Here is a 57,671-nt window from a genome sequence, read left to right on the forward strand (position 1 = left end):
CGTGCTGATCGACACGCCGCCGGTGCTCGCCGTCTCCGACGCGACCGCGCTTGCGGATAGCTGCGGCACGGTGTTGCTGGTGACCCGCTTCGAGACCACTTCCATTGCGCAGGTGCTGGAGGCGACCAAGCAGCTCAAGCAGGCGAATGCCCGGGTGAAGGGTGTGATCTTCAACGCGATCGATACGGATGTCTATCGCTATAGTCTGGGCGCGCGCGCAGGCCTCTATCGCAGTGCTTCCTATCTCGACGCATTGCCCGCCAGCGGAAAGACGCAGAAAGGCTAGCCTTCAGACGACAACCATCGTCGTGTAGAGCGATGAAAAATTCACCCGGACTTCGACGTAGATAAATTGTGAATATCAAACATTCGATCGTCAGTATCGCTGGAGTCGTACTGAGTCAGGCGCTCAATTTCGTTTCGATTCTATTGATCGGGAAGTTCTGCGGGCCGACGGCTCTCGGGTATTTCAGCCAGCTCATGGCCGGTGGTCTTTTTATAGGGTCGGTGATCGGCTTGCGTCTGGAGGTTGCGTGCATGGCGGCGGACAAGGCCCAGGCCGTGCGCGCAATGACGAGTTCCAGTGCGGTCGCCATAGGGATCGGCGTGGCGCTCGTGGTGGCCACGGCAGCGGTCGGGCATACGGAATACATACCTGTTATCGGTCTGGCACTTGGCGTGTTCCTGCAACAGGCGTTGTGCGGAGCACTCACCACCGAAAGAAAGTACGCGCAAATCGCGACGATCCGGTTCTTCCCTAATGCCGCGTTCGCCGTCTACTTCGTCTGCATGATGATGTTTTCGAAAGGGGAGTGCACAGGCACCACTGTATTCAACATCTATAGCTGGCTTTTTCTGGCCTCGACTGTTGTGCCCGCCGCGATCTGCCTTTACTCGGCGCGCCGGATGATCCCGTTGGCCTTCATCAGGTTCTCCGCGCTTCAGATCCAGTATGCAAAATTTGGTGTGCCGACCACTACGCTGAATTCCTTCGTGATCTATGCGTCCGCCATTTTGATGCCGATGATCTTCGATCATCGTGAAGCCGGCATCTTTGCGCTGGCGTATCGTGTGGGGTACTTCCCTGCGTCCCTCTTGTCGCAAAGTTTGGGCGCTGTCTTCCGCCGCGATCTGATCGATTATTTCGACGGCCACAGAAAAGACAGAGTGAATCCCTCGAAACAGTTTTTTACTATGCTGACGTTTATCAGCATTTCTCTGGTGGCAGCGTGCTATGCAGGCCTTAGCCTCATTATCCACATGAAGATGGGCGACGAATGGGAACCGTCGATGTCTGTGTACCTGATCTTTGTTCCCTATTTCATCACGATGGCGATCTATGGCTCGATGGCTCAGGTATTCATTGTCGCGAACCGGCTGAAGATCGACTTGATGATTCAAGCAGTCAATGCCGTATCGATCTTCCTGATCTTTGCGACGGCTCAATTCCTCGGCGTCGGGTTCATCCACTCGCTTCTTCTGCTCAGCGTCTGTGGCACGATCGTGGCAAGTGCGGGTACTTACCAGGCGCTCAAGATCGGCAAGGAGCCGGACGCTTATTTGAATCGCCAACCTAGTTTTGAAGCGCCGTGATCTCTGCGCTCAAAAATCAGCGACGCTGCAAGTTTAGCTCCTCCACCGCGAGGCGAGTCGCTCACTTGTTCAGGGAAAGAGAATGCGCATTGTAAAACTCCCCGGCATCATCGGCAGGAATGCGAGTCCAGGTGTGTCGGCCGTGGTCTGGTTCATTCTGTTCATCGCACTTTATGCGATCTCCGCGTTTCACCAGAGCACGTTGCCGGCGCGTTTTCTGTTGGATGAACTGGTGATCTTCGACCGGATGAAGACCGTCACGGCTTTCAGGGCGTTTGGCGACTCATTTGACAATCTCGCGTGGCTGTTCAACTTCTTCGGTCTCCAGAGTTTCTCCATTTCTTTGATAGGATTTCTCGCATCGACTATCGGCATGTTTGTCGCCGTCTGGCGTTCCGGTGTCACTTCGCTAAAACCGGCCGAGTTCTTTCTGGTTGCGTTCTGGCTCGCCAATCAGACCGTCTACATCGGCGTTCCATCGAAAGAAATCATCATTTCGGTTCTGGTTCTTTTGATGCTGTTTTACAACTCGTCGCGTGCGATATTGGTTTTGTTTGTCGTCCTGGCAGCGCTGGTAGCCGTGTACTTCAGATCGTACTGGGGCATTACACTGGCCGCAACCGTGTTTCTTTATTTCGCGCCAAACGGCTTCAGAAGGCCGGTTTCATTGATCTTTTTCGCGCTGGCCATGTTTGTGATGGTCGCCTTCGTGTTCCAGAAGGCCTATGGCGAATCACTGGATTTCGCAAGGCAGAACGCCAATGAGTGGCGGGACCCGGAGGAAGTGGGGTCGATGATCGTACAGTTCATTCCAGGCAGTGGTATGTTCATTGGCGTGGCGAACGTTGCCATCACGCTGGCGACCTTCGTTTTGCCGGTGCGGTTGATTACGTCGGGTTCTCCGCTGCAAATGCTGGGCGGCATTGGCGTGTTTTTCACTTTTGCGATGGTGTTTATGCGTTATCGCTCCGCGGCGGCGCTATTTCCGGTGGGCCGATTCGAGACGCTTTGTTTTTGTTTTCTGGTCAGTTTCCTGTCAACGCAAGCTATTTTCGAGCCGGACTACGGGTCATTTCTGCGGCATCTTTCGCCGGTGTCGCCGATGATCATGTTTTTCGTCCTGCGGCTCTCGTACGATGAACACATAGCGGTATCGGCGCAGAGTGCGTCGCGAGTGAACGACGGCGCCCATCACCAGTCCACATTGTCGAAGCATCGCAGCGCCTCCTGAATCGCAATGACGGTCCGCTGATTCAGTAGGCCGTCGATGAAGCACATGATCGTAAACATCGGGGCGAACTATCTGACGCGCATCGGTGGGTATGACGTGACGCTGCGCGTGGCGATCGACAACATCACGAATCGCCGCTACTGGATGTTCCAGTACTCGGACTACATCGCGCCGGGCGATCCGCGCATGGTCAGCGTGAACGCGAAGATCGATTTCTGATCTGAATTGCGCGGTGTCGCGGGCCGTGGCGGGCTCACTGTGCGCCGCCGGCGCGCATGGCCCGGTATTCCCGCTGCACGATGTCCATCAGCTCCGCCACCGAAGTCAGCGCGCTCTGTTGCTCGTAGGTCACGCGCCCTCGCTGCATCAACATGATGCGATCCGCGATATCGAGCGTCTGCGCATAGTTGTGCATGATCATGATGATCGAGAGGCCGCCTTTTTCCTTCAAGCGCATCAGTAGGTCGATGATGAGTCCCGCCTCGCGCGCGCCCATCGCGGCGAGCGGTTCGTCGAGCAACAGGATTTTTGCGTTCGAATGCACGGCGCGCGCCACGGCGATCGCTTGGCGCTGGCCGCCCGAAAGACGCTCCACGGGCAAATCCACCGAAGGCACGTGCACGCCGATATCGTCGAGGCATTGCGCCGCGCGCTCGCGCATCCGTTTGTGGTCGAGCAGCCTGAACGGCCCGCGCCGCACGATTTCGCGGTTCAGGAACATGTTGTGGTAAATACTCAGCGAATTCGCGAGCGCGAGATCCTGATACACGCATTCGATGCCGAGCGAACGCGCATGATCGACCGAGCGCAACAGCGTCTCCTCGTCGTCGATGTGGAGCGTGCCGCTCGTTTGCTGATGAAAGCCCGTGAGGATCTTCACGAGCGTGGACTTGCCCGCGCCGTTGTCGCCGAGTATGCCGAGGATCTCGCCCTTGCCGAGCGTGAGCGAGACGCCATCGAGCGCCGTCACCGCGCCGAAGCGCTTGACGAGGCTGTCGCCGCGCAGCGCGAGCGGGGCGTTCGGCGCGCTGCGCGCAGCGGCCGTGGCATTGGCGCCCGCGGAGGAGGTTTGCGATTGGTCCATCATCGTCCACCCTTGCGGCGAATGCGCCCGACGTGGATGTTGAAGATCATCGCCGCCAGAATCGCGGCGCCAAGAATGATGTTGAACGTAAACGCGTTGATACCGATCAGTGTAAAGCCGTCGTTCAGAATGCCGAGCACCGCTGCGCCGATGAGTCCGCCCACGATGGTGCCCGAGCCGCCCGTGAGCGGCGTGCCGCCGATCACGGCGGCGGCCACGGCAAGGAACATGATCTGGTTGCCGCCGGCCTGCGGGTCGATCGAGGTAATGCGAAAGGCTTCGAGCATGCCGGTGAAGCCCGCCAGCACCGCGGCGAGGACGAAGTTGCCGAGGCGCAGTCGCTTCACATGTATGCCGGCCTCGCTCGCGCCGAGCGGATTCGCACCCGCGGCCTGCGTATGCAGGCCCCAGCGTGTATGTCGCAACAGCACGTGCATCGCGGCCGCGATCACCACGGTCCAGATGATCTCGCTGTAGCCCCACGCGCCCATGAACGCGGCGAAGGTGGGCGATCCCGGCGTGGCGGCGGGCGTGCCGCGCGAGATCGTGAGCGTGATACCGTTGATCAGAAAGAGCGTGCCGAGCGTCGTAACGAACGAGGGCAGCCGCAGCCAAACCGACACCGTCCCGTTCACGAAGCCGACGATTCCCGCGGCCACGAGCCCCGCGATCACGGCGAGCCACATCGGCGCGCCCGCGTCATTCGCGAACACCATCATGAATGGCGCGAACGCGAACACCATGCCCGCCGACAGATCGATGTCGCCGCCGATCATCAACATGATTTCGCCGAACGCGATGATCGCCACCGGCGCGATGAACTGCGACAGGTTGACGAGGCTCGCGTTGGTGAGCAGGAAATCGTGGTTTGCGAATTCGAAGTAGGCGGCCAGCAGCACGGCCACGAGCAGGATGCGCAGCTCGGCCGCCCATTGAGACGCGAAGGAAACGCCCGCGCGCCGGGGCGCGCGGACCGCTTTGCTGGTTTCGTTCACTGTATTCATCAGGACTTGATTGCGCCGGATCTCGGAACGATTTGCTCCTTGTCGGTCTTGCCTTCAAAGCGCGTCGAGGTATTCAGGTACGGCTCGACGTTATCCTTCGTCACGAATTTCAGGCCGGTGTTGATGTCGGCCGGGCCGACGAGGCCGCCGGAGCTGAGGAACACGAACGCCTCCATCACCGTATAGAAACCCTGGACGTAGGGCTGCTGATCGATGGTGAAGTCGAGGAAACCTTCGTGGATCAGCTGGATCGTGCTCGGCAGCAGGTCGAAGCCGCCGCCGTGCACGCCTTTGGACGGCAGGTTCGACTCTTTCATCACCTGCGCGACGCCCTGCGTGCTGCCCGCATCCACCGCGAACATGCCTTTCAGGTCCTGGTGGCCCAGGTAGAACGCCTTGATCTTCGACAGCTCCTCGTTGACGGTCGCGCCCGTGGCCACGGTCTGGATGTCGATCTTCTTGCCGGACTTCTTGATGGCGTCGCTCGCACCGTCCAGACGCGGCTGGATGTTGAGCTGCCCCGGCGTGGCGATGAACAGCCCGACCATGCCGCTGTCGATCAGACTGACGATGCGCTCGCCCATCTGGTAGCCCGACAGATACAGGTCCTGGCCGATATACGCGAGGCGCGGATTCTTCTTGCCGCGCGGCGCGTCGGCGTTGTACGCGAACACCGGAATTCCGGCGTCGAGCGCGGCCAGGATGGGCTTGTCGAAAGCGCTCGGATCGACGATCGGCACCGCGATGGCGTCGGCCTTCGCGGCAATCGCCGAGTTCACGGCGCGGACCATTTCGCCGGCATCGGACGTGGCCGAGCCGGTCCACTGATAATCCATGTCGAGTAGCGAGCAGGCATCCTGAATGCCGTACTGCGTGGGCACGAAGAACGGGTTGGTGGTGACGTGATTGACGAACACGATCCTCCACTTCTTGTGCGACGGAAAAGCCGTCTGCGCTGCCTGCGCGGTGCCGATCAGACCGCCCGCGCCGCCTAGCGCGCAAATCAGCGAAAGCGCTGCGCCGAGTCCCGCGCCCTGCATCAGCCCCCGCCGCGCCGTGCTGAAACCGTTGCCGCTGTTTTTCTGATCGTCATCCCGTTGCTGTGCCATCTGATCCTCCGGTTCTTGTCTTCATTGGTCGATGTGGTCGACGTCGCGTCGATTGCGTGCAGATGCTGGACGGCACCGGGAGTTCGCGGGGCAGCGCGAGAGCTTGGCGTGGGACGTGCAACCCCGATTCGGAAGCGCTCGATACGCGCCGTGCGGTACCGCAAAAATGTTAGTGCAGTGCGGTAGCGACTCCTAATCCATGTATACCCGTAACCGTTCCGAAGATTGGGACGCCGGGTCAGGATGCGTGTTTACCACGAGCGGCTGATCGCGCGGATGGGTGCGCGGCGCTCAAAGCTCGCCGCCCGCCAACACCGTCGCCACGTGCTCGCGCAACGTCGGCAGCACCGCGCCCTCGAACCAGGCATTGCGCTTGAACCACGCGATATTGCGCGGCGACGGATCGAGCGACGTGTCGAGTTTCGACGGACGTTTGGTGGTAACAGCCATAAAGCGGTGCGAGGTGACTGGTGCGCAGTCGTGTCGTGAGTCGGCTCAGTTCTGCGCCTGAGCCGGATAGATCAGCGTGCCGTCGGCCTGGGGCTCGGCGCCCGGTGTCATCGTGGCGGCGTTCGTGTGATGTGCGTCCATGATGTGCAGCACGGTTTCATCGTGCATCAGCAGATAGTCCGTAATGATACGCCGGTGGCAGCGCCACCAGACCGCCTCCGAGCACATGATCGCGCAGCGCTGCCCATGACCGAGCGTCAGAAGTTGCGCCAGTCCCTCGCGAAACGCGGCGCTCATTGCATAGTCGGCATAGTTGCGAAAGGCCGGATGCGTCCAGTACGCATTCGGCGACGGCGCGTCAACCTTGCGCCTGCTGCGGCGTCCGCCGAGCGCGGCGAGATGCATGTAGTCGATATGTTCCGGTGCGAGCGAGGCGGGCAGCGTGTCGCGATTGAACTGCGGGTTGGTCCGCGAGCGCGGGATGCTGCGCACGTCGACGAGCAAGGCGATCTGCTCGCCTTTCAGTAAGTCGACGAATTCCTGCAACGGACGCGTCGAGTGGCCGATCGTGAAAAAAGGGCGTTTCGTTTCCATGCGTGCTTCGCCGGCGCTGATAGCGGCGACGATCCCTACAGACTTACAACGTGTGGCGCAGTAACGTCAACTGTGTCCCGATTCAGGTACGAGTCGGAGTTGCAACAATGCACCCGCGACGGCGCCCGCGCCGCACGCAGTCGCCCGCGCATTTTCTTTCGACCCGCTTGCACCATGACCGACGGCCTGCCCAATCCCCAACGTGCGTTTGCGTACATCGCGATCGCCATCGCGATGACGATGTCGGTGCTCGACACCTCGATCGTCAACGTCGCGCTGCCCACCATCAGCAACGACCTCGCGGTATCGCCCGCAAGCGCGATCTGGGTCGTCAACGCTTATCAGCTGGCGATCACGGTGTCCTTGCTGCCGCTCGCGGTGCTCGGGGACAGCCTCGGCTACAAACGGGTCTACTGCTACGGACTCGCGCTTTTCACGCTGGCGTCGTTCGCCTGCGCGAATGCGCATACGCTGCTGGTGCTTGCGGTCGCTCGCGTGTTTCAGGGCTTCGGCGCGGCCGGCATCATGAGCGTGAATATCGCGCTGGTGCGCTTCGTTTTCCCGAAGGCACGGCTTGGCGTCGGCGTCGGCTATTCGTCGCTGGTGGTGGCCGTTTCGGCGGCGGCGGGGCCGAGTATCGCGTCGGCGATTCTGGCGGTCGCGCACTGGCAGTGGCTGTTCCTCGTCAACGTGCCGCTCGGCGTGCTGGCGCTGTCGATCGGCGCGCGCACCTTGCCCGCGACGCCGACCTCGGGGGCTCGCCTGAGCGGCCTGAGCGTCCTGCTCAACGCGCTCACATTCGGCCTGCTGATCTCCGGTCTCGCGGCATTCAACCAGGCGGGCGCGACGCAGCGCGGCGCCGTGATGGTCGCGATCGCACTGGTGGCCGGCGTGCTGTTCGTGCGACGCGAAAGCCGGCTCGCGACCCCGATGCTGCCCATCGACCTGCTGCGCATGCCGGTGTTTTCATTGTCGATGGCGACGTCGATCTGCTCGTTCGCGGCGCAGACGATGGCGTACATCATGTTGCCGTTTTACTTCGAGCAGACGCTGAAGCTGTCGGAAACACAGACAGGCATTCTGATGACGCCGTGGCCGCTCGTGACCGCGTTGATCGCACCGGTCGCGGGCCGGCTGTCCGATCGGTGGGCGCCGGGACGCATCAGCAGCGTCGGGCTCGTCGTGTTCGGCTGCGGACTCGCGATGCTCTGCCAGCTCGGCGAGACGGCGACGCGTTTCGACATCGTGTGGCGGCTCGCGGTCTGCGGCCTCGGCTTCGGTATCTTTCAGTCGCCGAACAACCGCGTGATCATCGGCAGTGCGCCGCGGCATCGCAGCGGCGGCGCGTCCGGCCTGCAATCGATGGGTCGTCTGCTCGGCCAGTCGAGCGGCGCGGTGGCGGTGTCCATCGTGTTCGGACTCGTGCATGGCCAGCATCTCACGTTGATTGCCGGCATTGCCGCGGCGCTCGCGTTGATCGCGGCCGGCGTGAGTTCGGTGCGGCGTATGACGGAGCACAGCGACGCCCCGCCGGAACAGCAGGCTACGCCAACGCGGCCGGTCTCCGAGCGTTGACGCGGGTGCGGCGTCGTTCCGCCGCCCATACGCCTACGCGAAATTCGAAGGCGCCGCCTTCAGCACGTCGACGTGCTTCGGAATCAGGCCGAGATCGAGGAACGTATCGGCGATCTGTTGCTGCTCGCCGAGAATCGCGCGGGTAATCGGCTGCGTGCCGAACTGCTGACGCTGCACCGCCACGTCCACGACCTGCTTCGGCAGACCCCATAGCTGCGCGAGTTCGCTGGCGAGCTGATCCTTGTTCTGCCTGCCCCACTGATCGACCTTGTCGAGTTCTTCGATCAGGATCCGGACCACGTCGGGATTGTTCGCCGCATAACTCTGCGACGAGAAGTAGAACGCCCGATTGCCGACTACGCCGCTTGCATCGGCAATCACGCGAGCGCCGAGCGATTGCTCCGCCGCGGCGAAGAAAGGATCCCAGATGACCCACGCGTCGATCGACGCCCGCTCGAACGCGGCGCGTGCATCGGCGGGCGCGAGGAACACGAGCTTTACGTCGCCGTATTGCAGGCCATGCTGGCGCAGTAGTTTGACGAGAAAGTAGTGGACGTTGCTGCCTTTGTTGAGCGCGATCCGTTTGCCCTTCAGGTCCGCGACCGAGCGGATCGTCGATTGCGGCGGCACCAGCACCGCTTCCGACCGCGGCCGCTTGACGGTCGCCGCCACATAGGCCAACGGTGCGCCGGCGGCCTGTGCGAAGATCGGCGGTGCTTCGCCGACGTCGCCGAAATCGATCGAGCCGACGTTCAGTGCTTCCAGTTGCACGGGGCCCGCAGCGAACTCGGTCCATGTAACCGATACGTGCAGCGGCGCGAGCCGTTTTTCGAGGGTGCCGCGGCCCTTCAGCAGATTCAGGTAACCCTTCTGATTGCCGACGCGCAGCGTGCGCGCGTTGCCTTGCGCGAACGAAAGCGGTGCTGCCGCGGCCGCTGCGGCGCCGAGCGAAAGTTTCAGGAAGGTGCGGCGGTCGTGGAGCGTTCTGTTAATGGACATGACGGACGATACGATCAGGAGGGCGATGAAGAAGGCAGGATGCGCGGCGGCCGAAGCGCCGCGGCGTGAGTCGCGCGTTGTTCGTGCGTCAGGTTAGTGCTGGGGCGCGCCATCCCATGCCGGCAGCGTGGCGCCGTGATAAACGGTCAGGATCGCTTTTGTCGTAGCCATGTTTTGAAAAGAGATCGAAGTGTAGGTCCGGAGATCGTAGAGAGGCGCTCGTTAGTGCACAAATAATATCGAGCGCTATCGTTATCGCGCTTGAGCGTAAGCGGCGGTACGACGTGCATGGCGCTGCTGGGAATAAGCCAAGCGCGATCGCCGCGCTGGCATGAAGCGAGCCGCAGCGGGGTTGGCGGACGCCGGATCGTGCGAATGTCCGCTGGCGCGGTTTTCGTTTCAGGTTGCGTGCCGGAACAGATGTGCGGGCTCGCGTGCGTCGTCCGTCATTTGTTCTGGAAAGGCACCCGGTTCTAACCAGGTGGCGGCGGGGAGGGGGCTATGGGAGCCGAAATGGAGGCGCTGTCTGGCAGACCGCGACGGCAGGCGGTCCTCAGAAGCAAGCGCATCAAGCCCGCGGCGGCAACAGTGCCGAAAGCAGCCGGCGCAACTGCGCCAATTCGCTTGCCGTCAGCCTTTCAGTGAGAATGCGCTCGACCTGCTCGACGCGCGGACGCAAGGCCGAGAGCTGCTTCTTACCGGCAGTGGTGAGAAACAGCACATAACTGCGCTTGTCGACAGGATCGTCCGCGCGCTCGATCTGGCCATTGCGTACCATGCGCGCAACGAGATCGGCAATCGTCGAACGATCCACGTCGAGTTTGTCTCCGAGTTGCCGCTGACTGACGCCAGGCGTCTCGTGCAAGACCTCGAGCGCCGCGTACTGCACGCTCGTGATCTCCGCGGAAACCTCGCTCAGCCAGACCGCTGCATGGCGCTGTTGGGCACGGCGCACCAGGCTGCCAGTAAATTTGGGGAGCGCGCCGGCGTCTTCGGGTTTGATCGGCAATTTCGGAGGTTTGGGTTTCGTTGTGGTTTAACGCACGCGAAAGATGGGCCGAAAGAAGGCGTTCAACTCCGCATACGCATTCAATGGGAGAACATGGGCCACGTATTGATCGGGACGTACCACGACGAGTGCACCTTGTTCGCGATCGATGCCGCGCTCGTCGAAGATATCAGTCGTCGCGTCGCTCGTAAATCCCTTTTCGTAGTCGATGAGGCCGTGGCGACCCTTGCGCGGCAGCAGGAGGGCGGGGACGTCTTCGAGGCGGACTTCGCGATGCGGCTGTTGCAGCACCGCGCGCAGATCGAGAACGCTGTCCACGTCGGCGTCCTTCGGCGTGAAGAGCCTCAAAACGGAATCGGGCGACTTGTCGAGATGCTCGCACAGCGCATCCAGCGCACGACGCGACGCGTCCGCGAAAGCGTACAGGCGCCAGCGGCCGTCCGCTTGCGCGGCATGCCCTAGATGGAACGGTTTTGCATCAGCGAGGCGAACGACAGGCGACGAGTGAAAGCGCGTACCGATCGCAAAGCCTTTGGCGAGCGCCTGATGCGTCGCTTCACCGGTCAGGGTGGCCGGCCGGTAACGCGTTGCGACGCCAGCCGTGTAGTGGCCAGCGCGAACGAAGTACGCCTGAAGCTCCGCGGGATCGACGCCGCCCGCCTCGGGCCGGTTGGGATCCTTCGGTGGCGCGGCCATCATCGCCGACCATTCCTTGTCGAAATCGATCAGCTCCTGCGCAATAGGTTGGCGCTCGTCCGAATACGTGCGCAACAGAGCGGCGTCGCTGCGGCCCTCCAGCACCGCGCCGAGCTTCCAGCCGAGATTGAAGCCGTCCTGCATCGACACGTTCATGCCCTGACCCGCTTTGGCGCTATGCGTGTGGCAGGCGTCGCCCGCGATGAACACGCGAGGCTCGCGCGAAGTGCCGTCGGCGGCGATGGCATCGTCGAAGCGGTCGGTGAGGCGCTGCCCGACCTCATAGACCGAGAACCACGCCACTTCTTTTACGTCGAGCGTATAGGGATGGAGGATGCGCTGCGCCGTCTCGATGATGCGATCGACCGTGATCTGCTTGATGCTGTCGCGGTTCTCCGGGGTGACATCGCCGAGGTCGACGTAGAAGCGGACCAGATATCCGCCTTCACGCGGAATGATCAGCAGGTTGCCCCTGCTCGCGGACTGAATCGCCGCTTTCAGCCGGATGTCCGGAAAGTCGCTGACCGCCAGCGCGTCCATCACGCCCCACGCATGGTTGGCCGCGTCACCACGCAGCGTTTGTCCGATGGCGGTGCGTACGCGGCTGCGAGCGCCGTCGCAACCGACGACATAGCGCGCACGCACGGACATCGTCTCGTCGAGCCGCGCGGGATCGGTATGGCGCAGCGTGACCAGCACCGGGTATGCGTGCGTATCGTCGCGCTGAACGTCGACCACTTCGAGGCCGTAGTCCGGTTCGATTCGTCGCGCGGAGCGGCGCATCACGTCGAGCAGATATTCCTGGATGCGGGCCTGATTGACGATGACGTGCGGAAATTCCGAAAGGCCTGTTTCGGTATCCTGAACTCGGCCGGTACGACTGATCGCGCCGCGGTCATTTGCATCGGGTCGCCAGAATACTGTTTCATTGACCCAATAGGCTTCTTGCAGCAGGCGGTCACTGAGGCCGAACGCATTGAACATCTCGACGGTACGGCACGCCACGCCATCGGCCTGACCCATCTGCAACGGTCCGTCGCGACGCTCGACGACGCGCGTGCCGATCGACGGGAATTGCGACAGCTGCGCCGCCAGTACGAGGCCGGCAGGGCCGCTGCCGACGATCAGCACGTCGACCGTCTCGGGCATCTGCGCCGCATGCGCATTGCCGATGACTGGCTCGATCGTCGGATCGCCGACCCGGAAACCGTTGAGATGAAATTGCATGACGTCCTCCTCCGTTCAGTAGATATCTGCTGAACGCGAATATACTCCGTACCCAAACCATTTTGAAGTACTTCGTGGGAGGATGGATGTTTACCCTGGTTCGGTAGAGCGCTCGTGGACTTTCGGGAACGGCTGATTCAATGGCCGTGCCAATGGCCCCCATGGTCACCCCAGTAGCCGCCAATGCCGATGCCGAGGCTCACGGACGGCGCGACGTAATACCCGGGGGCATAGCCATAGGCGGGCGCTGGCTCATAACCGTAGCCAGAGCTGGGCGGCGGCGGGGCGACGACGCAGCCCGCCAGGCCAACTGCCACGATGATTGCAAAGAGTAGTCTGGTCATGATCGTTTTCCTCCAATGATTGAGGAGACGCAAGATTCAGTCCAGCCGTCTTCTGCCACCATGTCGACAGTGTCGTCCTCGGCAATGGCACCCAGAAACTCAGCGTCAGCGATGCACGTCGTTAATCACGGATGACCTCGCGCAGCACATGACGCGTGTCGAGCTGTTCGGACAGGCACTCGCTGACCCATTCGCTCATCTGCTGGAAAGAGGGATCGTTGGCCATTTCTTCGCCGAACTCGCGCAGCAACAGCAGGTCGACCACGGCACGAAAGAACTGCCGCTCGTCGTCGACACCTGCCGCGCGTAACGTGTCGATCCGCGTTCGAATCGCATCAGGCAGACCTTCGGCAGTCGGCGGCGGTCCGCCAGGCTGCATGGAAGAGGCCCCCTTGCGGCCGGAGGCCGTCCGGTCGCCCCGCTGCTCCTTTTCGGCGAGTTGTTGCCGTAGCACCTGCATTGCCTGATTGAGCGTCGAAATGGGGTCCATGGCGCGGCCGCGAATCAGTGACGGGTCTGATTGTTCTGATAGCCCGACAGCAGCAGATGGTCGTGTTGCGCCGCGGAGCCTTCTTTCGCCTGATCCGCAGTCTCGGCCTCGGCAGTCAATGTCGCGATCAGCGCGCCGACATAGGCGTTGATCAACGGATACTGCTGATTGAGCTCCATGCCGAGATTGAGCTTGTCGAGCGCGTCATCGAACTGATCGTCGGCAAACCTCAGCAGCCCATCTTTGAGCACGCGCAGTGCGTCGTACTCAGCCAGGCGATCGAGTGGCAACCAGCTTCGCGACGCCTGCGCGACGAGCCCGTTTTGCAGTTCGAGAAGCCCCAGCATGAAGCGGGCGACGTGGAGATCCGGCACGAGCGTCAACGCCTGAACGAAATCAGTACGCGCTTCGCCGTGTCGACCCTGGTTGGCGTACACCGAGCCGCGCAGGAACCACAGGCGTGCATCGAGCGGCCAGCCAGCGAGCGTCTCGTTCAGCACGTCGAGCGCATGTTCATCGGTGCCCTGCATCGCGGAGAGGACGGACGACATGACGCCATCGTTGCAGTGCGTAGGAGAATCGTGTTCATGAGTCATAGTTCTAGCCAGTGATATGCAGATGCTGGGTATTGCCGAGAAGGTTGCGCAGATCGAGCAGCGCACCGCGATGCAACTGTGAGATGCGGCCCTTGGTTACGCCGAAAATGTCGGCGATTTGCTCGAATCCCAGTCCATGAAAATAATGGTAGCGGATAATCTTCTGCTCGCGCGTGGATAATCGTGCAACAGCCGAATGCAGTTGCTCCGTTGTCTGCCTCCAGGCGATGATTTGATAAGCGGTTGCATACGGCGCGGCCTGCGCGGCGGATTCCTCGACGATGCCGGTATCGTCGAGCATGAAGCCGATCGCGAGGCCCGCGGCGAGCGTCGCGAGAGCCTGGAACGTATCGGACTGCCTGCTCGTGCGAGTGGGCGCTTCTAGTGATGCAACACGCTCGCGCCGTATCCGTTTGCGCAGCGCGATTTGTTCCTGCGCATCGCTCAGGCGCTGTACGCCGGTCAAAACGTTGCCTCTGAGGCGCGGGGTGCAGAAGGTGCGAAACGACACGCCGCGCCCGGATTCGAAGCGGTCGATTGCTTCGAGCAGACCGACGCAGGCAAGTTGCAGAAAGTCCTTGAACTCGACGTCGTCGCGGTGCCGGCCTGCGTATAGTTGCGCCGCGAGCGCCTGTGCGTAGGGCAGAAAGTGCGCGAATACGGCTTCGCGCGCTTGCGGACCGCTTTCGTCGCGTAGCGCTGCCCATAGGCTCTCCTCCAATGCGGACGCCGCGGTGCCACCGTGGGTCTCGTCGGCATTCGCATACTCCGCCGGCAAGTTCATTTGAAGCTACTCAGCACGCCGCGCAACACGAGGCTCCAGCCGTCCACCAGCACGAACATCAGCACTTTGAGCGGCAATGAGATCGTTGCGGGCGGCACCATCAGCATACCGAGCGACAGCAGCACGCTCGACACGACGAGGTCGATCAGCAGGAACGGCAGCAGGATCACGAAGCCGATCTGAAACGCAACGCGTAATTCGTTGAGGATGAACGCGGGCGTCAACTGCAACAGGCTGACGTCGGCCGGCGTCTGTGGCAGCGCCTGTTGCGACATCTCGTACATCAGCCTTAGCTCATCCTCGCGCACCTGGCGCAGCATGAAATCGCGAATCGGCGCGGTACTACTGTCGAGAGCGTGAGCGAGGTCGATCTGGCCGTGCATGAATGGCTGCAGCGCGTCGTGATTGATCACCTGCAGCGTCGGCAGCATGGCAAATGCCGTCAGGAACAGCGCGAGGCTGATCAGCACGGGTGTCGGCGGCGTTTCCGGCATGCCAAACGCGTGCCGGATCATCGCCAGCACGATCACGATGCGGACGAATGCCGTCATCGACACGATCAGTGCAGGGGCGACACTGAGTAGCGTGAGCAGCGTCGCAATGCGTACCGTTTCAGATACGCCCTTACTGTCCGCGATGACTCCGGATGCGGAACCGGAGAGCGACAGCATGCCTGCGTCACCGCTGTGCGCGATTGGCGCGATGGGCGCAGCGTCGACGAATCCGGCATACAGGCAGAAGACTCCTGACAGCAGCGCGATCAGCCAGCGCCACGCGTGAAACCGACTTCGTTGCATCATGCTTCGCGCGCTCCGTCAGGTCGATCGCGCGCGTCCAGCAGCTTGACACCGGTTGTATCCGAGGCGAGCAGGACGACGCGGCTATCGTATTCGATCAGATGAAGCGTCGTGCGCGGGCCCAGACGCAGCGATGCGGCTGCGGTGATCCGCGGCGTGAGGCTCGACGACGAACCGCACGCGCCGACCCGATGGCTTCGCCGCAAAAGCAGAATCGCAACGATACCAAGCGCGATGCAACACACGAGTGTGATGCCGACGCGCATGACGTCGACCCCCGCGAGTGCGAGGCCGGTTGCCGATAACGCATGTTGGCTTGCGGTCGCGTCGCTTGCGCCTTGCAGCCATGAGGCCGGGGTTGAAACGGTCATGGGTGCGTCGAAATTTCAGTGATTCGAATGCCGAACTGCTCACCAAGCGCGACGATCTCGGCGCGCGCAACGCTCTTGTCGTTGAGCAACACGTCGACGGCATCGCCGAGATGACGATCGAGTTCGACCACAGCGCCGGATTGCAGCGCCAGCAGTTCCTTGATCGACATCTCGGCTGAGCCGAGGCGGATATCGACGGTGACCTTCACTTCTTCGAGCAGCGCCAGCTGCGGGCGTGTCGTGTTGCGGTCGTCGAAGACGGGTTCTTGTTCGGGAAGATCGACACGCATGACGAGCGGTCGGGTGGGTGGGGTACTCAGAGTCATGGGGTATCGGGCCCGGCTATCGAAGTGAGTTGAATGGATAATTTGCCGCCGTGTTGTCCAGGCGTGCCGGCGGCGATGGGGGTGAGTCGTCCGCAATCGGACTGCGCCAACAGCAACGGGATCGGCTCGGAAATCGTCTGGTCGAGTCGGATGACGTCGCCAACGGCGAGCGTGGCCAGTTGCGGCACGCTCAGTTCGCACTGCCCGAGCATCGCCCAGAGCGATACGCGGCTCGATTCGACGGCCGCGCTGCGACGCGTGGTGGTCGGTGAGTTCGCTCCGTGAACCGTCGGCTTGCTGACGGGCAAACACGACCACAGCGCCGGCGCGCCGCAGACGAGCGTCAAGACGGTCTCGCCGCTCGTGTTCCGTATTCGGAAGCAGGCGCCGCCAAAACGAAGACGCGGTGTATCGGTGTTTCCTGTCGTGCGGACGCGGGCAGCGGACTGTTGCCCTGGAGATAACGCCGCACCGATCGCATCGAGCAGTTCGTCGACAAGCTGCTTGCCGACGTCCGCGAGCAGGGGCGCGCGAGCGTCGTCGGACAGGGCGAACGTCTTCGGCAGATCGAGCGTCTCGTTGACCAGCATGACGATCTGCCGAGGCTCGGTGAATAGCCAGACGTTGTCGCCGATTGACCACGACTCGCATTGGCCCGAAGGCGGCGCGCTGTCGAACGGATCGAGCAAGTCCACGGCTTCGACAGTGAGCTCGGGCGCGGCCAGCCACGCCTGCCGCCACGGATCGATTGCGCGCGCAAACCACGCCGCGCCGGCTGCGAGATCGCGCGCGCCGAGCGGCCGCCAGCGGATTGGCACGACGCTCATCCCTGACCTCGCATCTGGAACAGCTGCATGATCATTTCGTTGGCGGTACTGATAACCTGCGACGACGCCTGGAAGCCGCGCTGAATCAGGATCAGTTGACCAAACTCCGTCGATAGATCGACGTTCGACGCCTCGGTCGCGCCCGCGAGCAGTTGCCCAACGCCCGCGCCATTGCTGGTGCGATATTGCGGCGGCGACGCGTGCGACGCATCGAATAGACCATTCCCCTGTTGCACCAGTTGCTGCGGATTCGCAAAGCTCGCGAGCGCGATCGTGCCGAGCTCATCGGTTTGTCCGTTCGAGTATTGCAGCACCAGTCGCCCATCGACGTCGACGTTCATCGACGACAACGTACCGGTCCCATAGCCGTCCTTGTCCGACACACGCAGGCTCGAGAAGCTGCCGGCGGAGAAGCCGGTGACGCCGGTCGAGAAATCGAGTGTGACGGTGAGCGGCGGCGCGTCGGCGGAAGTCAGCGTGAAGTCGATCCGGTCGCGTCCGGGCTCGGGAATACCACCGTTGAACTGCAGCGTGCCCTGCTGGACCGGTATGTTGTTTTCGTCGGAGACGGTCACCTGCCAGCGCCCGGGAACGATGCTCGAATCGGGCGCGAACGCGATTGTCAGCGTGTGCTTGCCGCCGTTCGCGTCAAAGACGTCAACGTCCGGAATCGAGAAGCTGGTCGAACCCGTCGACAGATTGTCGGAAAACCTGATCACCGTCGTCGCCTGCGGTGGGCTGATCTGTTTGCCGGCGAGCGAAATCGGACCGAGGCTGCCCGATGCGCTCAAGGCCGCGAGTTTCAATCCCGTCGCCTTGTCCTCGATAAAGCCGTCGTTGCCGACCGCGAACTGACCGGTGCGGGCGTAACGTGCGGTGTCACCGTCGAGCAGCGTCAGAAAGCCCTTGCCCTGAATTGCAAGATCGAGCTGGCCGTTACTCACGCGCAGATCACCCTGCGCGAAATTCAACGACGAGTAACCGTACTCGACGCCGCTGCCGAATTGCATCGTGTTCATCGCGCCTGGTTCGCCCCGCGCGAACTGCTGGCCGTAATACAGATCGGCGAACCCCGGCGTCGAGGTCTTGAAGCCCGCGGTGTTCAGGTTCGCGACGTTATTGCTGATGGTTTGCAGGCCCTTCGCGTACGCCGTCAACCCGCTCATGCCGATGTAAATGCTTTCCAGCATGGAAACTCTCCTTTAAGAACCACTCGTCTGGCGCACTGCGACGATCTGCGAAATATTGGCGTTCGTCAGAAATTCGCCGCTCTCGGTTTCGATCGTCAATTGCGGCTGAGAATCCTTGAACGACAAGCTCTTCACGATGCCGCTCAGCAGCGCCGTGTCGGTCTGCACGTCGACGTTGTGGCCGAGCAGGCCGAGCGTCTGCGTGGCTGACTGGACCGACAGCAGGTCGTCGATCTTGTCCGTGATCTGGCGTGTCTGTTCGAGCGACGTGAACTGCGCGAGCTGCGACACGAACTCGAAGTTGTCGACCGGCTTTAGCGGGTCCTGATAGGTGAGCTGCGTCAGGATGATCTGCAGCAGCGATTGCATGTCGAGACCGATCGAATCGATGCGGTTGCCGACGTCGCTGCTCGAGCTGATCGGATTAGTGGCCATGAGCGATGCCTTGCGATGTAGTCGGAAAGTGTTCGACGCCGTTGACGACGACTCGCACGGCGCGCGGTACGGCGCGGCGCAGCTCGTCGAGGGCGCGCTGGGCGCGGGCGTCGGGTTCGTCCGCGTTCGTGATCGCATGGTTGATGCGTAATGCGATCGACACGCCGGCTTCGCCAGTCATCACGGTCAGACGATAGGGCGTTGGCGCGCTCCCGGCGCTGGCGCCGCTCTCGGTATTAGCGGCCTTAACGGCTCGTGAGGCGATCGATGCGGCGGACGAAGTGATACGAGCGGCCCTGTACGGTACGGCCTGTTCGCGCGACAGTGCGTCGTGAACCGTGCTGCCCGATGCTGAGAAAGACGAACTGGCGACCGTGATCGGCGACCTGGTGACGTGCCCGGCGTGAGCGCCATCGTGGTCAGGGAGCGCAGGCTCGGTGTCGCGCGCATGCGATTCGACATCGATGCGAGCGGATCTCGCCGATGCACAGCCGCGCGGCTCGCTCGCATGGTCAACGGACCTATCGCGAGCATAGGAGCGGGCGTCGAATACCGGCGCGTTGTCGTAACGTTCCGCCGGCGTGCGTCGCTGTCGTGCGGGCGTGGGATCTTCGTTCAACGCGCCGGCCTTCGCGCCCGACCACATGACTTTCTCCATCACCCGCAATACCTGATCGAACGCCGCATGCCTGGCATCGGGCTTGGGCGAACTTGCTGTGGACATCGGCGCATTGCGCCACGTTGGAAATACGGTGAGCTTCATTGGCGCTCCTCCCGCGACAGATACATGTCCTCGATCCGGCTCGCACGCTGCTCGTCGCGCTGAAGTTCGAATTGCCGCTCGACCCTGGCGGCCACGCCGCAAGCGTGCTCGGTTTGCTGTTCGTGGCGCGCCAGCACTGCGCGCTGTCGTTCGACACGCCCTGCGGCATCGCGTGTGTCCTGTTGCGCGTGCAGATGGGCGGCGCGAGCCGAGGCGAGCGCGCCTGCCCAATTGGCCGCGAGCGCAGGCGACAAGCCGTCCGGCGCCTGCAACGCGTCGCGCCATTGCGCGACATGGGCGTCGAGGCTCGCACAAAGCGATTGTTCGCGTGCGTGGCTGCGCTGATGGAGTTGAATGACTCGCACGGTATCCAGGCGCGCGCGTTCCAGTTGCAGTCGACGCAAGTCGGCGATCTCTCGTGCCGTTTCAAACTGGCGGCGTTTTTTCATGAATGACTCGTCATGCAACTTCCCGAAGCAAAGCAGCGAGCGCGTTGATGGTCGTCGCGCGCGGCGTCGTCGCATCAGGGGCCTGACGCAGAAAATCGATTAGCGCGGCGCGCTGTTGCAGCGCGCGATCGAGCGCCGGGTTGCTGCCTGGCGCGTAAAGCCCCGATTCGACGAGCGTGCGCGACGCTTCGTACGCTGCAAGCTGCGCGACGGCTTCGGCGGCAAGCCGCCGTTCGTTGGGCTCAGCGACGTACTGCATCACGCGGCTAATGCTTCTCGGCACCTGAATCGCCGGGTAGTGACCCTGTTCGGCGAGTTCGCGCGTCAACACGATATGGCCGTCCAGCAGCGCGCGCATCGTCTCGGCCATCGGATCGTCGATGTCGTCGGTCTCGGTGAGCACGGTCATCAGCGCGGTGATCGCGCCACTGTTCCTGATTGCGCCGCACCGCTCGACGATTTTCGGCAGCGCGGCGAACACGCCCGGTGTGTACGCGCGAACGGTCGGCGGCTCGCCGGCGGCGAGGCCGATCTCGCGCAGCGCGAGCGCATAGCGCGTGACCGAATCGAGAAGCAGCAGCACGTGCGCGCCCTGCGCACGAAAATACTCGGCGAGCGACAGCGCCACCTGCACGCTGCGGGCGCGCATCACGGCAGGCTGGTCGGAGGTTGCGACCACCATCGTGGAGCGGGCGCGCGCGCTGTCGGACAGCGCACGCTGCCAGAACTCCTCCGCTTCGCGGCCCCGCTCGCCGACGAGGCACAGCACGCAGACGTCGGCTTCGACGTGGCGCGCGAGGCTCGCGAGCAGGGTCGTTTTGCCGACGCCGCTGCCCGCAAAAATGCCCACGCGCTGGCCGACGCCAAGCGTTAGCAGGCCGTCGAGCGCGCGAATGCCGGTCTCCAGCGGCTCGACCGGCGACAGGCGATCGAGCGGCGGCGTGCAGACGCCGGCGAGCGGCCATGAGGCGTCGTTCGCGGGAAGCGGTGCACCGCCGTCGAGCGGCCGGCCCAGGGGATCGACGACGCGTCCGAGCCAGCGTGGCCCAACGGGGATCGTTGCTCCCACTCGCATCGCGCACACCGGGTCGCCAACGCAGATCCCTGCCGTCGACGTGTACGGCGCCAGCGTGACGCGGCCCACCTCGACCTTGACGACTTCCGCCTCGCATTGCTGCGGACCCGGCGCGCCGAGTGAGCAGCGCGAGCCGAGCGGCACGCCGGGTCCGTCCGCTTCGACGAACGTCGGCATTACGCGCGTGATCGCGCCGACCCGGGTCGCCGGATCGACCTGACGCATTGCGGCAAGATAGCGGTGGAGCGAGGGACGGTCAGTCATCGGCGCGAAGTTCGTCGAGCGTGCGATTGAAATGCGAGAGCTGCCGCGGCAGGCTCACGTCGAGGCGGCCGAGTGTCAGATCGATCAGGCACGCGCCGGCAGCCAATTGCGGATCGGCGTCGACCGTCAGTGCGGTATCGCGCGTGAGCGTGGCGAATGCGTCGCGCAGCGCATCGGCGTCAGGAAAGTCCTTCGCGGACACGCGCACGCCGATCGCCGACCCCGCCGCGATCTGCGCGAGATGATGGCGCGCGGTTTGCACGACGAGCGCCGCACACGCAGTGGTGTCGCCGAGGGTTTTCCGCAGCGCGGCTTGTGCGACATCGAGCGCGAGGCTTTCGACTGCTTGCAGGCGGTCGCGCAACGCAGCGAGCGCCGCGTCGATACCGGCGACGAGTGCTTCGATCCGCTGCACGTGATCGAGCTTGACGCGCGCTACCCCCTTTTCGATGCCTTCTTCGATGCCTCGCTGATAGGCGGCGCGTTCCCGTTCCTCGAAGTCGCGGATTTGCTCGGCATGCGTTTGCGCGAGTTCCGCCAGTTCGCGTCTGAGTTCGTCGATCTGTGCGTCGGTTTGGAAAGCGTGCTGAACTTGCACCGGCACGTGTTCGGCCGGCTCGGCGGCTACGGCAACCAGCGTGGCTCGACCGAGCGTCTTGCGTCCGCTGCCCAGCGTGACCTGCGCGGCTTTCAGCAGCAGACTCATGCGGACCGCCCCATCCAGCGGCGAAGCTTCTGGTGGAGCCGCAATGGTTCGACCTGCGGCGGCTTGCCGTCATCATCAGAGATATCGCCGAGTTGCGCGCTGGCTGTGAGCGCCGCGGCCTGCAACGCCGAACGCGCGCGCTCCGTGATGTCATATGCACGACCAAGTGGCGCGAGCATTGCGCGGCGCTCGGGCGGCAACGCAGCGATCACGGCCTCGCGGGTCGGTGCGTTCACGCAAGACATCAACCGGCAAAGCAGTTCATGCGGCAAGGTCTCGGCGAAACGCGCAAGCCGTGATGCGGCGAGTCGCGCGTCTTCAGGCGAATGGCCGTCGCTGGCAATCGCAACGCGGTCATCTGTCGCCGGGGCCGTCATCGCCGCCACCAGATTTCCGGGTGCGACGCGCGCCGCGTCAGCGAGCAGCGGTCGCAAGCGCGCGCGCTCGTCGTGCGAGAGCGCGCTCCAGATCGCCTCGATATCGTCGATCGCAAGCCCGCTCAGATCGGCAACCGCGCGCCTCAGACGGCGTTCGCGCGATGCGTCGCGCTCAGGCGTGGCCATGCTGCTCTCCTTCTTCGGCGAGCAGCGCACGCAAGCGCAGCACGTAGGCTTCGCGCTGATGCAGACTCAAAGCACGTGACGACGAGCGACGGGAAGCACGACGCCGGCGCATCGCGAGCAACGCACCAATGATGCCGACGAGCAACAGGGCAGAGCAAACGCCGGCGGCCGGATGACTGGCCATCCATTGCGCGAGGTGTTGGACCACAGCCTCCACGCGCCGTGCGTCGGCGTCGCGTGCAGCGGAATTTGCGACGGCCAATGCGACGGGTTCGGATGCGTCGCGAATCGTGGCGCCGGCCTCCAGATCCGCGCTCGCATCGGGCTCGACTGGTGCCGCAACGCCGGCGTTCGCGGGCGTCGTTTGCGCAACCGCACTCGTCGCTGCGTCGCCGGAGTGACGCACATAGATAGACAGCACATCACCGCGCGCCGCGTCGATACCGATCGACGCGCCCAGCATCGCGTTTATGCGTGTCATATCGTCTTGCGGCAAGGCATAGTCGAGCACGATGCCGACTGATAGCCGGCGGATCGAACCGGGCTCCGACACGATCTGCTCGAGACTGCGATCGGTCTTTGTCCCCTCCACGGAGGGCATTGCGGGCAGCGGTGGCGTGCCAGCGGGCGGCAACGCATTTGCGGTTTTCGTTGACGGTAGCGGCGGCGTGGCGCTGGCCGCGCCGTCGGCGTTGACGATGGGCCGGGTGACACCCGACTCGCGCGTCGTGCGCGTCTGCGCGAAGTCAAGCGCCGCGTCGACGCTGACGCTCACATGACCGTCGCCGACCAGCGGCGCAATCTGCGTAAGGATCTTACGTTCGTAGCGTTGCTCGATCGCCTGCTTCAACGTGAAATGCGGGTCGTCGGTCATCGCGTTTTCGCCGGCTTTCGTGCCCGCGACGCCGCCGCGTTGATCGAGCACAGTGACGTCGTTGGCGGACAGCTCGGGCACCGCTGCGGCCACGAGCCGCTGGATGCCGCGCACCGTTTCGGGAGCGAGCGCCTGGCCGTCGCGCATGAACAGCGCGACCGAGGCCTTGGGCCGCGCCGCATCGCGCCGGAACAGCGACGACTCGGGCAGCGTCAGATGCACGCGCGCGAGGTCGATCTCGTCGAGCGTCATGATCGTGCGCGCGAGTTCGCCTTGCAACGCGCGCTGATAGTTGACCTTCTGCGCGAACTCGGTGAGGCCGAGATCTGAGTTATTGAACAGCTCGAAGCCGACCGCGCCGTGCAGGCGCAGATCGCTGCTCATCAGCTTCAGACGCAGTGCGCGCGTATCGCCGGCGGGCACCAGAATCGCGGAGGTCTCGTCGTCGATCCGGTAGGGTACCTTCTGTTTGTCGAGTTCGGCCACGAGCGCGGACGCGTCCTGCGGCTTCAGATCGCGGAACAGGACCTGATAGCCGGGCCGTGACAGGAAGAACGCGGCTGCCATCGCGCCGCACAGCAGCAGTGATAGCGCGCCGACCATCAAGAATTGCCGCTCGCGCGGCGCATCGGCAAAAAACGACTTGAAGCGGGACATGCTGGCTTCCATTTCAGAGTTGCATCCGCATCAGTTCCTGGTAGCCCTCGACGAGGCGCGAGCGGATCTGCAACGCGAATTGCAGCGATATGCGGGCCTGTTCGAGCGCCATCATCACTTGATGCGGCGGCAGGTCCGCGCCGAGCGCGAAGTCGGCAATCGCTGCATTGGCGGTGCTGACCTGCGTGTCGACCGATTGCAGGCCATCGACGAGTAGAGCGCCGAAGCCGGGTTGAGTGGTCGCGCCGAGGCCTTGCTCCACTTGCGGCGCGAGCGACGGCGCCAGGCCGATTTGCCACGTCGGCGCGAGAAAGCCCGGTTCGAGCGCGGAGATGACGGCGATGCTCATCAGTGGCTCCCCATTTCGAGGGCACGCATATACATCGAGCGTGCCGCGTTGAACATCACCGTGTTGGCTTCGTACACGCGCAACGTCTGCACCATGAGCGCCATCTCGCCGGCATGATCGAGACCGGCGTAGGACACGAAGCCTTTCGCGTCCGCGTGCGGATGCGACGGGTCGTAGACGAGGCGCGGCGGCGCGTCGACCGTCTCGATGCCATACGTCTGCACGCCCCCGAGCCCATGCGTGGTGGGAAGTCCCGCGGCGCTGTGCGCACCGGGCGTGCCGCCGTTGCCGAGCAGAGTGGGGAAGTCCCCTGCGGCCAGGCGCGGCCCCGACACGAGCCGCAGCGGCTGATAAGACGCGCCGCTTGCCGTGCGCGTCGTGCCCGCATTGGCCAGGTTCTGCGCAATGACTTCCATGCGTTGGCGCTCGACGTCGAGTCCGGAGCGCGCAATCGCGAAGATGGAATCGGTCATCGGTTCAGCCTCCGCCTATCGCGAGTTTCTCGATCTGCATCGTGCGATCGAGCATGCCGGCCAGCATCGCGTAGCGTGCCGAGGTTTCAGATGCCGTAGCAATTTCGTCGTCGATTCGCACGGTATTCGAGGCGAGCGGCAGCGGCGCGTCGATGCGGGGCGCGACACCCGCGACACGCGGGAGCACGCTGGCCGGCGTGTCGCCGGGGTGCAACGCGGCGGCGTCGCGCAAGGCATCCTCGAACGACACCCGCAGCGGCGTGAAATTCGCCGAGCCGGCGTTGGCCACGTTCTGCGCGGTGGCCGTTTGCCGTGCGAACAGCCCGTCGAGAGCCTTGCCGGCGATGGCGGCGACGAGGTTGATCGTCATAGCGGTTCCTCCTGTTATTGAACGATGATGTCGGCGTGCAACGCGCCCGCCGCCTTGATGGCTTCGAGAATCGCGATCACGTCGCGGGTGCTGACACGACTGCGCGAGAGCGCTTGCACGAGTTCGCCGACCGAGCCGTAGGGGAACGTTGCGGCGACGGTCTGGCCGGGTTCGTCGACGGAAAGATCGCTGTTGCCGATCACGAGGCTGCGCACGCCGCGGCCCGCAATGCCGATCTGCTCGGGTTGCGATGCCGAGTATTCGGTCGTGACCGTCACGCGAATGTCGCCGTGCGAAATCGTGATCGGCGAGATGTGCGTGTCGCCGCCGGCGACCACGGTGCCCGTGCGTTCGTTGATGACGACACGTGAGCCCTGATCGGGCACGACGCCAAGCGTCTCCACGCGCGCTACGAAACTGTTGAGCGCGCTGCCTTCACCGGGCGCGCGGATCTGGACGGTTTCCGCGTCGAGCGAGCGCGCGCTGCTGGCGCCGAACGCCTGGTTGATACGCTGTGCGATGCGCTCTGCCGTGGTCGCATCCGCGTTGCGCAGGACGAAGTTCAGATAGCCGTCCTGCGTGACGAGCTCGGCGCGCACCGGTACTTCGACGATCGCACCTTGCGGCACGGTACCGACCGTCGGATGATTTTTCTGGCGCAGATTGCCGTTGGCGTCGAAGCGGTAGCCGCCGACCGTTATCGGTCCTTGCGCGAGTGCGTACGTCTTGCGGTCGGGGCCGCGCAGCGGCGTCATGATCAGCGTGCCGCCCGACAGGCTGCGTGCATCGCCCATCGACGTGACGTTGATGTCGATCCGGTCGCCGATGTTGGCGGTCGGCGGCAGCGAGGCCGTAATCATGACCATGGCGACGTTGCGGCTCTGGATCTGGTCCTGGGTCAGATTCAGATCGAACTGCGACATCATGTTCATCATGGCCTGACGCGTGGCCTGATTGCGCGGCGTGTCGCCCGAGCCCGCGAGACCCGACACGATGCCGTAGCCGACGAGCATGTTGTCGCGCCAGCCGAGAAAGCGTCCGAGGTCTTTGAGGCGCACTTCATTTGCCGCGTGCGCTGGACCGCTGCCCGCGGCCATCGCGCATACGAGCAGCAGTACGGCCTGGATGACCCGCATCGTGCGAGAAGAGAGCCGCATTACCATAAGCCCAGCCATGCGAGAAAGCGGGGAATGAGGCCGGGTCTCGACCGATCGGTGATGAAGCCTTCGCCGACGTAGTCGATCTTCGCGTCCGCGAGGCGGTTCGACTGCACTGTGTTGTTCGCGGCGATGTCGACCGGACGCACGCGGCCTTGCAGATGGATGCGCGTCTTTTCGCCGTTGACGTCGATGGCCTGTTCGCCGGCGACGATCAGGTCACCATTCGGCTCAGTCGCCTCCACACGCGCGCTGATCTGCGCGAGCAAACGGCCCGTGCGCTGGATCTGTCCGCGTCCGCCGTAGTTATCGCCGAGGCCGATCTGCGCAGCATTGCTGCCGGCCCACATCGTCGACACGTTGCCCTGCACAGCCACGTTCGTTTTGGTCGACGTGTCCGCAGTATTGCTCGCGGTCGAGTTCTCATAGACGAGGATCGTGACGATGTCGCCCGGGCGCGAGGCGCGGCGGTCCGAGGTCAGCGACTGGTAGGCGTCGCTGTGGAAGAGGTCGGCGGCGTGGGTGGGCGTGAGCGCGCACCAGGCGATGCCTATCGTTGCCAGCGTTGAACGGATCTTGGGTTGCATGACTGAATTACTTCGACAGCGAGGTGGTAGCAGGAATGGCCACGATGTCGTGATCGCCTGTCGCGATCATGGTTACGCGGCCACTCGCGCTGTCCGTTAATGCGATGCCGGTTCGCCAGACGGTGACGGCACCCGTTCGTACGACGGCCACAATGCGTTCGCCGCGCATGACCTGGGCGAGACGTTGTGAGGGGATGCCGGTTATCACGTCGCCGGGCACGAGGTTTTGAGCCGCACGCGCGACGCGCGCTTTGTCGTCGTAGTGAACGCCGCGCATGACTAGCTTCTGCGGGCACGCGATACCGCGCACGCTATCGAACGTGATTGCATCGCCTTTCGCGAGATCACGAACGAGTTCGACGCAGCGTGCCGGCGGCGCAGAACGAGCGTCGCTCGGCGAACCGGACATGGCGCGAACAGGACCGCTGATGACGACGGCCGGTTGAGTGTCCCGCATGGAAAGCCACGGCGTGAGGGCCGGCATCTGACGGCGGGCCGCTTCGGCGAGACGACGCGGCTCTACCGCAACACTCGTAGCCGATTCGGACAATCTTGCGACGACGAGTTCGGCCGCCTGCTTTTGCAGGGCCACAGGCACAGGGCTCAGGTCGGCGACATCGCCGAATCGCACGACGTTGCCGTCGATGTCGGCGGCGGCGCGGAACTTCACCGCCGCGTCAGAGGCGTAGGCTGCCGCGCTCGCGACCACGGAGGCGAGCGCGATCGCAAACGCATTGAACTGGCGACATCGGATGGGCGACATAAGATTGAACGCGCTCGTATTGAACATGGGCTGGCTGTATTTGACCGTGATTGCGAAGCTGGCTTACCGCTTCAACCCATTCGCAATCGCCATCAACTCATCGCCGGCCTGCACGAGTCGCGCGTTCGACGCATACGCACGCTGATACAGCATCAGACTGACGAGTTCATCCGACAGCGACACGTTCGAGGCTTCGCTGAATCCTTGCGCCAACGTCCCAGCGTTGTCTTCGCCGGGACGCACGCGGCTGACAGTGATCCCGTCGTCCTGAATGCGATAGATTCCGTCGCCGGCCGATTGCAGCGCGCGCACGTCAGTCGGCATCACGAGTTCGATTTCGCCGAGATCAATCGGGTCGGTCTGGTTCGGCAGAACCGCCTGCACCTGGCCGGTCGTCGAAATGGTGATGCTGGAGGCGTCGCGCGGAACGGAAATCATCGTTTTGAGCGGCAGGCCGTTCGACGCAGTCAGATAACCGTCGGCCCCGACGTGCAGCGTGCCGCCGCGCCACAACGTGGCCGGTCCCGAGTCCGACGCCAGTTCGATGAAGCCGTCGCCCCGAATCGCGAGATCGAGCGCGCTGCCGGTCGGGCGCAACTCGCCCGCCGTGAAAACGTGCAGCGACGGGTCGGCCGCCACGCCCGCGGCGATGGTGACGGTTTCGTTGGCCGGGGCGCGGCTGAGTGGGGCGACCGCCGACGTCAGTAACTCGCTGAAGGACACCGTGCCGCGCTTGAACGCCGGTGTGTTCATGTTCGCGATGTTGTTCGCGGTGACGTCGACGGCTGTCTGCTGCGCGTTCAAGCCCATCGCGCCGATATAAAAAACGTTGTTCACGCTTACATGTCTCCCAAACGCTGCAAAACGGCGCCGAGCATGTCGTCGTACGCATGCACGAGCTTCTGGCCGGACTCGACGCGGCGCATTGCCTCCATCATCCGCATCATGTCGTTGCCGAGCGCGACGTTCGACGATTCGATAAAGCCCTGCACGATGTGCGGATGTTCGGCGTCGACGGCCTGCGCGTCCGTGGCATGGAACAGGCCGTCCGCGCGGCGCTCGAGTTGGGTCGGATCCGTAAAAGTTGCGACGCGTATCACGGCCGAAGGCGTGCCGTCGTCAATCAGCGTGCCGTCGCCGGCGATCTGCCAGTTGCCCGAACGCAGGATCACGTCGCCGCCACCCGCGGCTTGCAACGCCCAATTCTGGGCCGTGACGAGACGTCCGTCGGCATCGCGCTGGAACGCGCCGAGCCGAGTGTAGGCCGGACCGCTCGCTGTCATGACCTCGAAGAAGCCGGAGCCGCTGATCGACAGATCGAGCGGATTGCCGGTGTGGACCAGCTTGCCGGCGGAGAAGTCGGTGGCGATGCCGGTTGGCGGCGGCGCGAGCATGGCAGACACAGGGACCGTCCCGGTGCGTCCGGCTGCGAGCACGTCGTCGAACGCGATCTGCCGCTTGTAGCCGGGCGTGGCCACATTCGCGAGGTTTTGCCCAGCGGTTTCGATCCGGCGCGTTTCGTGCGAGATCAGGCTGGCCGCGACAGTCATCATGTTATCCATCAGGAATCCGTTTCAATTTGGCAGGCAGGTGGCAAGCTGCCCGACACTCAGGCGGCGAGCGCTGTAGCGTTCGAGGGCTGCGCGGCGCGCGCGGGAGCCCGAGCCGCAGTTGTGTCGAGACTGACCATCGCGAACGATCTCAGGCTGATCGAGTGCGGAACCTCGTTCATCGACAGCACGGCGAGCCGTGGCGCAACACGATGCGTGAAGGTTTTCAGATGACGACGAATTTCCGGGCGGCACAGCAACGCAGGTTTGAGGTTCTGCCGCATCATCGCGTCGACCTGCGCGGCGAGCCGGGCGAGGAAGCTTTCGGCCAGACGCGGATCGAGCACGAACGCGCCTGCGCCGTCAGCACCCTGCAGGTTCTGCACGATCGCGTTTTCGAGCGCGGGGTCGAGCGTCAGCACCGCAAGCGCATCGTGATCGCTCTGGATTGCCTGACAGATGCCGTGGCCGAGCCGCTGGCGCACACGCTCGCTCAACGCGGCAGGGTCTTTTTCATGCCGACCCGCGTCGACCAGCACTTCGACGATCAGGCCGATATTGCGGATCGCGACCTGCTCGGTCAGCAGATTCTGCAAGACGTGCTGCACGTCGCTGACGGCGAGCACGTTCGGCACGAGTTCCTCGACGAGGCCGGGTGTGCGTGAACGCACTCCTTCGAGCATCGCGACGACTTCGGTGCGCGACAGCAACGCGGGTACGTTGGCCTTGATCACCTCGGTGACGTGCGTGATCAGCACGGTCAGCGGATCGACCGCGGTGTAACCGAGCGAGCGCGCGCGCGACAGGTCGGCCGTATCGATCCATACCGCGGGCAGCCCGAAGGCCGGATCGTGAGTGGCGATGCCGGGCACCTTCTCACCCTTGTCCGACGAGTGAATGGCGAGTGTTTTTTCCGGATACAGCGTTGCCTGACCGAAGCGGTCTCCGAACAGCAGGATCCGGTAGTCGTTGGAGCCAAGCTGCGCGCCGTCGCGGAACACCACGGGCGGAATGGACACGCCCATCTCGGCCGCGTACTGTTTGCGAAACGCCGCGATGCGTTCGGCCAGCAAGCTTTGCGTCGGGATCCATGCGGCCGTCAGCGCGGCGCCGAACGACACTTCGACGGCCGGCAGATCGGTGGCCTGGGTGGCCGCGGCCGCGTCGCTGTCGCCTCCGTCCGTCGCGGCCTGGTTATCCGGCGCCGCACTTCGTTTGCGGCGCGCGATCCACCAGGCGCAACCCGCAATCGTTGCAAGGATCAGCACGGGCCACTTCGGCATGCCCGGCAGCGCGAGCAGGCCGGTCAGCGCGACCATGACGAGGATCTGGATCTTCGGGAATTGCACGAGCTGACGCAGCACCTCGTTGCCGAGCTCCCCGTCCGCAGACGAGCGCGTGACGATGATGCCGGTCGCGACGGAAATGATCAGCGCGGGCACCTGCGTGACGATGCCGTCGCCGATCGTCAGCAGCGTGAAGGTCTGCATTGCCTGGCTGAGCGGCATGCCCATCTGCGCGACGCCGACCGCCCAGCCGCCGAGAATGTCGATCAGCAGGATCATGATGCCGGCTACCGCATCGCCTTTGACGAACTTGCTCGCGCCATCCATCGAGCCGTAGAAGCCAGCTTCCTTTTCGAGCGCCTTGCGTCGGCGCTTCGCTTCGTCCTGATCGATGAGACCCATGTTGAGGTCGGCGTCGATGCTCATCTGCTGGCCGGGCATCGCGTCGAGTACGAAGCGCGCGGCGACTTCCGACACGCGCTGCGCGCCGGTCGTGACCACCACGTATTGCACGACGATCAGGATGAAGAAGACGATCAGGCCGATGACGAAGTTACCCTGCACGACGAATGCGCCGATTGCCGCGATGACCTGGCCCGCTTCGGCGCCGGACAGGATCAGACGGGTCGCGGCGATGTTCAGCGACAAGCGGAACAGCGTCGCGATCAGCAGCAGGGAAGGGAACGTCGAGAACTCGACGGGTCGCGACACGTAAAACGTCATCAACAGGATCGTGAACGCGAATGCGAAATTGACGATGATGAACAGGTCGAGCGCCCCTGCCGGAATCGGTGTAAACAGCAGCAACAGGATCGCGACGACGGCGAAGACGAGCGCGAGGTCGGAATGATTGCGCAGGCGGGATCGAAGCGTCATGCGGACATCACCTGCGACGGCGCACGTCGCGCCTGCAAATAGATCGCCGCGGTATCGCGATACAGATCGCCCGGCACCTCGCGTTCGAGCACTGCCTTGAAATAGAGCGCGCGGGCGAAACGTGGCGACTCGATGACCGGCACGCCATAGATGAAGGCGAGCTTCTTCAGACGCAGTGCAAAATCGCCGGCCCCTTTGGCGACGACATGCGGCGCGGCCATCCGTGACGGATCGTATTTCAGACCGACCGCATAATGCGTCGGGTTCGCGACGATCACGTCCGCACTGCGCACCGCCTTCATGCTGCGCGAACGCTGCAGCAATTCGCGCTGCAACTGGCGGCGCCGCTGCTTGATGCGCGGATCGCCTTCGCGCTGCTTCATTTCCTGCTTCTGCTCGTAGCGGCTCATACGCATCTTTCTCGCGAATGAGCGTCGCACCAGCACCTGGTCGAGCAACGCGAACACCGACGCGGCCGCGAGCAGCATGAAAAGCAGGTGGACGCCGCTAGCGAGCAGCGTCTGCGCAATGCGTACCGCGGACAGGTCCTCATGTGCGAGCGAGACGGCCGCATCGACGATCGTGAAACGGATGATCGCCACATAGACGACCATCTTGAAGCATGCCTTGGCGGCTTCGATCAGCGTCTGTATCGAGAAAACACGCCTGAGACCTTGCACCGGATTCAGCTTGCTGGTGTCCAGCCTGAGTGCGCCGGGGGCGAACAGGAAGCCGGTCTGCATCAGCGCTGACAGTAGCGCGCTACCCATCGCAATCGCAATCAGTGGCGCAACCGCGTGCGCGCCCTGCAGCAGCAGCGCCGCGCACGCGAGCGGCATCGCACGGCCACTTGCGTCGAGTGACGCGGCTTCGCTCAGCGCATGAGCGCCGAGCGAAGCGAGACGTGCCGCCATTTCTCCGCCCCACACTGACAGGTAGCCGGTACTCGCAAGCAGGCCGAGCACCATGCCGAGTTCCTGGCTGCGCGGCACCATGCCCTTCTTGCGCGCCTGCTCGAGCTTGTAAGCAGTGGCCTGTTCCGATTTGTTCTGTTCCGTATCCGACATGACTAATCCAGGGACGGTACGAAAGCCAAGGCGTGCGTCAGCAAACGCAATGTCGCAGGTGCGAGTAGACCCGCTGATAGCGCCATCATGACGGGCGTCGCGATGACTTTGATTTGCAGACCCAACATCAGTGCGTTCATTTGCGGCAACGCGCGGGAGAGAAAGGCGATCGCTACATCGATTAGAAACAGTGTGACCATTGCGGCCGCGATGACCGACAGACCCATGCCGAGCGCAATGCCGAAATAGCCGATCAGCGCATCGGGAGTGACGGCGACTCGCGCGTAGCCGACTGGTATGACGCTCGTTAGCGCCATCAAAAGCCGTACCAGCTCGAGATGACCGCCCGAAGCAAAAAACAGCAGGCCCGCGACGAGCGTGAGTATCGTGCCGAACAGCGGCGCCTGTGCACGCGAACCCGGATCGATCACCATCGCGAGACCGTAGCCGGCCTGGACGTCGAGCACGCGGCCAGCAAACGTTAGCGCGGCAAACGCGGCCTGGAACGCGAAGCAGATCGCGAGGCCCAGCATCAATTCGGCTGCAGCGGCGATGAGTAGCGCTGCGCCGTCCATGTAGACGTCGGGTGCAGCGCTATGTGCCAGACATGCGGCGAGCGCCAGCACGAAGCACACGCGGACCGGCGCGGGCACCTGCGTTTGTGAGAACGGCGGCGCAAGAACGAACACCGGGCCGATTCGCAACGAAAGAAGAAGAACGCCGAGCGTCCAGCTCGTGCTGGCTTCGACTGTCATTGCGTTAGCCCAGATCAGGAATGCTGCGGAAAAGCGATGCTGCGAAACCGGTCAGACGCGCGAGCATCCACGGGGCGAGCGAAACCGTCACGATGACGGCGACCGCGAGCTTCGGCACATAGCTCAGGCTCATTTCCTGCAGCTGCGTGACGACCTGAAAGACACTGATCAGCAGACCGACCACGAGCGTGGCAATAACAATTGGCCCCGCGATGAGGAAGCTGTTCCAGAACAGCTGCGTCATCATTTGGAGTGCCTGGTCTGCCGACATGGATGAGGTCCCGTGTTTAAGTGGGCCGCATTATGGGGAGTTTTCTTTCGAATTGGAAGTGGTGAAATTGAAAATAGTAAGGCGAACGGATGAAAATAGTGAGGCAAACGAATCAAAAACGAATGCAATCAGATTAATCAGAGAGGTAGGTGCTTATATCAAAATCAAAATAGTCGATCGTCACGTATTTTTAGGACAAGTTCTATTTCGCAGATGATCGACCATTCGCGAAAAATTAGGCATTTTCCTATTCCAGTTCTTGTGACGATTTGTTAAGGGGAGGGGTCTTATTGCTCCGGGTCACCTTTCTCGCGATCGCTTTTGCAAGTGTATTGCCTTGTGGGTCCAAGGGCCGATTCAATGCCGCATCAAGGACTTGACTCGCTGTATTTTGATCGCCTGCGGAGGTGCTGAGCAGACTCTTCGCAAGCGCGGCGGACAGACACTCGGGGTCCAGCCGCAACGCCACCTTCATATGCGCACGCGCCTCGTCGAGTCTGCCTTCCCGCAGCGCCACGATGGCCAGTGCGCCAGGGGCTTCGGCAAAACCGCGATCTAGGTGAGCGCCTTGTTCGAAGCGCGACCGCGCCAGTTGCAGATCGCCATTGAGCAAATGGGCCCAGCCGGCCGCAATCCAGGAGCCCGCATGGGTGCGAAACGATTCGGATGCGGCGTCGATGTGTTGCGCGGCCTGCTCGAAGCGGTGCTGTTCGAGTAGCACGAGCCCTGTGCCGAGAAGCGCGCGGCTGTGTGCCGGCTGGCTGCGCAGTGCCTCCGCGAATAGCGCCATGGCGTCGAACTCGCGGCCTTCGCCGAGTGCCAGCAAACCAGCTATGGCGAGACCGTCGGGAGAGCTCTTTGCAAGAGACGCGAACTGTTGCGCGCTGTCGGGATGTCCGGCATCGAACAAAGCAGCGGCGAGGAGTCCGCAGACTTCGATGCCGGTCTCCGGATGATCCGCATACCGCTTGCCAACTTCGATGACCTCGTCAAGGCGGCCTTGATGGTGAAGCGACCGCATTTGGAGCGTGATGGCTTGCGGAATCGTTGTCAGCACGCCTTCATCCAGCAGCGCTAGCGTTTCGTCGAAAGCGCCGAGCATGGCGTGCGCATAAGCTTTGTTATAGCGAATCGCGGGATGGCTTTCACCGTCCGGTAACGCGGCGAATGCCCGGAGCGCGTCCTCGAATTTGCCACGAGCCATGGCACACAGCCCACGCAGATGCATCGACTCAGGCGGCACCGCACCGAGCGCTTGCTGACGTGCGAGCAGTTCATCGCACCGTTCGAATTGCTGTGCGTCGAATGCGCACGCGGTGGCGTCTCCTAGCAACGACAGGTTGTTGGGGTCGGACTCAAGGAACGCAAGCAGCCGGGTCAGTCGGGCAGATGCCAAAGCAACGGCGTGTTCGGAAGTGGAGTTCATTTGGCGTCGGGTGTTCGCTGCGTCGGTGGACAAAGCCGAAAGTGAGGGATCGGAAGTGAGTAGCCTTTTTCTAGCATAGCAGTCTGGAATTGCTGCGGGATCGTTATTGCGAGATCAGGCCGGCAATCGCCGCCACAATTTATGCTTCATCGCACGCAAGGACGCACGAGATCCTGAGCGCCTGAGATTTTCGCTAAACAGTTCTAAAAATCTTCGGACAACTTGTTCGGAAGCGGTTCGGGAAACCAATCGCGCAAGGCTTAACGAACAGGTACGGGGCATAGATGGTAGCGATCGTCACGGGCAATGGTTTGGGTTTGCAGTCGTCGTCGGCATTGGGGCTTGGAGCCCATGGCCAGGTCGGCAATGCGGCATTCGGGCAGACCGGAGAGCAGCTCTATGTGAACGCGGCGAACGGCAATCTGGTGATTCAGGATCGTGACCAGTTGCTGCTCGGCCAGGGGGTGAACAGTTCGATCTACCGCGCCTATAACAGCCTCGGACAGTTTGCTGGAGACAACTGGCGCCCAGGCGGATCGCGCACGGTGGATGGCCTCACTGGGACGCTGAATAGCATAGGCAGTACGGTAACCCTGACAGACTGGGATGGTTCGAGTACGGTGTACGAGTACGATGCGTCGCGCCAGTTGTATGTGTCGACCGCGTGGCTTGGCGCCAGCGTTGTCCAAGGCGACTTTGAGCCCGGCTATGCCGATGCTACTGGCACAGGGGCGTACGCGACGCTGTCCTTTGATGAGGCGACCCGCAACTGGCAGTGGAACGACGGAAACAACGGGCTGAGCGAGCTTTACGATGCCACGCGAGGCGGCAGGCTCGTGTCAACCCGCGACAGGGACGGCAATACGGTCGGCTACGCCTACAACGCCGCAGGGCAGCTCGCGCAGGTAACGACTGCAGGGGGCGACGTCACCTATCTCGACTACAACGCAGCCGGTCAACTGACGGATCTGCGCTCGGTCTACCGGGGGATGGGTAACAGTCTGGTCACGTCGACCACGATCCGTTACGCGTACGACACACAGGGTCGACTGTCGCGGGTGACAGTCGACCTGAGTCCGGAAGACAACAGCATCGCCGACGCTCACGTCTATACGACGACCTATACGTACGACGGCACGAGCAGCCGGATCGCCTCGATCACCCAGTCGGATGGATCCCAGGTGATGTTCACCTATCTTCAGGTGAACGGCGAGTACCGGGTGGCGACGATTGCCGAAAAGGCCGACGACGGGGTGTTTCGGATCACCACGCTTAGCTATGACACCGCGAACAGGCAGACGACGGTGACCGATCCGCTTGGCTACAGGAAGGTCTTGACGTATGACGATGCCGGCAGGTTGATCAGCATCCGGTCGACTTCGTCTCTGGACGGACAGTGGGTAAACCTGAACTTTACGTATAACGTCAACGGCGACAGCGACCTGCGGATTCTGAATGATGGTAAGGGCAAACCGATCTACTTTATTTACGATGCCGCGGGCAATCTGATCAGCCAATCGGACAGCTCAGCCGACGTTACCCGTACGTACGGGTCGAACAATGAACTGTTGACCGAGACGGTCTTTGACAAGACCAGCAATTTTGCCAATGGTTACGCGAACCAGTACCTGACGACGCGCTATGTCTATGACGCAGCCGGGCATCTGCGATACGTGGTGAGTGCGGCGGGCCGCGTCACGGAGTTCAGGTACAACGCGGCGGGCCAGAAGGTCAGCGAGATCCAGTACACATCGGCGGCATTCGACGTCAGCGCCTTGAGCAACACCGATGCAGTGTCGGAGGCGACGTTGAATGCATGGGCGGCGGGCCTTGTGAATCCCAGCGAGGCGATCCGTATCGATTCGACGTATGACTACCGTGGGAACCTCGCAACGGTCGCGCGCTATGAGAAGCTGCTGGCCGACGGCACAGGCGATGTGACGGGAGCAATCATCCAGACACGGTACGTCTATGATGCTGCCGGTCGTCTCCTACAGCGTTTTGCGGGCAGTCCGGGCAACGAGAAGGCTGAAACTTTCACGTACGACGGGCTCGGCCGCCTCCTCTGCGCGATTCAGTTCGACGGCGTCACGACGCTGTATCAGTACGACGATGCGCACCACACGGTTTCAGTCACCTTCAGCAACGGGCTGACGCGTACCTCTACGTATAACGCCGCGGGGGAACTGGTCGCCGTGGTCGATTCGGTGCAGGGCAAAGTGCAGTCGCAGATCAGGAACTACTACGACACCAACGGCCGGTTGCAGATGACGACCGATGCCAATGGACTGAATACGCACTACCTGTACAACGGGCGTGGCCAGTGTGTCGCACAGATCGCCCCTGATGGAACATTGACGGAGTATGTCTACGACACCACATTCGCGAGGCCGCTGCGCACGCTCACCTATGCAACCAGGCTTACGGCCGCGCAACTCGCCTCGTTGACCAACGCCGACGGGACACCCGCCGAAAGGCTGAAATCGGGGGCGTTGCTGACGCTCGACTCCTCGAAGCTGCGCCCGCCTGCATCGGTGGACGACCGGACGGTATGGGCTTTTTATCTCAACAACTTCATCGACCATACCGTTGACGCGGACGGAACCGTCACCCAGGTTCAGTACGACGGCAGCGGACGTCCCGTGGTGAAGACGGTCTTTGCGAACCGGGTCGACACCAGCGTGGCGCCGACACAGGTCTTACCAGATCCCGATCCGGCCAACGATCGCGTCACGCGCTACTTCTACGATCAGGATGGTTTGTTGCGCGGGGAACTTGACCCGGAAGGTTTCCTGACCGAATACCGGTACAACGGCGCAGGGGAGCGTGTTGAGACGGTTCGTTATGCCACGGCAACGGACGCCTCGTTGCGCAGTCAGGGCATGTTTGCGCAGCTGGTTCCCGGTAGCAGCGACGCAGACGCTCACCTGAGCTACTTCTATGACTCGCGCGGCCTGTTGTGTGCAGAAGTCGATGCCGAAGGTTACGTGACGCACTATAGCTACGATGCGTGGGGCAACGTCACACAGCGCGTGCGCGGCCAGCAAGTCGATCTCGGCTCGACGCAGGCGCCACAGCAGATCCCGGTCACGATTAACGTGACCGGGACGCTGGGTTCAAGCGGCAGTGTTGAAATCTGGATCGATGGCGTGCAGGCGGGAGCGCTCACGTTCGACTTCCCATTCGGAGGCTTCGCCACCGGTACGCTTGACGTACCGAACATAGTGCCGCTTGCGCATCATACGATCGAGTTCCGCTATCCGGCGGACAGCGGCCTCTCGATAGGGTCCGCAACCTTTGGCGCATCCTGCCTGAGCAAGGCTGACGAGCTGAGCACGCCGGTAGGCGGTAACGCCTCGCAGCAAAGCCTGCGCTATGTGCTGCGGGCCGACGCCATGCTCGCGTGGACAAGTCGTCCCGGGCAGATGGAGTTCACCTACTACACCTACGACGCAATGGGACGGCTCACGGGCCGCACTACGTATTCGCAGGACGGTATGGGCGGCAATGTCTCCACTAGCTGGACCTGGGACGACGAGGGCCGCGTGGCCAGCGAGACGACCGCTGGGCGCACGACGACCTACCGCTACGATCTGCAGGGACGGCTGATTGCGCAGCTGGGCGGCGAAGGCAGCACGGCGCTCGCAGCGCTTGGCGCGAACGCAACGCTTGCACAGATCGATGCCGTATGGCAATCGTGGGGGGTGAGCTACACGTACGACGCGGCGGGCCTGCGCACCTCCATGACGGACGCGAACGGCAACACCACGTACTACTACTACGACGTGGCGGGCCACCTCACCCACGTTGTCAATCCGATCGGCGAAGTCGTCGAGTACCAGTATGACGCATTCGGTGACGTGACGGAGACGCTGGTCTACGCGACGCGCGTTGCAGCGGACACGCTGGCCAGTCTGGTAGGCGGTCTCCTGCCCGACCCGCTCAGAAGCACACTCGCGGTGCTGGGTGATGATAGTGACGTCACGCGCACTGCTTTCACTTACAGCGCCGCCGGCCGCCTCGTCCAGCGTACCGATGCGTTAGGTCTGAGCACACGCTATACCTACAACACGTTTGGCGAGCAGATTTCCACCGTTCGTGACATTGCCTCCAATGTTCAGGTGCGAGACACGATCGACTACGACCGGCTCGGTCAGGCGATCCGCCATACGTCCGACGCGGGCGGCCTCAACCTGATCACTCAGGCAATCTACGACGCGTTTGGGCGTGTGATCGAATCGATCGATGCCAACGGTGTGCTGCGCCGCCAGGACTACGATCGCAACGGCAATGTGGTGGTGGTGACCGACGGCACTGGCGCGCGTATGCACATGACGTACGACGCGTTCCGCAACATGCTCACCCGCACCGACGCGACGGGCAGCACGACGACATGGTCATACTCGGAGTTCGACCGCGCGGTGACAGTGACGACCGCCGAGGGCATCAGGACCACATTGACGTACAACGACGCCGGCCAGATCGTGACGCTGACTGACGGGCGCGGCAACACGACAGGCTACACGTACGACCGTGACGGCAACCTGGTCAGCACGACCGATGCAACCGGTGCGACGACCACGCAAAACTACGATCACGCAGGCCATCTGATCGATACGGTTGACGCGCGCGGTGTTCACACCACGTATAGCTACGACGCGACGGGCCGCGTGCTGAGCTGCACAGTCGACCCGAGCGGCCTGAATCTCACGACCCGCTACGAATACGACGGCAAGGGTCAGGCGACCCGCGTGACGGACCCGTCTGGGGTCGTGACTGAGACCCGTTATGACGCAGCCGGACACACGGCTTCCGTGACGGCCGACGTAGGTGGACTGAACCTGTTGACGACGTTTGCTTACGATGGTGTTGGCAACGTCCTCACCGTGACCGAAGGTGCGGGCAGCAGCAACCCGCGTGTCACGCAGAACGTATTCGACAAGGCGGGGCGGTTGACCAGTACGGTCGTCGACCCGGCAGGACTCAGCCTCACAACAGGCTACGCATACGACGCCAATGGCGATGTCGTGTCCGTGACCGATGCGGCGGGCGGCGTCACGCGCTACGTTTACGATGAGGAGGGGCGGCAGATATGGTCGGTCGGACCGACCGGCGCGCTCGTCAGGAGCGTGTACGACGCCGCAGGGCGTGTCGTCGCGCGAACGGCGTTTGCCTTCCCTCTGGACGGTTCGCCGGACAATCTGACCGACGCGTACATCACGGGAAGTCAAACGCTTCAGCCGCTGCTCGACCAGACCACGCAATACGTGTATGACGCAGACGGCCGCTTGCGCTACGTGGTGAACGCGCTGAACTACGTTGCCGAGAACGTCTACGACGCCAACGGCAATGTGATCAGCACGATCACGTATGCAAGCCCCGTCAATATAGCGGGTGCCCTCACCGTCGACGCCGTTGCCACAGCGCTGAGCGCCCAATCGGCTCAGGCGCATGCGAGCGATCGCACGACGCGCATGGTTTATGACGTTGCAAACCGGGTGGCAGCCAGTATCGATGCGCTCGGCTTCGTCACATCCAACCGTTACGACGCCGGCGGCAATCTCCTCGAACGCACGCAGTACCAGACGCCGTATGCGGAGGCCGGCATTCCAGACGCCTCGGCGCTGGAGCTCTGGCTCGCGTCACCTGGCGTCGCGAAGCCATCCGGGGATCGCGCCACTACGTGGATTTATGACACCGCCACCCGGCCGGTCTATGTGATCGATGCCGAAGGCTACGTCACGGAGCAACGTTACGATCCAGCGGGCCATCTGCTGACGACCATCCGCTACGCGGACAGATACGAAGCGGCGCGCGGCGCCAGCCAGAAACAGGCTGCCGCTCTTCTGCCGCAAATCATTCCGGCTTCGGCGGCCGCGACGGGATACGACTATGACAGCGCCGGACGTCTGACGAGCACGACGAATGCGGCAGGCGTCGTCACGCGCTATGAACTTGACGCGCTGGGACGCGCGGTGAACACGAGCGTCGCCGATGGTCTGCCCGAACAGAGCGTCACGCACGCGGTATTCGACGCAGCTGGGCGCATGATCGAACAGACCCGCGCGTACGGTACGTCAGTCGCTGCGACATCACGTTACACGTATGACGGGATGGGACGTGTGACTGCTGAGACCGACCCTCGCGGGGTGGAGCTTTCCGAGCGGGACACCGCTTGGGCACTTGCCGAGCGCAAGGCGCGTGGCTATGTCGACGCGAATGGCGAGGCGCTCGAGGCAGCAGCGCTCAGTCCCAGCCAGCGGAGCAATCTGCAGGCGGCGTATCGCATGCGCTATATCTACAACGCGAGGGGTGATCTACTGGTTACGGCCGATGCGCTCGGCTATATAACCAGTAACACCTATGACGCTTTCGGCAATAGGGTGACGGCGGCCGACCAGAACAGGAACATCATCAGCCAGATCTCCTACGACGTGCTGAACCGCGCGGTGCAGGTCGTCTCGCCGACGGCGAGCATCGTGCTGACCGAATACGACGCGTTTGGCGATGCGGTCAAGGTGACGCAGGATACGAAGGCGGTCACCCGCATGGAGTACGACCGGCTCGGCCACCTGGTGAGGTCGACCGACGCCGAGGGCTACGGCGAAATCTACGCGTACGACGCATTCGGCAACCGCACCGGCTATACGAACAAGGTCGGCGGGCAGTTTTCTTATACGTATGATCGCCGTGGACTGATGCTGTCGGAAACACTACCGGTTACTTCGGGTGGCCAGGCGGTTGTCAACACGTTCGAATACGATGCGCGCGGCAATCGCATAGCGACGATCGAAGCGCAGGGGCTCAAAGAGGAGCGTGTTACGCGCTATGGGTATGACCTGCTTGACCGGCAGATCACGCTGACCGGCGTGTCGGTGTACCAGGCTGGCTTTCCTGCGAGCACGACCGAGACACGGGTCTATGACGCGCAAGGCAATCTCACATCGATTACCGACGCGAATGGACATACCACCACGTTGTACTACGACGTGGCGGGCCGGAAGACTGCGCAGGTCAGCCCGACCGGCACGCTCACGCTATGGGCGTGCGATGCGGTGGGCAATGTCATCGCGACGAAGGTCTACGCGGATCCGATCGTGGCGCAACCTGGTTCGCAACCGCCTGTGCCTGCCGATGCGGCCAACGTGCGCGAAACGCGATACGTCTACGACGCGGATAACCGGCTCATTCAGTCCCGCGTGCAGAATGTAGCGACAGGCTATTTCGATCCGAGCGCGGGTGACGACGCGCGGGGCGAATACTTCATCACGTCTGGCAGCGAGCTGGTGACGACGTGGGAATACGATGGTTGCGGCCAGGTTACCGCGACCGTCGATCCGGCCGGCAATCGCACAACCTACTTCTATAACAAGGCCGGACAGAAGACGCTCGAAATCGACGCGAAGGGATTCGGCATCGCGTACATGGTGAATGCGCAAGGCAACGTCACGCAGGAAACGCGGTTTGCACTGCCGTTCCCGGACCCGGTTTCGGCGAGCGCCTCCGTCAATACCATCGTCAGTTCGTGGCCCCGCAGCCCCGACGATCGCATCACCAACTACACCTGGGACAACAACGGCCGGTTGCTGAGCGAGTCGCGCGTCGGCGTTGAGTTCGCGAAGGTCGACGCCAACGGCAAGCTCGTGCAGTCGACCGGTGACGCCACGTCGAACTATTCATACGACGGAGAGGGGCACCTGCTGCGCAAGGTCGACGCGAACGGCAGCCAGTACGACTTCACCTACGACGCGCTCGGACGTCTGACGGGCGAGATGCTGCCGCAGTTCGCCGACTATCAGAACCGGCAGGTGCGCGTCACCACGATATACGACTACGACGGCCTGAACAATGTCGTCAGGGAAACCCGCAAGGGTGAGCCGGACCAGGTGACCACGTACCTTTACGACGCGGGTGGTCGACTTCATTCGAAAGTCAACGCGCTGGGCGTGGCGACGAATTTTCGGTATGACGCCGTGGGCAATGTCACGAGCGTCTTCTATCTACGCAGCGATGTGGACGGGAACCAGCGGCTCGACTCCACCACAATCACCTATGACGCGGAAAACCGCGAAATTTCGCGCGTCACCCAAACGAGTGACGCAGCGACGGGTGCACGGGTGTCAACTGGTGCACTGATCGAGCAGCGCTACAACGCGTATGGCGAAGTGACCGGACGGCGTACGGGGGGCGGCGGCGCGAACGGTGAATGGCAGGAATATGCGGACTATGACAACGCCGGCCGGGTGGTGCGCACGAACTTTGATGACGGGGTGTCGCATCTGTTCATGTATGACCGCAATGGCAATGCGACGCTGAAGGTCGAGTCGATGGAGAGCGATCTGCGCTATCGCGTGATCACGACCGGGGACGATCTCGTCGCGCTGCTGCAGAGCGTCGACATGATGCAGACTTACACGCGCTATGACCAGCGGAATCAGGTGATTCAGATTCGGCAGCCGAAGACGTCGGGCGGGATACCGACCATCAGCTTTAGCCCGGTCGATATTCCGATCGAGGGTGGGGTGTTCGCGAATACTGAATTGAGCATCTCGGGGTGGATCGATTCGTCAGCGCGGCCGGTGACCGGGCCGACGTTAAGTCTCGTCGACGGAGACGCAGGAATTTCTGCAGGAGGCGGGAGCGTCGCGGTATCCGTTTCCGGCCAGTGGAGTTTCACGCCCTACATTGACGGCAGTATTGGCGGTCGAGCCACAGTTTCATCGCTTTCGATCAATCTTCCGGACCTCAGCGGAATCTACGGCGCGTATCAGATCCAGGCGGTCGTCCACAGCACGGCAACGATCACGCAGTGGACCGGCGCCAATACGAACAACGGAGGCCTTGAGCACCTTGGCACGTCTCAGGACTCGACGGACTCGCCGGTGGTCACCAGTTCGATCAATGGAACACAAATTACCGTACCGGTCAATTGGTCGGAGCTCGGCAGCATTACCAACGTAGATTTCGCCTATACGGTCGATCTGACGTTGATCCCGCTTAATGGAGGGGCACCGCGCAGCTTGGGCTCTATAAGCAATTCGGCCCATCTGTATGGTTCGGATAACGGACCGTCGAGCGGAAAACCGGATGCGCTCAATACGGATACGGTGCTGGGCGACACGTCTGTGACCAACGTTATTTCGGTCGCGCGTGGCACATTGCCCGACGGTTCGTATGGGATGTTGTATTACCGACCCGCCGGAACAGATCAGCCCTTTCAGACTCTCTGCAAGAGCACCGCCAGTCTGGCAAATTCGTTTAGTGCCGACATCAGCGGTTTGCCCGACGACGACTACGAAATGATCTTCATGGCGGTCAGCGACGGTGGCAACGGTCCGGTGGGGACGCTGCTCCGACGCGACAGCTTTGCAGTCCACCTTTCCCGCAGCGACAATTCGACCATTTTTCAGACCGACCTCCCGGCGCATGTCCCAAGTTCGCGCCCCGGCTTCACGGTCGACGCATCGGGCAGCTATATCTGGTCGGCACCGCAGGTACTGAACATCTACTCGCTGGAAAGCACGGAGTTGCAGCTGGCCGATCACATCGTCGTCCATCTGCGCGACTCCAACAATCCAGGTTGGGCGCTGGATTATCCGGTCTGGCGCGATCCGGCCACCGGCGCGTTCCCGATAGACATGACCGCGCTTGGTGCGGGGAAGTACGACATATCGCTTGACCTGTTCGACGCGGCTGGGACACAGATCGATGCACTGCGTGGCTTGGTCAATCTGCCGGGCAATGGGCAGTCACCGTCGCTGTCGTCGTTGGGCTATCTCGCTGATCTGAAGTCGACGGTCGTTTTTCATACGCAGCCCGCGGACACAGACCACGTGATCGTTTCGTGGGAGCAGAACGGCTTGACGCAGTACCAGACGTTGTACCGCATGGGCAACGCCTTCCAGTGGGACACGACGCAGTCGGGCTTGCTGCCGGACACGGATTACGCAATCAAATTCACCGCTTACGACACGGCGGGCCGGCCGCTCTCGATGGGCCAGGGCGACATCAGGATCGGCGTCAACACGGATTCGGGCGTGACGCTGACGGGCAGCGCACTGCCGTCGATTTTCCAGTTTTCGCCGACGGACAGCAGCGGCGCGCCGCTTACGAACGTCGATACGATCACGCTGTACTACCGCGAATCGACAAAGCAGGATGATGACTATGATCGGCCGTTCAAAACGGCGATCCTCACTCGCGACGCTGCCGGCCGCTTCCTGTTCGACGCGGGCGATCTGCCGACGAACGTCGAGTACGAGTACCGCTACCTCGCAATGGACGCCGCCGGCAACGTGTTGATGGAGCGCCAGAGCTACTTCCTGACCGGCACGCGCAATAACCCGGTCACCAATGTCGACATCGTCGGAGTGATCGAGGAACTGGCGAAGGACATGACGATCGACCGTCTGCAGCAGCACGACGCGTTCGGTGAGGTGTCGGCGGAGAGGGACGGGCGCGGCAACTGGACCTACTCGTCGTATAACACGATGGGTTCTCTCACGCTCAAACGCGAGCCGACTGTCATGGTCACGCTGGAGAACGGGGCGCAGATAGAGATGGCTCCGCTCACCACGTACTACTACGATCTGACCGGCAACCTCGTGGGCCTGAAGGATGCGAACGGTCATCTGAGCACCCAGCAGTGGAACTACGGTCTCGCGCAGCCGGCGGTGGCGCAGTCGTGGGATGCGATGGGGTATAGCAAGAACTTCTCGTATGACGCGGTGGGAAATCTGCGCGTGTCGACCGACGAGCTGGGACGACGCACCGATTACACGTACGACAGGGCCAACCAGCTGATCGAAATCGCCCGGCCGGTGTTAGCCAACGGGCAGCGCAGCATCGACCGCTATGAGTACGACGGTGCGGGTAACCGCATTGCCCACACGGACGCGCTGGGCGGACGCGAACGCATCTACTACGACGCCGACGGTCGTATCGTGAAGACCGTCAGCGCGGCGGGCCGCACGGTGCAGTACGACTACCGCTGGGCGAGCACGATCAGCTCGATCGGCTCGGTCGCGAGCGGTGGATGGGTAAAGACGACGATCGATGCGAACGGCCGCTCGATGGTCGACGAGGTGGATCTGTTCGGCCGGGTGACGAAACATACCGATCTTGGTGGCCACGTGTTCCAGTACACGTACAACTGGGCCGGTCTGCTGACAAAACAGGAAGGCACGAGTGGCCAGCATGTCGAATACAGCTATTACTCGCACGGTCTGGTGCGCTCGATCATGGATTACGGCACGCAGACCCAGTCGCTCTACGAATACGACGGCGACGGCAACCGTACGGCAGAATTTTTCACGGACTTCGGCAACTCGTACGTGTTCGCGCAGTCGCGGGTCGAATACGACGCACTGAATCGCGTCGTGGCGATCCGTGACAACAGCTACCAGGTCGGTTACGAGTACGATGCGGTCGGCAATCGCCGCCGGATGATGGCGACGTACACGGACATGGTGGGTTATCACGCGACGGAGCAGGAGTACTGGTACGAGTACGACGCGTTGAACCGCTTCACGGTCTCGATGGGATCGCTGTCGGGCACGCGCGCCACCGATCCGGACGACACCAGTGTGCATATCGTGGCGGGCGCGGCCGGCGGCGACGGCGTGCAGCTTGGCTATAACGCGGCCGGCGAGCGGACGATGGCGGTCTATGCCAAGGATGGACGCACGGAGTACTACACGTACGACGCGAACGGCTTGCTGGCGACGCAGACGGTCGACGGCATGATGATCCAGCAGCGCACCAATGATCTGCTGGGGCGCGTCACGGAGACCATCGAACGGGACAGGAGCAGCGGTCAGATCGTGACGGCGGTGACGCGCGACTGGGACGCCGACAGCCAGTTAATGTCCGAGCATGACAACATCGAAGGTACGACGACGACCTATACGCGCATGGCCGACGGCACGCTCGGGCAGGTTGCCACACGTCCCGACAATGGCAGCGGCACGACCCTGACATCCACCTATTCGTACGAATGGTGGGACAGCGCGAAACAGAGCCAGATCCTGGCGCAGGGGAGCAACCCGGACGCGCCGGGCTGGAGACCGGCATCGAGCTATTTCAACTACGACGTCAACGGCAACCTGAAGGCCACCTACGACGATGGTGGCGGCCAGGCGGGCAGCGCACGCGCGTTCACGTACTACACGGATCTGCGCGGCCAGGTGCAGCGGCGCGACGAACTGGTGGGCGTGACGGTGGCGGATGACGGCACGATCCGGGGCGCGACGGGGGACAGGAAACACAATTACTACTACCTGAACGGCAACCGGGTGGGCAACCAGGGCAACGACGGGGTCGAGACGGTTGACTACGTGCAGGAGCTGGCGGGCAGGCTCGCGAAGGGCAGCGAGAGTCAGTACAAGGTGTTCACGCCGGTGGGCAGCGCGGACTTCGACGAGAACTTCATGGCGATCAACGGGGTGTATCCGGGCGTGAGCCCGGGTACCTGGACGGTGCGCGATGGGGATACGCTGCAGTCGATCGCGTCGTCGCTGTGGGGGGATGCGACGCTGTGGTACATCCTGGCGGACGCGAACGGGCTGAAGGGCGATGACGTGCTGAAGGCCGGGCAGATGCTGACGGTGCCCAACCAGGTCACGAACGTGCACAATACGGCGACGACGTTCAAGCCGTATGACCCGGGCAAGGCGATCGGCAATACGCAGCCGACGCTGCCCGATCCGCCGCCGCCGCCGAGCAAGGATGGGGGATGTGGTCCGGTGGCGGCGATCATTGCCGTCGTGGTTGCGGCGGTGGCAACGGTGTTCACTGCAGGGGCGGCATCGATGGCGCTGGCCGGGACGCTGTCGAGCTTGACCGTGAGTGGCGCGATGACTGCGGGCGCCGCCGCGCTGGTAGGCGGCGGTGCGGCGATGGGCTTCGGTACTGCGGTAGCGGCGTCTGTGATCGGCGGTGCCGTAGGAGCGGCAGCGGCCCAGGGCGTCATGATCGCGGCTGGCGAGCAGAGCGGCTTCAACTGGAAGGGGGTGGCGATGGGCGCTGTCGGCGCAGCGGTCGGCTCGAGCGTTCTTGGCGTAACGGGAGTTGGCACGGCGGTCGGTAGCGCGTTCGGCGGAAGTGCCGCCAGCCAGTTTGCCGGTGCCGCCGCGCAAGGAGCAATCCGGTCGGTAACTACGCAGGGTATTGGCGTGCTGACTGGCGCACAGCACAGCTTCGACTGGAAGGGGGTAGCTGCTTCTGCGATCGCGTCGGGAGTCGCGTATGGCGTGGGCGCCGCAGTACGTAGCGTCGGGGCGGACTTTGGCTTCAATATGCAGTCCGACAGCGGTCGATTTGTGACGGGCGTGAGCGCGGGGGTTGCTGCAGGTGCGGCTAGTACAATCGTGCGCGGTGGGAGCCTTGGGCGCAATGTCGGCGCAATCTCGATGGATGCCATCGCCAGCACCATTGGCAATATGGTGGTGAGCCAGGTTCAGGCGGGCAGTGTCGGGAAAACGGACTACACGAAGCAGGCGATCGAGGCGATGAATGGCGAGATCCTGCCGGGCGGGTTGGGTGGCGTGGGCAGTGGGTTCGTAGCGCCGCCGTATAGCAGTAACGCTGCAGTGTTTGGCATGGGCGGTTCGCTGGATACGCTCGATAGCCTGACTGGTACGACTGCGCGCAGCGCCTATGCATCGAGTCAAGTCGTAGAGCCTTACAGCGGCGCTGCGGTGCTTTATGGTCCGAACCTTGGTATCTCTGCTGCTGGGCCCCTGGGCCGAGGCGATGGATTCCGTTATACGGGGGACAGCTCAGGCACTGCCGGTTCGATTGGTTTGGCGGGCGATGATGCAGACGCGTTGAAATACGCGTGGGATGTACAAAAGCGGCTAACCACGGATGTGCGGGGTGGCTTTGATCAGCAGGGCAACAGTACTGCCGGACATGCCCAATATGATCTGGGGCGCTCGTGGCTTGCCGATGTTCCAAAGCTTCCCGTTAATCTGGCGCTGAACACATTCGAGGGCGGTGTTAACCTGCTCAGCGGGGCGTTACCTGGTACGCCGGACTATGTGCCGTTCCTTGAGGGTGCCAAAATTCCGTACAACTCGGAGGCGTCGAGTTATGCGGAGATTGGAGTCGGGTTGCTGCTCGGCGGACGGGGTGTAGGTGCAGCGAGAGAACCCAGTACCATCACTGTCTTCCGTGTTGAGGGCGAGGGCAATCGCCGGTTATTTATCGATGAAGCCACAGGAAGCGTCTCCATTCCACCGGTATTCGCGAACAAGGGACGTGGTGATGAGCGTAACCTGTATCTGAATTTCGGTGACGAGGCGCGTGCTCAGAGTTTCCTGGAGCAAAGATTGCAACAATTCCCTGATAACACGATCAGGACTTTTACAGTCCCGAAGTCATTCGTTGATCAATTGCGCACTTCCGCAGTTGAAGAGGGCAGGCGATCAATCAACCCCGGGAAACCAGTGGTTGCCGATCCGACAAAGGCACGTGACCAGTTCGGGCTTAGTCAGCAGCAGATTGAGCAATTGCGGAGAGTTATCATTCCCGGATCTGGTAAACAATATGGTCAATGAACGACATGGAAAATCATCTTTACGAGTTCCGAATGAAGCTCTTGCGTGGCGAGGGTTGTGACATGCCAGAAGGAATCGATGGGGCACATGTCGCGTGTTATGCAAGTGCATCGACATATGAAGCGGCCGTCAAAAAAGGGGTGGTTGCTGCCTCTCATATGCACTACGTATTCGACAATATCGAGGGAGACGTGCGTGAAATTCCCGTGGCCTCATGGGGTGCCTACGTTGAGAAAGTCTGGCCGGAGTTTGCGAGTCACTTTCCGTCTCAGGATGAGTTGCCGTCCCTTGTTGAGCAGGGAATAGTGTTCTTCGGGCCATTTGCGGGCTTTAAGATGTAACCCGCTACAGATGAGCAGAGTGATATTTAGCTGCTAGAAAACCCGAAGGGCCGCGTAAGCGGCCCTTCGTTCGTCTAGCTGTGATCGGGTTTGTCGTGTGGGGAACTGATCAGTCCGGGATGAGCGAGTTGCGCTGGCTGATCTCCGTCTCTGTCATAGGCCTGCCTGCGATGGCGTAGCTGCGATCCGGGGTAATGATGACGTGGCCGAACCTGTGATCGACGCTGAACATGACGTGCTGGCCGGGCAGGGAGCCCAGGTGTTCGAGCAGTGCATCGGTGATCTGCATCCACGGAAAGACGAGGCGTCTGGCCTGTTCGTGCGGGCTGATTGTGGCGGGTGCCAGTTCAAGTGCGGCGGAAATGTTCGTCGGTGGTTCAGCGCGGTTGCGACGTGGTTTAAGATTGGCACTAGCCATGTCAACTCCTCCATTGAGTTGGTCGTGGTCAGCGGGCGGTGAGTGTTGGTAGCACTCATCGCCCGCGCTTCGTTTACGGGCGGGACTCTCCTGCTAGCGGCCCTGCTTGCGCGTACTGCGTGCGGGCTTCTCACTGACGGCGACGCGAGCAATGGCGCCGGCCACCTGGTTCTTGACGATCAGCGCGTCGAGCAGTTCGCGCACGAACTGCCGCTCATGCTCGGACATACGCGAGACGGTTTCGAACTGATATCGCAATGCTTCATCGGGGCCGCGCTCGTCCTGATCGAAGACCAGCGCATCGGCGCTGACACCAAGCGCGATTGCTAGCCTGCGAATCACATCAAGGGTAGGTTGCGAAGTTCCACCTTCATAGCGGCGGATCTGTAGCACGACCAGGCCGACGGCATCGGCCAGGGCCAGTTGAGTGAGACCGCGAGCCTTACGCAATGCGGTCAGGCGCTCTGGAAATTCCATCCTTGCCGGATCCGCCGCCTCCGCCGGGGAAGGACAATGGATGCGGAACGTTCGTGTCGATCATTGCGATGGTCGTGGCTGTGGTGGTGACCATCTATACGGCGGGAGCGGCATCCGAGTTGCTCGGGGTGACGGCGACAGGTGCAGGCGCCACTGCGGGTGGAGGAGTCGGCAGCCTGGGGGTGGCCACGCTGTCAGGGAGCGTGGCAGGCGGCTCGCTCGGAGCCGCTTCGGGTGCGGTTGCGGCAGGCATGGGCGCAGCGGCAGGAGCGCTGGCAAGCCAGGGGGTGATGATCGCGGCGGGCCAGCAGCAGGGGCTGAACTGGAGTGGGGTGGCGTTATCCGCGTTATCGGCCGGTAGCATGTCTGCGCTCGGCCTATCGGGCGCGACGGCCGCGCTGCAGCGCGGCCTTGGCCAGGCGGGCGGGGCAGTCGCGTCAGGCGCTGCGCGTTCGGTGATGACGCAAGGGCTGGGTATTGTGACGGGGGCACAGAGCAGCTTCGACTGGAAAGGAGTGGCCGCCAGTGCGATCGCGTCGGGCGTGGGCTCGGTAGCGGGGCAGGCGATCGGCTCGGCGATGTCGGGAATTAACCCGGGGGCTGCGGGTTTTGTGTCGGGCGTTGGGGCTGGTATGCTTGCTGGTGCAGCCAGTACACTGGTGCGTGGCGGCAGCCTGGGGCGCAATGTCGGCGCGATAACGGCGGATGCCATCGCCAGCACCATTGGCAATATGGTGGTAGACAACGTGCAGGCGGCGTCGGTGGCGAAAACTGCCACGGCTGGTGACGGCAGCATGAGCGGTCTGCACGGTGTCGCTGGCAACTACGACGACATGGTCCGACAGGCAGCGCAGGCGAGCTATGGCGTGAGCGCAGGCGATCAGTTTGCGGGGATGGCGGGCTGGAACCTGGCAGCGGCATCGGCTCGTGCAGTCAGTGCAACAGGCGGCTATGTGGGAGGCACGCCGAGTCCGTATGGCGGTGCTGTGTTCGGTGTCGAGCAGGCGCGTGCGCAGCGTATCGCGGACATGCAACTCGATGCGGTCAACCCGGCGATCGTGCATGCGGCACCGGCGTTGGGCGAACTCAACGTGCTTGTGGTTGGAGTTGGATCGAGAGAGCCATATGTGCCGGCGGAAACCGAAGGCGGGTTCCTGCGCGGACTGAGTGGCGACAAACGCAGTGTGTTTGAAAGCGCTGCGCCGTTGTCGGAAAAGATCGGCGCCGGGGTACGTGCGGTTGGCGAGTTTATTGCCGATCCATTTATTGAGGTGGGCAATCAGTATCGCGATCTTTATGCGGCGGCAAACGGTGCGACGGGTGGCTGGTCAAGCGGGTTTGCGCAGCAGGTGTCGGCGGGGAATTATGGTGCGGCGGCGCTGACGGAGGTTGGCGCGGTTGCGGGCACGGTGCCGCTGGCCGGGGCAGCGATGAACCGGGCTGTATCGCTGGCACCGGCGTTTGCCGAAACTGCGGATGGCATTGCGGCACGCAATCCGTTGATCTTTGGTCCGCGTTTGAGCATCGTGGAGAATGGTCCCGCCGCTGCAACGCCAACGTTGGCAACTGGAAAATATGCGGTTGGCCCCTACAACGAAATTCGCGGCACAGTCCCAGGATTCGATGCTCACCATGTCGGTCAAAAGGCTTTGATGCAAGAGCTGATTCCTGGGTACGATCCTTTAACAGCGCCGGCGATACTTGTGCCGAAGGTCGGTCACACGATTAGAGGCCCGAGCGGCATTGTGTCTCGCAGTGTCGATGGGCTTTCGACGGCTAGAGATGTGCTGGCCCGAGATGTTTCGGAATTGCGTCGTGTATATCCTGATGTGCCGAATCAACAGTTACAGCAACTGATTCAGATGAACAAAAACTATTATCGAGATGCGTTTGCTAAGTGAGGTTGGAACGATGACTCCGAAAGACTTTGTCGTGCAACTGCGAACCGCTGTTGTTGATGAGAATACTGAAATTTATAGAGACCTGTTCTCTACTACTGCAATGGAAGCTGCGTCCGATCCTTACTGGAAACGAGCGCTTTCGATGTTTGAAGCTTTACCTTTAGAACATCGAGAGACATTCTTCGAGGTTGTTCGACAGGTAAGTGTCGATGCGACGTCGAATATCTTGGGCGTAGTCGATGGCGTGACGACCATGGGAGACGGTAACGTCGAGCTAAGACTTATGTGTGGAGAGCAGCAAATCAGCGGTGATTTACAAAGCCTGTTCTTGGTGGAGGAAGAACGTGATTCTGGCAAGAGTGGTTCACGGACGTAGCTATATGAACATTCGCTTTGTTCGGATGTTGTTTCCGCTCGACCTGTAGCATGCGTTGCACGCTGAGAGCGAGCCAGTAAAGAAAAGCCCAAGGGCCGCGAGAGCGGCCCTTGGTCATTCAATTGGTGGAGAGAGATGTATCAGTCGATGCGAAGGCCGCGGCGCTGTCTGATCAGGAAGGCACGAGTGGCCAGCATGTCGAATACAGCTATTACTCGCACGGTCTGGTGCGCTCGATCATGGATTACGGCACGCAGACCCAGTCGCTCTACGAATACGACGGCGACGGCAACCGTACGGCAGAATTTTTCACGGACTTCGGCAACTCGTACGTGTTCGCGCAGTCGCGGGTCGAATACGACGCACTGAATCGCGTCGTGGCGATCCGTGACAACAGCTACCAGGTCGGTTACGAGTACGATGCGGTCGGCAATCGCCGCCGGATGATGGCGACGTACACGGACATGGTGGGTTATCACGCGACGGAGCAGGAGTACTGGTACGAGTACGACGCGTTGAACCGCTTCACGGTCTCGATGGGATCGCTGTCGGGCACGCGCGCCACCGATCCGGACGACACCAGTGTGCATATCGTGGCGGGCGCGGCCGGCGGCGACGGCGTGCAGCTTGGCTATAACGCGGCCGGCGAGCGGACGATGGCGGTCTATGCCAAGGATGGACGCACGGAGTACTACACGTACGACGCGAACGGCTTGCTGGCGACGCAGACGGTCGACGGCATGATGATCCAGCAGCGCACCAATGATCTGCTGGGGCGCGTCACGGAGACCATCGAACGGGACAGGAGCAGCGGTCAGATCGTGACGGCGGTGACGCGCGACTGGGACGCCGACAGCCAGTTAATGTCCGAGCATGACAACATCGAAGGTACGACGACGACCTATACGCGCATGGCCGACGGCACGCTCGGGCAGGTTGCCACACGTCCCGACAATGGCAGCGGCACGACCCTGACATCCACCTATTCGTACGAATGGTGGGACAGCGCGAAACAGAGCCAGATCCTGGCGCAGGGGAGCAACCCGGACGCGCCGGGCTGGAGACCGGCATCGAGCTATTTCAACTACGACGTCAACGGCAACCTGAAGGCCACCTACGACGATGGTGGCGGCCAGGCGGGCAGCGCACGCGCGTTCACGTACTACACGGATCTGCGCGGCCAGGTGCAGCGGCGCGACGAACTGGTGGGCGTGACGGTGGCGGATGACGGCACGATCCGGGGCGCGACGGGGGACAGGAAACACAATTACTACTACCTGAACGGCAACCGGGTGGGCAACCAGGGCAACGACGGGGTCGAGACGGTTGACTACGTGCAGGAGCTGGCGGGCAGGCTCGCGAAGGGCAGCGAGAGTCAGTACAAGGTGTTCACGCCGGTGGGCAGCGCGGACTTCGACGAGAACTTCATGGCGATCAACGGGGTGTATCCGGGCGTGAGCCCGGGTACCTGGACGGTGCGCGATGGGGATACGCTGCAGTCGATCGCGTCGTCGCTGTGGGGGGATGCGACGCTGTGGTACATCCTGGCGGACGCGAACGGGCTGAAGGGCGATGACGTGCTGAAGGCCGGGCAGATGCTGACGGTGCCCAACCAGGTCACGAACGTGCACAATACGGCGACGACGTTCAAGCCGTATGACCCGGGCAAGGCGATCGGCAATACGCAGCCGACGCTGCCCGATCCTCCACCGCCGCCGAGCAAGGATGGGGGATGTGGTGGGGTGGCCCAGATTTTCGCGGTAGTCATCGCGGTCGCGGTATCGGTCGTGTCGATGGGTACGGGCAGCATTGTTGGCGCAATGCTGATTGGCGCCGCGGGAGCGGCCGCGACGCAGGGCGTCATGATCGCCGCAGGCGAGCAGCATGGATTTGACTGGAAGGGGATGGCAATTGGAGCTGTGTCAGCTGGTATCGGGGCGGCGGCGGCCCCTGCCACCAGCTTCTGGACCGCGGCTGCTCAGGGGGCGGTGCGTTCAGCGGCAACTCAGGGTATGGCGCTCGCTGTTGGTGCTCAGCGCGGGTTTGACTGGAAGGGCATGGCAGCGTCCGCTGTGGCATCTGGGGTCGGCTTTCAGGCGGCACGGACGATTAATGTCGGCGGCAGCAACTTGGGCTTTAACATGGGCTCGGATCCCGGCAGGTTTGTAACGGGCATGGGTGCGGGGATTGCTGCAGGGGCTGCTAGTACAATCGTGCGCGGTGGGAGCCTTGGGCGCAATGTTGGCGCGATCTCGATGGATGCCATCGCCAGCACCATTGGCAATCTGGTGGTGGACCGGGTTGCGGCGACTGACACGACGAAGCTGCGCACGCAGCAGGCCATCGATGCGATGAACGGGCAGATCCTGCCGGGCGGGATCGGTGGGGTGGGCAGCGGGTTCGTTGAGGCTCCATACAGCAGCAACTCTGCCCTGTTCGGTGTTTACGGTGGGCTCGTTGACAGCAGCCAGACGCCGTACGCCGGTGCTGCCGCACTCTTCGGCCCGTCTTCTGGGCTGGCAACCTCACAAATCGATCCGCGTCCTGCAGTGCTGGCCGATAACAGCGGCGGCTCCGATAATCTTCTCTACGCGTGGGATCGTGCGAAACAGTACGGGGCTGATGGCTGGAATGCGACCAAGCAGTTCGCGCACGACATGGTCGGCGCGACCAGCATGGATGCCGCACGTGCGAACTGGGATGCGGGAAATTACGGCACGGCTGTAACAAAGGGTGCCCGGTCGTTTCTGGAAGCGGGCATGAGTGTCTTCACGTTGGGAACTGCCGTACCGATCAAAACGGGAATCACTGCGCTCGTCAACGGCGGGCGTGCAGCGCTCGCGAGCGAAATGCTCGCCGGTGGCGCACCGATCTTTAGTTCCGGTGGCTTGCTGGGTTCGCGCATGTGGGCCTCGTCGGTGGGTACGGGTGCGATTAGCGCGGGTGTCAACGCGGGAGCGCAGTACTTCTTGACTGGGGATGTCAATCCCGTTGATGTCGGTGTGAGTCTTGCAGCAGGTGCACTGGGTACACGCAGTGGCTTGCGATGGAATATGGCAGTGAATGCGGTTGGTGGCGCAACAGGCACAGCCGTCAACAACGTCGTGTACGGGAAAGACGACTCGATCGGTGGGGCTGCTTTTACCAGTGGTGTCTTGTCCAGTTTCGGCTATGGACTAGGTAAGCTCGGCCAGGGCGCGATCACCTCATCTTTTAGACCTTCTCTCACGTCAAGTGATTGGGCCGCGACCGGAGTGTGGTCAAGTGCCGGATGGAATTTGCTCAACCCCAACCACCTGCCAGTTGTCGCAGGTTCTCTGGGGGGGGGGCGTCCGGTCAGGAAGCTGTCAATGCCATCTATCTGCAGATGCAATCGCAGCTCGGAGGCAAGAAATGATGAGAAAGTTACTTTCCGTATTCGTGAAGTCGCTCCTGATCTGCGTGCCAGGAATGGCTGTGATTGGCGTCGTTGGGGTGTACTTGAGCTGCTTCTTCGTGGCTGGTTGCTACCAGACGTTGGGAATCGCAGGGGTGCTCGGAGCGGTGAGTATTAAGGGCATCTTCGTCAAGGGCACGTTGCTTGCGCTTGCGTTCACGTTGCTGTCGTTGCCCAAAATACGAAGCTCAATGCGGTAGGGTGTCACGCGCGGTCGCCCGTAATCGCCAACATTGGGCGCAATGTTGGCGCAATCTCGATGGATGCCATCGCCTTGACGTTTGGCAATATGGTGGTGACCAATGTGCAGGCGCAGAGCGTTGGGAAAACGGACACGACGGCGCTGCGTGTGCAGGAAGCGATTGACGGCGTGAACGGGCAGATCCTGCCTGGAGGCCTTGGCTTCACGGGCAGCAGCTCGCGCAGCCGATCGAGCTTGAATTTGTAATATAAATCAAAGAAAAGGGAGTATCTTGAAGAAAATCCGTGCTGTCGCAATGTTTGCGAGTCTCGTTGTTCTTACCGGGTGTGCTCGCCCGCCGCTCACCCAGTCTGTGGAGCACGATGTTCTGACAACCATGCAACCCGTCGAAGTTCGGGTGGGTATCGCGCAACCAGAGTTGTATGCGGCGTTCGTCCCGTCGACCACGGGCTTGGCTGCGGCCGCGACCTGTGGGGTGATTCCCGGCATTGGCATTCTACTGGCCGCTGCCTGTGGCGGTGCTCTCGGCGCGGTGGACGCAGGTATCAATGCTTCGCGTGCTAAGAGCGCTGAGGAAACGATCCATCCTCTAAAGGACCAACTGGTCGAGCTAAATTTCGACCAGCAGATGCGCGAATCGATATTGAATGCGCTTCGAGAAGCGCCGGAGATGCAAGTCGAGCGCGTTGAAGTGACTAAGGATGTAAAGGACCAAGACTATAATGAATTGTTCATCGCCTCGCAGTCAGGCTCTGTGATGTTCGTGACTGTTGACTATCACCTATCGCCTGATTTTTCCACATTTGAGCTTTCGACACGCAGTCTGCTGTTTCCGCGTAGCTCCAAGGCTCGCGCCGCGGCCAAACTGCAGCCAATCGTTCAAGCGACGGCACCCGACAACGGACTAGCGGTTGCCCCGAAGAACTCAGTGTACCGGGCCAGTATCACGT

General features: G+C 62.4%; 48 protein-coding genes and 3 pseudogenes (1 of these 51 running past the window's edge). 13 read left to right on the forward strand and 38 right to left on the reverse strand.

Translation table 11 applies throughout. The features are described 5' to 3' along the window. The 4 genes and pseudogenes from F6X37_RS24060 to F6X37_RS24075 form a co-directional block, all read left to right on the forward strand. Positions 1–286: pseudogene (locus F6X37_RS24060) on the forward strand (tyrosine protein kinase); the annotation flags it as partial. Between the two features lie 68 nt (positions 287–354). Further along, positions 355–1,593 carry a lipopolysaccharide biosynthesis protein gene (locus tag F6X37_RS24065; RefSeq protein ID WP_187613014.1) on the forward strand — a complete coding sequence of 413 codons (1,239 nt, stop codon included), beginning with the start codon at positions 355–357 and terminating at the stop codon, positions 1,591–1,593. A gap of 82 nt (positions 1,594–1,675) precedes the next feature. Continuing rightward, on the forward strand, positions 1,676–2,824 hold the full coding sequence (locus tag F6X37_RS24070; RefSeq protein WP_187613015.1) for a hypothetical protein: 1,149 nt from the start codon (positions 1,676–1,678) through the stop codon (positions 2,822–2,824). A gap of 45 nt (positions 2,825–2,869) precedes the next feature. Then, positions 2,870–3,043 (forward strand): annotated as a pseudogene (locus tag F6X37_RS24075) (hypothetical protein); the annotation flags it as partial. 34 nt (positions 3,044–3,077) lie between these two features. Here the strand turns inward: F6X37_RS24075 and F6X37_RS24080 are convergent. The 5 genes and pseudogenes from F6X37_RS24080 to F6X37_RS24100 form a co-directional block, all read right to left on the reverse strand. Next, positions 3,078–3,908, reverse strand: a complete 831-nt coding sequence (locus F6X37_RS24080) for an ATP-binding cassette domain-containing protein (RefSeq protein WP_187613076.1) — start codon at positions 3,906–3,908, stop codon at positions 3,078–3,080. Further along, positions 3,908–4,912 (reverse strand): ABC transporter permease, encoded by a 1,005-nt coding sequence (locus F6X37_RS24085; protein WP_187613016.1) that lies wholly within the window; start codon positions 4,910–4,912, stop codon positions 3,908–3,910. Before F6X37_RS24085 ends, F6X37_RS24080 begins: the two co-directional genes overlap by 1 nt. Continuing rightward, the gene (locus F6X37_RS24090; protein WP_187613017.1) at positions 4,912–6,021 is read right to left on the reverse strand and encodes a sugar ABC transporter substrate-binding protein; all 1,110 of its coding nucleotides are present in this window, start codon (positions 6,019–6,021) and stop codon (positions 4,912–4,914) included. Before F6X37_RS24090 ends, F6X37_RS24085 begins: the two co-directional genes overlap by 1 nt. A 291-nt stretch (positions 6,022–6,312) precedes the next feature. Further along, positions 6,313–6,423 (reverse strand): annotated as a pseudogene (locus F6X37_RS24095) (uracil-DNA glycosylase family protein); the annotation flags it as partial. A gap of 93 nt (positions 6,424–6,516) precedes the next feature. Then, positions 6,517–7,065: a DUF488 family protein gene (locus F6X37_RS24100; protein ID WP_187613018.1), complete on the reverse strand. Its 549-nt coding sequence runs from the start codon at positions 7,063–7,065 to the stop codon at positions 6,517–6,519. A gap of 174 nt (positions 7,066–7,239) precedes the next feature. On the opposite strand from F6X37_RS24100, the gene F6X37_RS24105 reads away from it, so the two are divergent. Beyond that, positions 7,240–8,640 carry an MFS transporter gene (locus F6X37_RS24105; protein ID WP_187613019.1) on the forward strand — a complete coding sequence of 467 codons (1,401 nt, stop codon included), beginning with the start codon at positions 7,240–7,242 and terminating at the stop codon, positions 8,638–8,640. Between the two features lie 33 nt (positions 8,641–8,673). Here the strand turns inward: F6X37_RS24105 and F6X37_RS24110 are convergent, their stop codons facing one another. The 14 genes from F6X37_RS24110 to F6X37_RS24175 form a co-directional block, all read right to left on the reverse strand. Further along, on the reverse strand, positions 8,674–9,639 hold the full coding sequence (locus tag F6X37_RS24110; protein WP_187613020.1) for a sulfonate ABC transporter substrate-binding protein: 966 nt from the start codon (positions 9,637–9,639) through the stop codon (positions 8,674–8,676). 568 nt (positions 9,640–10,207) lie between these two features. Next, a complete protein-coding gene (locus tag F6X37_RS24115; protein WP_018422184.1) occupies positions 10,208–10,648 on the reverse strand; it encodes a MarR family winged helix-turn-helix transcriptional regulator in 441 nt (146 codons plus the stop codon). Positions 10,649–10,675: 27 nt separating this feature from the next. Beyond that, positions 10,676–12,571, reverse strand: a complete 1,896-nt coding sequence (locus tag F6X37_RS24120) for an FAD-binding monooxygenase (protein ID WP_187613021.1) — start codon at positions 12,569–12,571, stop codon at positions 10,676–10,678. A 137-nt stretch (positions 12,572–12,708) separates the two neighbouring features. Next, a complete protein-coding gene (locus F6X37_RS24125) occupies positions 12,709–12,915 on the reverse strand; it encodes a hypothetical protein (RefSeq protein WP_090811655.1) in 207 nt (68 codons plus the stop codon). Between the two features lie 121 nt (positions 12,916–13,036). Next, entirely contained in the window at positions 13,037–13,405 is a 369-nt protein-coding gene (locus tag F6X37_RS24130) for a hypothetical protein (RefSeq protein WP_187613022.1), read from the reverse strand. A 14-nt stretch (positions 13,406–13,419) separates the two neighbouring features. Continuing rightward, positions 13,420–13,956, reverse strand: coding sequence for a tetratricopeptide repeat protein (locus F6X37_RS24135; RefSeq protein ID WP_187613023.1), 537 nt, complete (start codon positions 13,954–13,956; stop codon positions 13,420–13,422). A 49-nt stretch (positions 13,957–14,005) separates the two neighbouring features. Continuing rightward, positions 14,006–14,785 carry a sigma-70 family RNA polymerase sigma factor gene (locus F6X37_RS24140; protein ID WP_187613024.1) on the reverse strand — a complete coding sequence of 260 codons (780 nt, stop codon included), beginning with the start codon at positions 14,783–14,785 and terminating at the stop codon, positions 14,006–14,008. Next, positions 14,782–15,585: a flagellar type III secretion system pore protein FliP gene (gene fliP, locus F6X37_RS24145; protein WP_262420006.1), complete on the reverse strand. Its 804-nt coding sequence runs from the start codon at positions 15,583–15,585 to the stop codon at positions 14,782–14,784. The genes F6X37_RS24140 and fliP overlap by 4 nt, the downstream gene beginning before the upstream one ends. Beyond that, on the reverse strand, positions 15,582–15,953 hold the full coding sequence (locus F6X37_RS24150) for a flagellar biosynthetic protein FliO (RefSeq protein WP_187613025.1): 372 nt from the start codon (positions 15,951–15,953) through the stop codon (positions 15,582–15,584). Before F6X37_RS24150 ends, fliP begins: the two co-directional genes overlap by 4 nt. Continuing rightward, the gene (fliN, locus tag F6X37_RS24155) at positions 15,950–16,279 is read right to left on the reverse strand and encodes a flagellar motor switch protein FliN (protein ID WP_262420007.1); all 330 of its coding nucleotides are present in this window, start codon (positions 16,277–16,279) and stop codon (positions 15,950–15,952) included. Before fliN ends, F6X37_RS24150 begins: the two co-directional genes overlap by 4 nt. Further along, the gene (locus F6X37_RS24160) at positions 16,276–16,968 is read right to left on the reverse strand and encodes a FliM/FliN family flagellar motor switch protein (protein ID WP_187613026.1); all 693 of its coding nucleotides are present in this window, start codon (positions 16,966–16,968) and stop codon (positions 16,276–16,278) included. The genes fliN and F6X37_RS24160 overlap by 4 nt, the downstream gene beginning before the upstream one ends. 134 nt (positions 16,969–17,102) lie before the next feature. Then, complete coding sequence (locus F6X37_RS24165; protein ID WP_187613027.1) at positions 17,103–18,296, reverse strand: flagellar hook protein FlgE; 1,194 nt, start codon at positions 18,294–18,296, stop codon at positions 17,103–17,105. Between the two features lie 12 nt (positions 18,297–18,308). Beyond that, a complete protein-coding gene (locus F6X37_RS24170) occupies positions 18,309–18,731 on the reverse strand; it encodes a flagellar hook assembly protein FlgD (RefSeq protein WP_187613028.1) in 423 nt (140 codons plus the stop codon). Then, a complete protein-coding gene (locus tag F6X37_RS24175; protein ID WP_187613029.1) occupies positions 18,721–19,494 on the reverse strand; it encodes a hypothetical protein in 774 nt (257 codons plus the stop codon). Before F6X37_RS24175 ends, F6X37_RS24170 begins: the two co-directional genes overlap by 11 nt. Between F6X37_RS24175 and F6X37_RS24180 the strand changes: the two genes are divergently transcribed. After that, positions 19,494–19,949 carry a hypothetical protein gene (locus tag F6X37_RS24180; RefSeq protein WP_187613030.1) on the forward strand — a complete coding sequence of 152 codons (456 nt, stop codon included), beginning with the start codon at positions 19,494–19,496 and terminating at the stop codon, positions 19,947–19,949. The genes F6X37_RS24175 and F6X37_RS24180 overlap by 1 nt on opposite strands. Positions 19,950–19,953: 4 nt before the next feature. Here the strand turns inward: F6X37_RS24180 and F6X37_RS24185 are convergent, their stop codons facing one another. The 17 genes from F6X37_RS24185 to F6X37_RS24265 form a co-directional block, all read right to left on the reverse strand. Next, positions 19,954–21,282, reverse strand: coding sequence for a FliI/YscN family ATPase (locus F6X37_RS24185; RefSeq protein WP_184058978.1), 1,329 nt, complete (start codon positions 21,280–21,282; stop codon positions 19,954–19,956). Next, positions 21,275–21,988, reverse strand: coding sequence for a FliH/SctL family protein (locus F6X37_RS24190; protein WP_187613031.1), 714 nt, complete (start codon positions 21,986–21,988; stop codon positions 21,275–21,277). The genes F6X37_RS24185 and F6X37_RS24190 overlap by 8 nt, the downstream gene beginning before the upstream one ends. After that, positions 21,985–22,551: a hypothetical protein gene (locus F6X37_RS24195; protein ID WP_187613032.1), complete on the reverse strand. Its 567-nt coding sequence runs from the start codon at positions 22,549–22,551 to the stop codon at positions 21,985–21,987. Before F6X37_RS24195 ends, F6X37_RS24190 begins: the two co-directional genes overlap by 4 nt. Next, entirely contained in the window at positions 22,538–24,082 is a 1,545-nt protein-coding gene (gene fliF, locus F6X37_RS24200) for a flagellar basal-body MS-ring/collar protein FliF (protein ID WP_262420008.1), read from the reverse strand. The genes F6X37_RS24195 and fliF overlap by 14 nt, the downstream gene beginning before the upstream one ends. A 13-nt stretch (positions 24,083–24,095) precedes the next feature. Continuing rightward, positions 24,096–24,431: a flagellar hook-basal body complex protein FliE gene (gene fliE, locus F6X37_RS24205; RefSeq protein ID WP_187613034.1), complete on the reverse strand. Its 336-nt coding sequence runs from the start codon at positions 24,429–24,431 to the stop codon at positions 24,096–24,098. Next, on the reverse strand, positions 24,431–24,904 hold the full coding sequence (gene flgC / locus F6X37_RS24210) for a flagellar basal body rod protein FlgC (protein ID WP_187613035.1): 474 nt from the start codon (positions 24,902–24,904) through the stop codon (positions 24,431–24,433). The genes fliE and flgC overlap by 1 nt, the downstream gene beginning before the upstream one ends. Before the next feature lie 4 nt (positions 24,905–24,908). Next, the gene (locus F6X37_RS24215; protein ID WP_187613036.1) at positions 24,909–25,274 is read right to left on the reverse strand and encodes a flagellar basal body rod protein FlgB; all 366 of its coding nucleotides are present in this window, start codon (positions 25,272–25,274) and stop codon (positions 24,909–24,911) included. A gap of 14 nt (positions 25,275–25,288) precedes the next feature. Further along, positions 25,289–26,431, reverse strand: coding sequence for a flagellar basal body P-ring protein FlgI (locus F6X37_RS24220; protein WP_260321072.1), 1,143 nt, complete (start codon positions 26,429–26,431; stop codon positions 25,289–25,291). Then, entirely contained in the window at positions 26,431–27,018 is a 588-nt protein-coding gene (locus tag F6X37_RS24225) for a flagellar basal body L-ring protein FlgH (protein WP_184058964.1), read from the reverse strand. The genes F6X37_RS24220 and F6X37_RS24225 overlap by 1 nt, the downstream gene beginning before the upstream one ends. 7 nt (positions 27,019–27,025) lie before the next feature. Next, complete coding sequence (locus F6X37_RS24230; RefSeq protein WP_187613038.1) at positions 27,026–27,808, reverse strand: flagella basal body P-ring formation protein FlgA; 783 nt, start codon at positions 27,806–27,808, stop codon at positions 27,026–27,028. A gap of 36 nt (positions 27,809–27,844) precedes the next feature. Next, on the reverse strand, positions 27,845–28,618 hold the full coding sequence (locus tag F6X37_RS37675) for a flagellar hook-basal body protein (RefSeq protein WP_184058958.1): 774 nt from the start codon (positions 28,616–28,618) through the stop codon (positions 27,845–27,847). 2 nt (positions 28,619–28,620) lie between these two features. After that, positions 28,621–29,343 carry a flagellar hook-basal body protein gene (locus F6X37_RS24240; protein ID WP_187613039.1) on the reverse strand — a complete coding sequence of 241 codons (723 nt, stop codon included), beginning with the start codon at positions 29,341–29,343 and terminating at the stop codon, positions 28,621–28,623. Positions 29,344–29,390: 47 nt separating this feature from the next. Continuing rightward, complete coding sequence (locus tag F6X37_RS24245; RefSeq protein WP_187613040.1) at positions 29,391–31,493, reverse strand: flagellar biosynthesis protein FlhA; 2,103 nt, start codon at positions 31,491–31,493, stop codon at positions 29,391–29,393. Then, on the reverse strand, positions 31,490–32,560 hold the full coding sequence (locus F6X37_RS24250) for a flagellar biosynthesis protein FlhB (protein ID WP_187613041.1): 1,071 nt from the start codon (positions 32,558–32,560) through the stop codon (positions 31,490–31,492). The genes F6X37_RS24245 and F6X37_RS24250 overlap by 4 nt, the downstream gene beginning before the upstream one ends. A 2-nt stretch (positions 32,561–32,562) precedes the next feature. Then, positions 32,563–33,315, reverse strand: coding sequence for a flagellar biosynthetic protein FliR (locus F6X37_RS24255; RefSeq protein ID WP_187613042.1), 753 nt, complete (start codon positions 33,313–33,315; stop codon positions 32,563–32,565). Positions 33,316–33,319: 4 nt separating this feature from the next. Further along, positions 33,320–33,562 (reverse strand): flagellar biosynthetic protein FliQ, encoded by a 243-nt coding sequence (locus F6X37_RS24260; RefSeq protein WP_260321071.1) that lies wholly within the window; start codon positions 33,560–33,562, stop codon positions 33,320–33,322. Between the two features lie 271 nt (positions 33,563–33,833). After that, positions 33,834–35,012 carry a tetratricopeptide repeat protein gene (locus F6X37_RS24265; RefSeq protein WP_187613043.1) on the reverse strand — a complete coding sequence of 393 codons (1,179 nt, stop codon included), beginning with the start codon at positions 35,010–35,012 and terminating at the stop codon, positions 33,834–33,836. Between the two features lie 284 nt (positions 35,013–35,296). Here F6X37_RS24265 and F6X37_RS24270 point away from each other — a divergent pair, with 284 nt between their 5' ends. Together F6X37_RS24270 and F6X37_RS24275 are read left to right on the forward strand one after the other, a co-directional pair. Next, entirely contained in the window at positions 35,297–49,570 is a 14,274-nt protein-coding gene (locus F6X37_RS24270; RefSeq protein ID WP_187613044.1) for a LysM peptidoglycan-binding domain-containing protein, read from the forward strand. After that, positions 49,567–49,911, forward strand: a complete 345-nt coding sequence (locus tag F6X37_RS24275; protein WP_187613045.1) for a hypothetical protein — start codon at positions 49,567–49,569, stop codon at positions 49,909–49,911. The genes F6X37_RS24270 and F6X37_RS24275 overlap by 4 nt, the downstream gene beginning before the upstream one ends. A gap of 109 nt (positions 49,912–50,020) precedes the next feature. Here F6X37_RS24275 and F6X37_RS24280 read toward each other — a convergent pair whose 3' ends face one another. Beyond that, entirely contained in the window at positions 50,021–50,329 is a 309-nt protein-coding gene (locus tag F6X37_RS24280) for a hypothetical protein (protein WP_187613046.1), read from the reverse strand. Positions 50,330–50,422: 93 nt separating this feature from the next. Further along, positions 50,423–50,806: a helix-turn-helix domain-containing protein gene (locus tag F6X37_RS24285; protein ID WP_187613047.1), complete on the reverse strand. Its 384-nt coding sequence runs from the start codon at positions 50,804–50,806 to the stop codon at positions 50,423–50,425. Positions 50,807–50,859: 53 nt separating this feature from the next. Between F6X37_RS24285 and F6X37_RS36425 the strand changes: the two genes are divergently transcribed. The 5 genes from F6X37_RS36425 to F6X37_RS24310 form a co-directional block, all read left to right on the forward strand. Further along, complete coding sequence (locus tag F6X37_RS36425; protein WP_222944922.1) at positions 50,860–52,707, forward strand: hypothetical protein; 1,848 nt, start codon at positions 50,860–50,862, stop codon at positions 52,705–52,707. 10 nt (positions 52,708–52,717) lie between these two features. Then, complete coding sequence (locus F6X37_RS24295) at positions 52,718–53,083, forward strand: hypothetical protein (protein ID WP_187613048.1); 366 nt, start codon at positions 52,718–52,720, stop codon at positions 53,081–53,083. A gap of 110 nt (positions 53,084–53,193) precedes the next feature. Next, positions 53,194–56,637: a LysM peptidoglycan-binding domain-containing protein gene (locus tag F6X37_RS24300; RefSeq protein ID WP_187613049.1), complete on the forward strand. Its 3,444-nt coding sequence runs from the start codon at positions 53,194–53,196 to the stop codon at positions 56,635–56,637. A gap of 141 nt (positions 56,638–56,778) precedes the next feature. Next, positions 56,779–56,967 carry a hypothetical protein gene (locus F6X37_RS24305; RefSeq protein ID WP_187613050.1) on the forward strand — a complete coding sequence of 63 codons (189 nt, stop codon included), beginning with the start codon at positions 56,779–56,781 and terminating at the stop codon, positions 56,965–56,967. A 25-nt stretch (positions 56,968–56,992) separates the two neighbouring features. After that, positions 56,993–57,671, forward strand: partial view of a hypothetical protein gene (locus F6X37_RS24310; RefSeq protein WP_187613051.1) — the 5' portion only. It continues 365 nt past the right edge of the window; the window shows 679 of its 1,044 coding nt (coding positions 1–679); its start codon is at positions 56,993–56,995; its stop codon lies beyond the right edge, outside the window.

Source organism: Paraburkholderia sp. 31.1, assembly GCF_014397645.1.
GTDB classification, from domain to species: Bacteria; Pseudomonadota; Gammaproteobacteria; order Burkholderiales; family Burkholderiaceae; genus Paraburkholderia; species Paraburkholderia tuberum.

Excerpts from the sequence above, each read along its gene's own strand:
- F6X37_RS24250 (WP_187613041.1), bottom strand. The coding sequence starts at position 32,560 with ATGTCGGATACGGAACAGAACAAATCGGAACAGGCCACTGCTTACAAG.
- F6X37_RS24150 (WP_187613025.1), bottom strand. The coding sequence starts at position 15,953 with ATGACCGTTTCAACCCCGGCCTCATGGCTGCAAGGCGCAAGCGACGCG.
- F6X37_RS24265 (WP_187613043.1), bottom strand. The coding sequence starts at position 35,012 with ATGAACTCCACTTCCGAACACGCCGTTGCTTTGGCATCTGCCCGACTG.
- fliN (WP_262420007.1), bottom strand. The coding sequence starts at position 16,279 with ATGACTCTGAGTACCCCACCCACCCGACCGCTCGTCATGCGTGTCGAT.
- fliE (WP_187613034.1), bottom strand. The coding sequence starts at position 24,431 with ATGAGCATCGCCGTCATCTCCGCGCTCGAACCGGGCTTTCTCGCGCCG.
- F6X37_RS24285 (WP_187613047.1), bottom strand. The coding sequence starts at position 50,806 with ATGGAATTTCCAGAGCGCCTGACCGCATTGCGTAAGGCTCGCGGTCTC.
- F6X37_RS24230 (WP_187613038.1), bottom strand. The coding sequence starts at position 27,808 with ATGTTCAATACGAGCGCGTTCAATCTTATGTCGCCCATCCGATGTCGC.
- flgC (WP_187613035.1), bottom strand. The coding sequence starts at position 24,904 with ATGACCGATTCCATCTTCGCGATTGCGCGCTCCGGACTCGACGTCGAG.
- F6X37_RS24240 (WP_187613039.1), bottom strand. The coding sequence starts at position 29,343 with ATGGATAACATGATGACTGTCGCGGCCAGCCTGATCTCGCACGAAACG.
- F6X37_RS24225 (WP_184058964.1), bottom strand. The coding sequence starts at position 27,018 with ATGCAACCCAAGATCCGTTCAACGCTGGCAACGATAGGCATCGCCTGG.
- F6X37_RS24070 (WP_187613015.1), top strand. The coding sequence starts at position 1,676 with ATGCGCATTGTAAAACTCCCCGGCATCATCGGCAGGAATGCGAGTCCA.
- F6X37_RS24135 (WP_187613023.1), bottom strand. The coding sequence starts at position 13,956 with ATGTCGTCCGTCCTCTCCGCGATGCAGGGCACCGATGAACATGCGCTC.
- F6X37_RS24090 (WP_187613017.1), bottom strand. The coding sequence starts at position 6,021 with ATGGCACAGCAACGGGATGACGATCAGAAAAACAGCGGCAACGGTTTC.
- F6X37_RS24165 (WP_187613027.1), bottom strand. The coding sequence starts at position 18,296 with ATGCTGGAAAGCATTTACATCGGCATGAGCGGGTTGACGGCGTACGCG.
- fliF (WP_262420008.1), bottom strand. The coding sequence starts at position 24,082 with ATGTCCCGCTTCAAGTCGTTTTTTGCCGATGCGCCGCGCGAGCGGCAA.
- F6X37_RS24080 (WP_187613076.1), bottom strand. The coding sequence starts at position 3,908 with ATGGACCAATCGCAAACCTCCTCCGCGGGCGCCAATGCCACGGCCGCT.
- fliP (WP_262420006.1), bottom strand. The coding sequence starts at position 15,585 with ATGATGCAACGAAGTCGGTTTCACGCGTGGCGCTGGCTGATCGCGCTG.
- F6X37_RS24215 (WP_187613036.1), bottom strand. The coding sequence starts at position 25,274 with ATGACGATCAACCTCGTCGCCGCCATCGCCGGCAAGGCTCTCGACGGG.
- F6X37_RS24170 (WP_187613028.1), bottom strand. The coding sequence starts at position 18,731 with ATGGCCACTAATCCGATCAGCTCGAGCAGCGACGTCGGCAACCGCATC.
- F6X37_RS24140 (WP_187613024.1), bottom strand. The coding sequence starts at position 14,785 with ATGAACTTGCCGGCGGAGTATGCGAATGCCGACGAGACCCACGGTGGC.
- F6X37_RS24190 (WP_187613031.1), bottom strand. The coding sequence starts at position 21,988 with ATGAGTCTGCTGCTGAAAGCCGCGCAGGTCACGCTGGGCAGCGGACGC.
- F6X37_RS24175 (WP_187613029.1), bottom strand. The coding sequence starts at position 19,494 with ATGAAGCTCACCGTATTTCCAACGTGGCGCAATGCGCCGATGTCCACA.
- F6X37_RS24255 (WP_187613042.1), bottom strand. The coding sequence starts at position 33,315 with ATGACAGTCGAAGCCAGCACGAGCTGGACGCTCGGCGTTCTTCTTCTT.
- F6X37_RS24270 (WP_187613044.1), top strand. The coding sequence starts at position 35,297 with ATGGTAGCGATCGTCACGGGCAATGGTTTGGGTTTGCAGTCGTCGTCG.
- F6X37_RS24295 (WP_187613048.1), top strand. The coding sequence starts at position 52,718 with ATGACTCCGAAAGACTTTGTCGTGCAACTGCGAACCGCTGTTGTTGAT.
- F6X37_RS24100 (WP_187613018.1), bottom strand. The coding sequence starts at position 7,065 with ATGGAAACGAAACGCCCTTTTTTCACGATCGGCCACTCGACGCGTCCG.
- F6X37_RS24110 (WP_187613020.1), bottom strand. The coding sequence starts at position 9,639 with ATGTCCATTAACAGAACGCTCCACGACCGCCGCACCTTCCTGAAACTT.
- F6X37_RS24275 (WP_187613045.1), top strand. The coding sequence starts at position 49,567 with ATGAACGACATGGAAAATCATCTTTACGAGTTCCGAATGAAGCTCTTG.
- F6X37_RS24085 (WP_187613016.1), bottom strand. The coding sequence starts at position 4,912 with ATGAATACAGTGAACGAAACCAGCAAAGCGGTCCGCGCGCCCCGGCGC.
- F6X37_RS24220 (WP_260321072.1), bottom strand. The coding sequence starts at position 26,431 with ATGCGGCTCTCTTCTCGCACGATGCGGGTCATCCAGGCCGTACTGCTG.
- F6X37_RS24185 (WP_184058978.1), bottom strand. The coding sequence starts at position 21,282 with ATGACTGACCGTCCCTCGCTCCACCGCTATCTTGCCGCAATGCGTCAG.
- F6X37_RS24195 (WP_187613032.1), bottom strand. The coding sequence starts at position 22,551 with ATGGCCACGCCTGAGCGCGACGCATCGCGCGAACGCCGTCTGAGGCGC.
- F6X37_RS24105 (WP_187613019.1), top strand. The coding sequence starts at position 7,240 with ATGACCGACGGCCTGCCCAATCCCCAACGTGCGTTTGCGTACATCGCG.
- F6X37_RS24130 (WP_187613022.1), bottom strand. The coding sequence starts at position 13,405 with ATGGACCCCATTTCGACGCTCAATCAGGCAATGCAGGTGCTACGGCAA.
- F6X37_RS24260 (WP_260321071.1), bottom strand. The coding sequence starts at position 33,562 with ATGATGACGCAGCTGTTCTGGAACAGCTTCCTCATCGCGGGGCCAATT.
- F6X37_RS24245 (WP_187613040.1), bottom strand. The coding sequence starts at position 31,493 with ATGACGCTTCGATCCCGCCTGCGCAATCATTCCGACCTCGCGCTCGTC.
- F6X37_RS24120 (WP_187613021.1), bottom strand. The coding sequence starts at position 12,571 with ATGCAATTTCATCTCAACGGTTTCCGGGTCGGCGATCCGACGATCGAG.
- F6X37_RS24125 (WP_090811655.1), bottom strand. The coding sequence starts at position 12,915 with ATGACCAGACTACTCTTTGCAATCATCGTGGCAGTTGGCCTGGCGGGC.
- F6X37_RS24280 (WP_187613046.1), bottom strand. The coding sequence starts at position 50,329 with ATGGCTAGTGCCAATCTTAAACCACGTCGCAACCGCGCTGAACCACCG.
- F6X37_RS24305 (WP_187613050.1), top strand. The coding sequence starts at position 56,779 with ATGGATGCCATCGCCTTGACGTTTGGCAATATGGTGGTGACCAATGTG.